This is a genomic window from Antarctobacter sp. (assembly GCF_034670325.1).
GTDB lineage: Bacteria > Pseudomonadota > Alphaproteobacteria > Rhodobacterales > Rhodobacteraceae > Antarctobacter.
This window is the reverse complement of record NZ_JAXMNR010000001.1, coordinates 1-55,898: the sequence shown is the minus strand read 5'-3', so window position 1 is coordinate 55,898 and position 55,898 is coordinate 1. Positions and strand designations below refer to the sequence as shown.

The 55,898-nt window shown below is 64.4% G+C and carries 54 protein-coding genes and 1 tRNA gene (1 of these 55 running past the window's edge); 32 read left to right on the top strand and 23 right to left on the bottom strand.

The genetic code is table 11. The features are described from left to right. From fdhF to VOI21_RS00265, 3 genes are all read left to right on the top strand, one after another. On the top strand, positions 1-1,330 hold the 3' end of the coding sequence (gene fdhF / locus VOI21_RS00275; RefSeq protein ID WP_323766530.1) for a formate dehydrogenase subunit alpha. The gene continues 1,454 nt to the left of window position 1, outside the view; the window shows 1,330 of its 2,784 coding nt (coding positions 1,455-2,784); its start codon lies beyond the left edge, outside the window; its stop codon occupies positions 1,328-1,330. Positions 1,331-1,524: 194 nt separating this feature from the next. Continuing rightward, entirely contained in the window at positions 1,525-2,730 is a 1,206-nt protein-coding gene (locus VOI21_RS00270) for a Zn-dependent hydrolase (RefSeq protein ID WP_416358940.1), read from the top strand. 152 nt (positions 2,731-2,882) lie between these two features. Then, positions 2,883-3,071, top strand: coding sequence for a hypothetical protein (locus VOI21_RS00265; RefSeq protein WP_323766528.1), 189 nt, complete (start codon positions 2,883-2,885; stop codon positions 3,069-3,071). Positions 3,072-3,096: 25 nt separating this feature from the next. Here the strand turns inward: VOI21_RS00265 and VOI21_RS00260 are convergent, their stop codons facing one another. Together VOI21_RS00260 and VOI21_RS00255 are read right to left on the bottom strand one after the other, a co-directional pair. Then, positions 3,097-3,798 carry a response regulator transcription factor gene (locus VOI21_RS00260; protein WP_323766526.1) on the bottom strand — a complete coding sequence of 234 codons (702 nt, stop codon included), beginning with the start codon at positions 3,796-3,798 and terminating at the stop codon, positions 3,097-3,099. 9 nt (positions 3,799-3,807) lie between these two features. After that, positions 3,808-5,715, bottom strand: a complete 1,908-nt coding sequence (locus VOI21_RS00255; protein WP_323766524.1) for a PAS-domain containing protein — start codon at positions 5,713-5,715, stop codon at positions 3,808-3,810. 255 nt (positions 5,716-5,970) lie between these two features. Here VOI21_RS00255 and VOI21_RS00250 point away from each other — a divergent pair, with 255 nt between their 5' ends. The 10 genes from VOI21_RS00250 to VOI21_RS00205 all read left to right on the top strand — a co-directional run bounded on the left by VOI21_RS00250 (position 5,971) and on the right by VOI21_RS00205 (position 14,959). Then, a complete protein-coding gene (locus VOI21_RS00250) occupies positions 5,971-7,935 on the top strand; it encodes an AMP-binding protein (protein ID WP_323768378.1) in 1,965 nt (654 codons plus the stop codon). Beyond that, a complete protein-coding gene (locus VOI21_RS00245) occupies positions 7,932-8,540 on the top strand; it encodes a hypothetical protein (protein WP_323766522.1) in 609 nt (202 codons plus the stop codon). Before VOI21_RS00250 ends, VOI21_RS00245 begins: the two co-directional genes overlap by 4 nt. A gap of 8 nt (positions 8,541-8,548) precedes the next feature. Next, entirely contained in the window at positions 8,549-9,361 is an 813-nt protein-coding gene (locus VOI21_RS00240) for an ABC transporter ATP-binding protein (RefSeq protein ID WP_323766520.1), read from the top strand. Between the two features lie 87 nt (positions 9,362-9,448). Continuing rightward, positions 9,449-10,408, top strand: a complete 960-nt coding sequence (locus VOI21_RS00235) for a branched-chain amino acid ABC transporter permease (protein ID WP_323766518.1) — start codon at positions 9,449-9,451, stop codon at positions 10,406-10,408. A gap of 94 nt (positions 10,409-10,502) precedes the next feature. After that, on the top strand, positions 10,503-10,751 hold the full coding sequence (locus tag VOI21_RS00230) for a hypothetical protein (RefSeq protein WP_323766516.1): 249 nt from the start codon (positions 10,503-10,505) through the stop codon (positions 10,749-10,751). Position 10,752: 1 nt separating this feature from the next. Further along, positions 10,753-11,019 (top strand): hypothetical protein, encoded by a 267-nt coding sequence (locus VOI21_RS00225; protein WP_323766513.1) that lies wholly within the window; start codon positions 10,753-10,755, stop codon positions 11,017-11,019. 106 nt (positions 11,020-11,125) lie between these two features. Continuing rightward, positions 11,126-12,202 carry a branched-chain amino acid ABC transporter permease gene (locus tag VOI21_RS00220; RefSeq protein ID WP_323766511.1) on the top strand — a complete coding sequence of 359 codons (1,077 nt, stop codon included), beginning with the start codon at positions 11,126-11,128 and terminating at the stop codon, positions 12,200-12,202. Between the two features lie 67 nt (positions 12,203-12,269). Further along, positions 12,270-13,562, top strand: coding sequence for an ABC transporter substrate-binding protein (locus VOI21_RS00215; protein WP_323766509.1), 1,293 nt, complete (start codon positions 12,270-12,272; stop codon positions 13,560-13,562). 109 nt (positions 13,563-13,671) lie between these two features. Continuing rightward, on the top strand, positions 13,672-14,496 hold the full coding sequence (locus VOI21_RS00210) for an ABC transporter ATP-binding protein (protein ID WP_323766507.1): 825 nt from the start codon (positions 13,672-13,674) through the stop codon (positions 14,494-14,496). Positions 14,497-14,572: 76 nt separating this feature from the next. Beyond that, positions 14,573-14,959 (top strand): cupin domain-containing protein, encoded by a 387-nt coding sequence (locus VOI21_RS00205; protein ID WP_323766505.1) that lies wholly within the window; start codon positions 14,573-14,575, stop codon positions 14,957-14,959. A gap of 60 nt (positions 14,960-15,019) precedes the next feature. Here VOI21_RS00205 and VOI21_RS00200 read toward each other — a convergent pair whose 3' ends face one another. Next, complete coding sequence (locus VOI21_RS00200; protein WP_323766503.1) at positions 15,020-15,880, bottom strand: hypothetical protein; 861 nt, start codon at positions 15,878-15,880, stop codon at positions 15,020-15,022. Positions 15,881-16,053: 173 nt separating this feature from the next. Between VOI21_RS00200 and VOI21_RS00195 the strand changes: the two genes are divergently transcribed. The 4 genes from VOI21_RS00195 (at position 16,054) to VOI21_RS00180 (ending at position 21,587) form a co-directional block, all read left to right on the top strand. Continuing rightward, positions 16,054-17,226, top strand: a complete 1,173-nt coding sequence (locus tag VOI21_RS00195) for a phenylacetate--CoA ligase family protein (RefSeq protein WP_323766501.1) — start codon at positions 16,054-16,056, stop codon at positions 17,224-17,226. A gap of 159 nt (positions 17,227-17,385) precedes the next feature. Continuing rightward, positions 17,386-19,068, top strand: coding sequence for a peptidoglycan-binding protein (locus VOI21_RS00190; RefSeq protein ID WP_323766499.1), 1,683 nt, complete (start codon positions 17,386-17,388; stop codon positions 19,066-19,068). A 313-nt stretch (positions 19,069-19,381) separates the two neighbouring features. Beyond that, positions 19,382-21,163 carry a CHASE domain-containing protein gene (locus VOI21_RS00185; protein ID WP_323766497.1) on the top strand — a complete coding sequence of 594 codons (1,782 nt, stop codon included), beginning with the start codon at positions 19,382-19,384 and terminating at the stop codon, positions 21,161-21,163. Between the two features lies 1 nt (position 21,164). Continuing rightward, the gene (locus VOI21_RS00180; RefSeq protein ID WP_323766495.1) at positions 21,165-21,587 is read left to right on the top strand and encodes a response regulator; all 423 of its coding nucleotides are present in this window, start codon (positions 21,165-21,167) and stop codon (positions 21,585-21,587) included. 339 nt (positions 21,588-21,926) lie between these two features. Here the strand turns inward: VOI21_RS00180 and ykgO are convergent, their stop codons facing one another. Continuing rightward, positions 21,927-22,052 (bottom strand): type B 50S ribosomal protein L36, encoded by a 126-nt coding sequence (gene ykgO / locus VOI21_RS00175; protein ID WP_007792261.1) that lies wholly within the window; start codon positions 22,050-22,052, stop codon positions 21,927-21,929. A 99-nt stretch (positions 22,053-22,151) separates the two neighbouring features. Continuing rightward, positions 22,152-22,226 (bottom strand) — tRNA-Val (locus tag VOI21_RS00170). A gap of 147 nt (positions 22,227-22,373) precedes the next feature. On the opposite strand from VOI21_RS00170, the gene VOI21_RS00165 reads away from it, so the two are divergent. Further along, on the top strand, positions 22,374-23,237 hold the full coding sequence (locus VOI21_RS00165; protein ID WP_323766485.1) for an N-formylglutamate amidohydrolase: 864 nt from the start codon (positions 22,374-22,376) through the stop codon (positions 23,235-23,237). A gap of 89 nt (positions 23,238-23,326) precedes the next feature. Here the strand turns inward: VOI21_RS00165 and lpxK are convergent, their stop codons facing one another. The 5 genes from lpxK to VOI21_RS00140 form a co-directional block, all read right to left on the bottom strand. After that, positions 23,327-24,328, bottom strand: a complete 1,002-nt coding sequence (gene lpxK / locus VOI21_RS00160; protein WP_323766483.1) for a tetraacyldisaccharide 4'-kinase — start codon at positions 24,326-24,328, stop codon at positions 23,327-23,329. Then, positions 24,328-25,533, bottom strand: a complete 1,206-nt coding sequence (locus VOI21_RS00155; protein ID WP_323766482.1) for a 3-deoxy-D-manno-octulosonic acid transferase — start codon at positions 25,531-25,533, stop codon at positions 24,328-24,330. Before VOI21_RS00155 ends, lpxK begins: the two co-directional genes overlap by 1 nt. 4 nt (positions 25,534-25,537) lie before the next feature. Then, complete coding sequence (locus VOI21_RS00150) at positions 25,538-25,777, bottom strand: DUF4170 domain-containing protein (RefSeq protein WP_089278402.1); 240 nt, start codon at positions 25,775-25,777, stop codon at positions 25,538-25,540. Between the two features lie 176 nt (positions 25,778-25,953). Further along, the gene (locus VOI21_RS00145) at positions 25,954-26,727 is read right to left on the bottom strand and encodes a 3'(2'),5'-bisphosphate nucleotidase CysQ (protein WP_323766478.1); all 774 of its coding nucleotides are present in this window, start codon (positions 26,725-26,727) and stop codon (positions 25,954-25,956) included. Then, a complete protein-coding gene (locus VOI21_RS00140; RefSeq protein WP_323766476.1) occupies positions 26,714-28,057 on the bottom strand; it encodes a TldD/PmbA family protein in 1,344 nt (447 codons plus the stop codon). The genes VOI21_RS00145 and VOI21_RS00140 overlap by 14 nt, the downstream gene beginning before the upstream one ends. Positions 28,058-28,185: 128 nt before the next feature. Here VOI21_RS00140 and VOI21_RS00135 point away from each other — a divergent pair, with 128 nt between their 5' ends. Beyond that, a complete protein-coding gene (locus tag VOI21_RS00135) occupies positions 28,186-28,650 on the top strand; it encodes a hypothetical protein (protein WP_323766474.1) in 465 nt (154 codons plus the stop codon). 13 nt (positions 28,651-28,663) lie between these two features. Here the strand turns inward: VOI21_RS00135 and VOI21_RS00130 are convergent, their stop codons facing one another. Continuing rightward, positions 28,664-29,413, bottom strand: coding sequence for a phosphodiester glycosidase family protein (locus tag VOI21_RS00130; RefSeq protein WP_323766472.1), 750 nt, complete (start codon positions 29,411-29,413; stop codon positions 28,664-28,666). Positions 29,414-29,421: 8 nt separating this feature from the next. After that, entirely contained in the window at positions 29,422-29,817 is a 396-nt protein-coding gene (gene rbfA / locus VOI21_RS00125) for a 30S ribosome-binding factor RbfA (RefSeq protein WP_323766470.1), read from the bottom strand. A gap of 111 nt (positions 29,818-29,928) precedes the next feature. Between rbfA and dapB the strand changes: the two genes are divergently transcribed. Beyond that, a complete protein-coding gene (dapB, locus tag VOI21_RS00120; protein ID WP_323766469.1) occupies positions 29,929-30,738 on the top strand; it encodes a 4-hydroxy-tetrahydrodipicolinate reductase in 810 nt (269 codons plus the stop codon). A 308-nt stretch (positions 30,739-31,046) separates the two neighbouring features. On the opposite strand, the gene VOI21_RS00115 is transcribed toward dapB, so the two are convergent. Beyond that, on the bottom strand, positions 31,047-31,241 hold the full coding sequence (locus VOI21_RS00115) for a DUF1674 domain-containing protein (protein WP_323766468.1): 195 nt from the start codon (positions 31,239-31,241) through the stop codon (positions 31,047-31,049). A gap of 81 nt (positions 31,242-31,322) precedes the next feature. Between VOI21_RS00115 and VOI21_RS00110 the strand changes: the two genes are divergently transcribed. The 7 genes from VOI21_RS00110 to VOI21_RS00080 all read left to right on the top strand — a co-directional run bounded on the left by VOI21_RS00110 (position 31,323) and on the right by VOI21_RS00080 (position 39,997). After that, on the top strand, positions 31,323-32,570 hold the full coding sequence (locus VOI21_RS00110; protein WP_323766467.1) for an RsmB/NOP family class I SAM-dependent RNA methyltransferase: 1,248 nt from the start codon (positions 31,323-31,325) through the stop codon (positions 32,568-32,570). 91 nt (positions 32,571-32,661) lie between these two features. Continuing rightward, complete coding sequence (locus VOI21_RS00105) at positions 32,662-34,410, top strand: heparinase II/III family protein (RefSeq protein ID WP_323766466.1); 1,749 nt, start codon at positions 32,662-32,664, stop codon at positions 34,408-34,410. Between the two features lie 42 nt (positions 34,411-34,452). Next, a complete protein-coding gene (purH, locus tag VOI21_RS00100) occupies positions 34,453-36,042 on the top strand; it encodes a bifunctional phosphoribosylaminoimidazolecarboxamide formyltransferase/IMP cyclohydrolase (protein ID WP_323766464.1) in 1,590 nt (529 codons plus the stop codon). Positions 36,043-36,169: 127 nt separating this feature from the next. Next, positions 36,170-36,640 (top strand): signal peptidase II, encoded by a 471-nt coding sequence (gene lspA, locus VOI21_RS00095; RefSeq protein WP_323768376.1) that lies wholly within the window; start codon positions 36,170-36,172, stop codon positions 36,638-36,640. Positions 36,641-36,691: 51 nt separating this feature from the next. Further along, on the top strand, positions 36,692-37,213 hold the full coding sequence (locus VOI21_RS00090; RefSeq protein WP_323766462.1) for a DUF3035 domain-containing protein: 522 nt from the start codon (positions 36,692-36,694) through the stop codon (positions 37,211-37,213). A gap of 103 nt (positions 37,214-37,316) precedes the next feature. Further along, positions 37,317-38,681 (top strand): pitrilysin family protein, encoded by a 1,365-nt coding sequence (locus VOI21_RS00085; protein ID WP_323766460.1) that lies wholly within the window; start codon positions 37,317-37,319, stop codon positions 38,679-38,681. Then, entirely contained in the window at positions 38,678-39,997 is a 1,320-nt protein-coding gene (locus VOI21_RS00080; protein WP_323766458.1) for a pitrilysin family protein, read from the top strand. The genes VOI21_RS00085 and VOI21_RS00080 overlap by 4 nt, the downstream gene beginning before the upstream one ends. Positions 39,998-40,092: 95 nt before the next feature. On the opposite strand, the gene dapA is transcribed toward VOI21_RS00080, so the two are convergent. Beyond that, on the bottom strand, positions 40,093-40,968 hold the full coding sequence (gene dapA, locus VOI21_RS00075; RefSeq protein ID WP_323766456.1) for a 4-hydroxy-tetrahydrodipicolinate synthase: 876 nt from the start codon (positions 40,966-40,968) through the stop codon (positions 40,093-40,095). 146 nt (positions 40,969-41,114) lie between these two features. On the opposite strand from dapA, the gene VOI21_RS00070 reads away from it, so the two are divergent. After that, positions 41,115-43,067, top strand: a complete 1,953-nt coding sequence (locus VOI21_RS00070; protein WP_323766455.1) for a lytic transglycosylase domain-containing protein — start codon at positions 41,115-41,117, stop codon at positions 43,065-43,067. 9 nt (positions 43,068-43,076) lie between these two features. Here the strand turns inward: VOI21_RS00070 and VOI21_RS00065 are convergent, their stop codons facing one another. Together VOI21_RS00065 and mnmD are read right to left on the bottom strand one after the other, a co-directional pair. Next, positions 43,077-43,946: a DMT family transporter gene (locus VOI21_RS00065; RefSeq protein ID WP_323766453.1), complete on the bottom strand. Its 870-nt coding sequence runs from the start codon at positions 43,944-43,946 to the stop codon at positions 43,077-43,079. 58 nt (positions 43,947-44,004) lie between these two features. Beyond that, positions 44,005-44,679, bottom strand: a complete 675-nt coding sequence (gene mnmD / locus VOI21_RS00060; protein ID WP_323766451.1) for a tRNA (5-methylaminomethyl-2-thiouridine)(34)-methyltransferase MnmD — start codon at positions 44,677-44,679, stop codon at positions 44,005-44,007. Positions 44,680-44,728: 49 nt separating this feature from the next. Here mnmD and VOI21_RS00055 point away from each other — a divergent pair, with 49 nt between their 5' ends. Next, entirely contained in the window at positions 44,729-45,763 is a 1,035-nt protein-coding gene (locus VOI21_RS00055; RefSeq protein WP_323766449.1) for an NAD(P)/FAD-dependent oxidoreductase, read from the top strand. A 7-nt stretch (positions 45,764-45,770) separates the two neighbouring features. Here the strand turns inward: VOI21_RS00055 and VOI21_RS00050 are convergent, their stop codons facing one another. From VOI21_RS00050 to ubiA, 6 genes are all read right to left on the bottom strand, one after another. Further along, positions 45,771-46,259 (bottom strand): hypothetical protein, encoded by a 489-nt coding sequence (locus VOI21_RS00050; protein ID WP_323766447.1) that lies wholly within the window; start codon positions 46,257-46,259, stop codon positions 45,771-45,773. A gap of 78 nt (positions 46,260-46,337) precedes the next feature. Beyond that, positions 46,338-46,781, bottom strand: a complete 444-nt coding sequence (locus tag VOI21_RS00045) for a MaoC family dehydratase (protein ID WP_218450734.1) — start codon at positions 46,779-46,781, stop codon at positions 46,338-46,340. Between the two features lie 104 nt (positions 46,782-46,885). Continuing rightward, positions 46,886-47,758, bottom strand: coding sequence for a TIGR01459 family HAD-type hydrolase (locus VOI21_RS00040; protein WP_323766445.1), 873 nt, complete (start codon positions 47,756-47,758; stop codon positions 46,886-46,888). Between the two features lie 68 nt (positions 47,759-47,826). Then, positions 47,827-48,153, bottom strand: a complete 327-nt coding sequence (locus VOI21_RS00035) for a hypothetical protein (RefSeq protein ID WP_323766443.1) — start codon at positions 48,151-48,153, stop codon at positions 47,827-47,829. Further along, a complete protein-coding gene (locus tag VOI21_RS00030) occupies positions 48,146-50,068 on the bottom strand; it encodes an OmpA family protein (protein WP_323766441.1) in 1,923 nt (640 codons plus the stop codon). The genes VOI21_RS00035 and VOI21_RS00030 overlap by 8 nt, the downstream gene beginning before the upstream one ends. A gap of 60 nt (positions 50,069-50,128) precedes the next feature. Continuing rightward, positions 50,129-51,094 carry a 4-hydroxybenzoate octaprenyltransferase gene (gene ubiA / locus VOI21_RS00025; protein ID WP_323766439.1) on the bottom strand — a complete coding sequence of 322 codons (966 nt, stop codon included), beginning with the start codon at positions 51,092-51,094 and terminating at the stop codon, positions 50,129-50,131. Positions 51,095-51,105: 11 nt separating this feature from the next. On the opposite strand from ubiA, the gene VOI21_RS00020 reads away from it, so the two are divergent. The 3 genes from VOI21_RS00020 (at position 51,106) to VOI21_RS00010 (ending at position 53,787) form a co-directional block, all read left to right on the top strand. Beyond that, on the top strand, positions 51,106-51,834 hold the full coding sequence (locus tag VOI21_RS00020) for a 16S rRNA (uracil(1498)-N(3))-methyltransferase (protein ID WP_323766436.1): 729 nt from the start codon (positions 51,106-51,108) through the stop codon (positions 51,832-51,834). Continuing rightward, positions 51,831-52,355, top strand: coding sequence for a hypothetical protein (locus VOI21_RS00015; RefSeq protein WP_323766434.1), 525 nt, complete (start codon positions 51,831-51,833; stop codon positions 52,353-52,355). Before VOI21_RS00020 ends, VOI21_RS00015 begins: the two co-directional genes overlap by 4 nt. A 61-nt stretch (positions 52,356-52,416) precedes the next feature. Further along, positions 52,417-53,787 (top strand): glutamate--cysteine ligase, encoded by a 1,371-nt coding sequence (locus VOI21_RS00010; protein WP_323766432.1) that lies wholly within the window; start codon positions 52,417-52,419, stop codon positions 53,785-53,787. Between the two features lie 139 nt (positions 53,788-53,926). Here the strand turns inward: VOI21_RS00010 and VOI21_RS00005 are convergent, their stop codons facing one another. Further along, positions 53,927-55,504, bottom strand: coding sequence for a gamma-glutamyltransferase family protein (locus VOI21_RS00005; RefSeq protein ID WP_323766430.1), 1,578 nt, complete (start codon positions 55,502-55,504; stop codon positions 53,927-53,929). Positions 55,505-55,898 lie beyond the last annotated feature (394 nt).

Genomic DNA, 55,898 nt, shown 5'->3' with positions numbered 1-55,898 from the left:
CTTCTTCGAGTTCCGCGATCATATCCGCGCCTTTACGCCCGAACGCATGTCCGAACTCTGCGGGATTGATGCCGAGACGATCAAGACCGTCGCGCGAAAGTATGCCAGCGCGCAGCGGGCGATGATCTTCTGGGGCATGGGGATCAGTCAGCACATTCACGGCACCGACAACTCGCGCTGTCTGATTTCGCTGGCGTTGTTGTGTGGACAAGTGGGGCGGTCGGGCACCGGCCTGCACCCGCTGCGCGGACAGAACAACGTGCAGGGCGCGTCGGACGCGGGCCTGATCCCGCAGGTGATGCCCGACTATCAGTCCGTGACGGACGTCGAGGTCCGTGAGTTGTTCAAGCACATCTGGCGCGGCACCGAGATTCAGGCCGCCCCCGGTTTGACCGTGGTCGAGATCATGGACCGCGTTTATCGCGGTGAGATCAAGGGGATGTACGTGCTGGGGGAGAACCCGGCGATGAGCGATCCGGATGTGGAACATGCCCGCAAGGCGCTGGCCAAGCTGGATCATCTGGTGGTGCAGGACATCTTTTTGACCGAGACGGCGAACTATGCCGACGTGATCCTGCCCGCCTCGGCGCTGCCGGAAAAGACCGGGACGGTGACCAATACCAACCGTCAGGTGCAGATGGCGCGCAAGGCGGTGACCCCCCCCGGCGAGGCGCGGGAGGACTGGCAGATCACCGTCGATCTGGCGCGGCGCATCGGGTTGGACTGGGACTATGACGACCCGCGTGAAGTCTTTGACGAGATGAAGATGTCGATGCGCAGTCTGCACCACATCACCTGGAAACGGCTGGAGACGGAATCCGCCGTCACCTATCCCTGCACGGGGCCGAACGATCCGGGGCAGGCAGTGGTGTTTGGCGATGGCTTTCCCCGTCGTGCGGGGCGGGCCAAGTTCACACCCGCACGGGTGACGCCGCCGGCGGAAATGCCGGACGACAGTTTCCCGATGATCCTGACCACGGGACGGCAGTTGGAACACTGGCACACCGGGTCGATGACACGGCGCGCAACGGTGCTGGACGCGATGGAGCCGGAGGCAAACTGTTCGCTGCATCCGTCGACCCTGCGCAAGCTGGGGGTGGAGCCGGGCGGCCATGTGCGGTTGACCACGCGGCGCGGCACGGTCGAGGTGATGGCGCGGGCGGACCGGGCGGTGGCCCCGGACATGGTGTTCCTGCCCTTCGCCTATGTCGAGGCGGCGGCCAATATCCTGACCAACCCGGCGCTGGACCCTTTCGGCAAGATCCCCGAGTTCAAGTATTCGGCGGTGCGGGTCGAAAAGGCCGGTGGCGCCCCGGTCGCGGCGGAGTGATCCAAAGGGGCGCGCCCAAGGGCGCGCTCTGTTTGTCTCGGCTGTGGCCTGCGGCCTTTGCCTCGGGCCGGGTGCGGCGGCTGTTGTGCCCGGGTCCGGGCTGTTGGCTTGAAGTTTCGGGCCGGGATTGTGAGTATTGTCACCAAGAAGAAGCTGCGGGTCTGTGCCTGCGGCGGTGTCTGTAGGAGGCTCGCATGTCTATTCCCGTTGATCCGGATCGTTTTCTGCAAGACTTGCACGATCTGCGTGGCTTTGGCGCGTCGGGGGTGGGCAAGGGTGTTGTGCGCCCGGCCTATTCGGAGGCGGACATTGCGGCGCGGGACTGGTTGGCGGGGCGGATGGCGGCCGCCGGTTTGTCGGTGCAGGTCGATCCGATGGGGTCGGTGTTCGGGCTGTGCGAGGGGCCGTCTCTGCTGTTGGGGTCGCATTCTGACAGCCAGCCCGAGGGCGGCTGGCTGGACGGGGCTCTGGGTGTGATCGCAGCGTTGGAGGTGGCGCGGGCGGCGCGCGAGGCGGGTAGCCCGCCGGTATCCTGCGTGTCGTTTCAGGATGAAGAGGGCCGGTTTGGCGTGACCACGGGCAGTGCGGCGTGGTCTGGGGCATTGGCGCGCGACAAGCTGGACGGTTTGGTCGACCCGCAGGGGGTGACGCTGCCGCAAGCGCGGGCGGCGATGGGTGATCGGCTGGGCGACTGGGTCGACCCGGCGCGGTTCACCGGGTTTCTGGAGATGCATATCGAGCAGGGGCCGGTGATGGACACCTCGGGAGAGGCCGTTGGCGTGGTCGAGGCCATTGTCGGGATCCGTGACATGGTTGTCACCTTCGAGGGCCAGCAGAACCATGCGGGCACCACGCCGATGGCACTGCGCAAGGATGCGTTTCAGGCCTTGTCCGCGTTTAATGCGCTGTTGAATGACCGGCTGCAAAATGTCGTGACCCCTGCGACGGTCTGGACGATCGGCCATGTCACCCTGCACCCGAACGCGCATTCCATTGTGCCGGGCAAGGTGAAGTTTTCGATGCAGTGGCGGGACGGGGATGTGGCGCGGCTGGATCGGATGGAAGAGGTCATTCGCGAGACCGCGCAAGAGGTGGCCGCCGCGCGCGGACTGGAGGTCAGTTCCGGGCCGATGCTGGGGATTGCGCCGGTGGCGATGGATGCGGGGTTCCGCGCGGCCTTGGCGGAGGCGGCAGAGGCGGAGGTGCCGGGGCGTTGGCGGGTCATGCCCTCGGGCGCGTTGCACGATGCGTCGAACATGGCGCGGATGATGCCTGCCGCGATGCTGTTTGTGCCGTCCATTGGCGGGATCAGCCATGATTTCGCGGAGGATACGAATGAGGCGGATCTGGTGACCGGGCTGAAGGTGCTGGCCGGAGCGGTGGCACGGATTGTGGGGTGAGCGGTGGCACGGATTGTGGGGTGAGCGGCGGCACGGATTGTGGGGTGAGCGGTGGCGCGGATCGCAGGGCGCGCGGTGCCTGTGAGGTGGTGAATTCCACCGTTCCCTCCATGCCGGGGCTGGGTTAGGCTGACCCGGAGGGAGGCACAGCTATGGACCCGATATCACTTGTTTTCTATGCCGCCGTTTGCGGGCTCTTGGGTCTGGCCGGTCCCAGTCTGGGGGCCGCCCCGATCCGGTTGGGGATTGGCGCGGTTGTCGGTGTGGTGGCGGTTTCGGTGCTGCCCTTTGTGCATCAGATCCTGGGTGTTTCTGCCGATTACAGCTTTGCCGGACCCTAGCGGGATCGGTTGACAGCCATCCGGCTCACCCCCAGTTGACATCGCCCAGAAAGATATACCCGGCCCCGTAGATCGTCTTGATCAGGCGCGGGTTCTTGGGGTCTTCGCGCAGTTTGGTGCGCAGGCGCGAGATGCGCACATCCATCGCCCTGTCAAAGCTTTCCCCGGCGGCCCCACCAAGGCTTTCCTGCATGTGGGTGCGGCTGATCAGGCGTTTGGGGCTTTCCAGAAACAGCCGCAGCACTTCGCCTTCGGCATGGCTGAAGGCGGTCTCTGCCCCGGTATCATCCTCCAGCATGTAGCGGTCGAAATGCGCGGTCCAGCCGTTGAAACGCGCGGTGTCCGACGATGTGGCGGCGCGGGCGCGGCCGCGCAGGCGGGCACGGATGCGGGCGACGACCTCTGCCGGATCGAAGGGTTTGATGATATAGTCATCGGCCCCCAGTTCCAGCCCGGTCACGCGGTCCTGCACCTGCGCGCGGCCCGAGATGATGATGACCGTCGCCCCCTGTTCCAGCGCCAGACGGTGGACCAGCGTCAACCCGTCGCGGTCCGGCAGCCCCAGATCCACAAGGCAGACATCGGGCGTGGCGCGGCGCAGCGCGGCCTCGAACTCTGTCGCGCGGCCAAAGGACAGGGTGCGGAACCCGGCCTCTGCCAAAGCCTCTGCCAGCATCTCGCGGATGGCGGGTTCGTCGTCGAGGATGGTGACAAGGGGGCTGGTCATGGGATGGGGTTAGCCGAATTGCGCGGTCGCCGGAAGGGCTGGTTGCCCAAGGAAGGTGGCGAGGTCTGCGGCGGTGAAGGGTTTGGGCAGGACCGGGCCGCGATGGCAGGCCTGCACATGCAGCGGGTGATCGGCGTGCAGCGAGGTCATGAAGCGGATCGGCAGATGCGGCAGGCGGTCGGCGAGGGCCAGACCGGGTGTATCGCCCTCCAGCGAGATGTCGCTGAGGATCAGGGCAATGTCAGGCAACCCGTCGGCAAGGACGCAGGCCTCATCGACCGAGACGGCCTCGACCACGGAAAAGCCGGTGGCGGTCAGCATTTCGCGGATGGTTTCGCGCAGGTCGGCGCTGTCTTCGACCAGCAGGACAAGGCCGGTATCAGGCAGGGGCGCAGGGGCCGCGCGCCGCAGCGGCAGGCGCAGTGAGACACGCGCACCGGTGGGGCCATTGGCAAGGCGCATGGTGCCGCCGGCCAGCTTTGTCATGTCGTAGACCATGGCAAGGCCAAGGCCCGATCCCTCGCCGCCCTTGGTGGTGAAAAACGGCTCTGCCCCGTGTTCCAGCGCGGCGTCGGAAAAGCCCGGACCGCTGTCCTCGACGGAGATGTCCAGCCATGTGTCCAGCACCTCGGCGGTGTTGATGCGGATGGCGCCCGAGGTGCCGCAGGCGTCGCGGGCGTTCAGGATCAGGTTCAGCAGCGCGTCTTGCAACAGCCCGGCGTCGGCCATGACGGGGCCTTGGGTGGCGTCGTCGATGGTGATGGTGATGCCACCCGGCAGCGAGGGCGTGGCGAGGGTGCACAATTCGTCAAGGAAGGCGGGCAGGGACAGTGGCGCGGGCCGCCAGCCGCGCGCACTGGTCATGTTGGCGATTCGGTCGAGCAGCCGCCCGCCACGCTGCGCCGCCGAGAGAGTGGCCGAAATCAGCGGCTCAACCTCGGGGCCAAGGCTCATCCGGTGCAGTTTCGACTGCATGCCAAGGATGATGGTCAGGAGGTTGGAAAAGTCATGCGCAAGGCCCGAGGTCAGCTGGGCGGCAATTTCGCGGCGGCGGGTCTGTTGCAGCGCGGCGCGGGCCTGCGTTTCCTGTGTGACGTCCTGCGTCATGATGTAGACACCCGGTTCCAGCGGGTCGGGGGTAAAGACGCTGCGGATCCGGCGCGAGGACATCTCGTCGGTGAATTCAAAGGCCGACTGGCGTCCGTCGCGGGCGGCCTGAAGATGCGGGCGCACGCTGGCAAAGGCCTGCGGGCCCAGCGCGTCGGCAATGTGTCGGCCAAGGATCGTCGAGGGGCGACCTGGCATCACATCGCTCAACCGGTTGTTGGAGAAGGTATAGCGCCCCTCGGCGTCGACGCGGGCGATATGGGCGGGCATCATTTCGGTGGTGGTGCGGGTGCGGGCCTCTGCCTCGGCCAGCACGCGGCGGGCCTCTTCCAGCGCCTTGTTGGCGGCGGCGAGGCGGCGGTTGGTGCGGGCCAGTTCCTCGGAGCGTTTCAGCACCTCTTCGCTCAGCAATTCCGAGCGGGTGCGCAAAAGCTGTTCCTGCGTCTTGGTTTCGGTGATGTCGGTATAGACCGTGACCCAGCCGCCTTGCGGCAGCGGCGCGCCCTCGACGCTGATCATGCGGCCATTGGCGCGGGGGCGTTCCATATAATGCGGTTCGAACGCGCGGGCGATCTCGACCCGGGTGCGGACAAACGCCTCCAGATCCCCGACGGGGCCGTATTCACCGCGCTCCGCAAGGTGGCGGATGGTGTCCTCGAAACTGGCACCGGGGGTGGTGAGTCGGTCCGGAAGGTCGAACATCTCGGCAAACGGCGCGTTGCAGACGGCAAGGCGCAGGTCGCTGTCATAAATGGTCAGGCCCTGACCGATCAGGTTCAGCCCGGCCTGAATGAGGGCGTTCGGTGTCATGGGATCTCCTCTGTCGGGCAATCTAGCGGAGGTTGCGGGGCCGGGGAAAGGGGGGCGGACCACGGGGCGGGCGGCACAGACATTTTGCATCTGTTACAATTCGTAAGGATTCGGAAAACCTCAGGAAAAAGTTGACCGCGAGGCTGAGCCTTGCCCAAATGGGGGTCAGAATCGCGGCGAACAGCGGTCGGCCCGGACGTGACGGGCACAAGGGATGTCGGGGGACCGGCATGGGGAGGAAAAGACTTGGCACATATGGCTGAGGGCGTAGAGGGTCTACGCTCTGTTCCGGCACTGTTGCATCGCAATGCCACCCAGTTCGGCGCGGCACCCGCGTACCGTGAAAAGGAATACGGGATCTGGCAAAGCTGGAGCTGGGCAGAGACCGAAAAGGAAATCGAGGCGCTGGCGCTGGGTCTTTTGAACCTTGGCGTGAACGAAGGCGATTTCATCGCCGTCATCGGGCGCAACCGTCCCACGCTGTATTGGTCGATGGTCGCCGCGCAATGCGTGGGCGCGATCCCGGTGCCGCTGTATCAGGACGCTGTCGCCGAAGAGATGGAATACGTGCTGGACCATTGCGGCGCGCGCTTTGCCATCGTTGCGGATCAGGAACAGGCCGACAAGGTGATCGAGGTGCAGAACGATCTGCACCAGTTCGAGCATCTGATCTATGTCGATCCGCGCGGGCTGCGAAAGTATGACCACGGCCACATGCACCAGTTCAGCCATGTGCAGGAACAGGGGCGCGCCGCCTACGACGAGTTCATCCCAGAGCTGACTCGTCGGCGTGACAGTCTGGGGTACGACGATACCTGTGTGATGCTGTATACCAGCGGCACCACCGGCAAACCCAAGGGCGTGGTGCTGTCGAACCGCAATATCATCGAAACCGCCAAGAATACGTCCGACTTCGATCATCTGCGCGAAGACGACGAGATTCTGGCCTATTTGCCAATGGCATGGGTCGGTGACTTCATTTTCTCGATCGGTCAGGCCTATTGGACCGGGTTTTGTGTGAACTGCCCGGAATCGGCCGAGACGATGATGACCGACCTGCGGGAAATCGCGCCGAGCTATTATTTCGCGCCACCACGGGTGTTTGAGACGCAGCTGACCAGTATCACGATCCGAATGGAAGACGCGGGGAAGCTGAAGCAGAAGATCTTCCACTACTTCATGGATCATGCGCGCGACGTGGGGCCCAAAATCCTTGACGGGGAAAGCGTTGGTCTGGTCGACCGGATCAAATACAGGCTTGGCGAATTCATGGTCTATGGCCCGCTCAAAAATGCGCTTGGGTTCTCCAAGGTGCGGGTGGGCTATACCGCGGGCGAAGCGATCGGGCCGGAAATCTTCGATTTCTACCGCTCGCTGGGGATCAACCTGAAGCAGCTTTATGGTCAGACCGAGGCCAGCGTGTTCATCACACAGCAGCCCGACGGGCAGGTGCGCTCGGATACCGTTGGTGTCCCGTCCCCGGGGGTTGAAATCAAGATCGCCGAGAATGGCGAGGTCTTCTACCGCTCACCCGGAACCTTTGTGGAGTATTACAAGAACGCGGAAAGCACGGCGGACACCAAGGACTCTGAAGGCTGGGTTGCAACGGGGGACGCGGGCTTTTTCGAAGAAGGCACCGGCCATCTGCGGATCATCGACCGGGCCAAGGACGTTGGGCAGATGGCAAACGGGGCGCTGTTTGCGCCGAAATACGTCGAGAACAAGCTGAAGTTCTATCCCAACATCCTTGAGGCCGTGGTTTTTGGCGCGGGGCGCGACCGCTGCACCGCCTTTATCAACATCGACCTGACGGCGGTGGGCAACTGGGCGGAACGCAACAACATCGCCTACGCCAGCTATCAGGAACTGGCACAGCATCCGCGCGTGCTGGAGATGGTGCAGTCCCATGTGGAAGAGGTGAACGCCAGTGTTGCGCAGGACGACATGCTGTCGGGCTGTCAGGTGCACAGGTTCCTGATCCTGCACAAGGAACTGGACGCCGACGATGGCGAGATGACGCGCACCCGCAAGGTACGCCGCAAGATCATCGGCGAGAAATTCGCCGACCTTGTGGGCGCTTTGTACGACGGGTCGGACGAGATCTATACCGAGACCGAAGTGACCTACGAGGATGGCCGCAAGGGCAAGATCAAGGCGACGCTGCAAATCCGAGACGCCAAGGTGGTGCCGGTTGCGCCCGCAAAGGTGGCGGCGGAATGAGGGTCGGACGCTCCCGCGCCTGCGGCGCGTATCGCCCCGCCCACCATCCCTTGGGCGTTGCGCTGATGACAGGCGCTGGCCTGATGTCCACCGGAGCTGCCGCCATGGCGGATGAGGCGGCGGACGCGCGGGCGGCCGAGCAGTGGTTTCGCGCGGCGACCAACGTCTGTTTGAACAGCATGGAGCGGGGAGAGACGGTTCAGGACGTCCTGCCGGGGTACCGCGTGGTCAAGGCTGACGGGGCACTGGTGGCCACGCTGCCCGGTTCCTCCGTGGGGTTTTATGTCCTGCATCGTGGCGACATGCACGAGGCCGCGGATGAGGCCGGGCGATACAGGATGTATTGCAATGTGCACAGCATGGACCGGCCGCTGGGTGAGATGGACTACGTTCTGGAGCACTGGGCCGAAGGGGCCGTTGCCTCGGGGCGATATGCGGCGACCGAAACGGATAAGGATGCCTTTGCGCTGATCTCGACGTTCAAGACCGCGCGGGGGTGCCGGCTTGCGGTGACCTACGGCGTGGACGGGGACGCGGGAGAGACCGCCTTCACGGTCACGGAAGTGGCCGGGGACGGGTGCGGACGCGCGGCGATCAATTGGTAGGGACGGGCATGAAAGACACCGAAGGATACGTCACCGCGGACGGACGCCAGATTGGCGGCGTGCTGATGGAGATGAAGAATATTACCCTTAAATTCGGGGGGGTTACGGCGATTTCGGACATCTCTTTTGATGTGCGTGAGGGGGAAATCAGGGCGATCATCGGGCCGAATGGCGCCGGCAAGTCGTCGATGCTGAATATCATCTCGGGGTTCTATACACCGACCATCGGCGAGGTTTGGTACAAGGGGTCCAAGCGGCCTCCGATGAAGCCCTATGAGGTGGCGCGGATGGGCGTGGCGCGGACATTCCAGAACATTGCCTTGTTCGAGGGGATGACGGTGCTGGACAACGTCATGACGGGCCGCCTGACGCATATGAACGCCTCTATCCCGGCGCAGGCTTTGTGGTGGGGCAAGGCGCGCAACGAAGAGATGGAGAACCGTGAGATTGTCGAGAAAGTCATTGATTTTCTTGAGATTCAGGCAATCCGCAAGACCCCCGTCGGGCGCTTGCCCTACGGGTTGAAAAAGCGGGTGGAACTGGCGCGGGCCTTGGCGGCGGAGCCGTCGATCCTGCTGCTGGATGAACCGATGGCGGGCATGAACGTCGAGGAAAAAGAGGACATGAGCCGCTTTATCCTAGACGTGAATGACGAGTTTGGCACCACGATCTGCCTGATCGAACACGACATGGGGGTGGTCATGGACCTGTCCGACCGGGTGGTGGTGATGGATTACGGCAAAAAGATCGGCGACGGCACACCCGAAGAGGTGCGCGGAAATCAGGACGTGATCGACGCCTATCTGGGGGTGCCGCACTGATGGAAAATAACGATGCACAATCCATGCACACGGCATGCACAACCGATGCGCACCTTGTGTGCGGCATGAACTGAGGGGCAGCGACCAATGGATCTACTGAACCAAATCTTTATCGCGCCGTTTGTGGACATGGTCGCCGCGCCGGATTTCCTGTTGCAGGTGCTCTGGGAGGGGCTGGTGTCGGGCGTGCTGTATGCGCTGATCGCGCTGGGCTTTGTGCTGATCTATCGCTCCAGCCGCATCTTCAACTTTGCGCAGGGCATCATGGTGGTGTTTGCCGCGCTGACGCTGGTGGGGCTGCATTCCTTCGGTATCCCGGCGTGGATTTCGGTGGCTCTGACGCTGGGAGTGATGTTTGTACTGGCGGTCAGCATCGAGAGGATCGTGCTGCGTCCGCTGGTGGGGCAGCCGGATATCATCCTGTTCATGGCCACCATCGGCATCACGCTGTTCCTGATCGGTCTGGGTGAGATCATCTTTGGCGGTGAGAACAAGCAGATGATTTCCGCCGAACTGGGCATTCCGACCGGCGACACGGTGCTGGAGCCTTGGGGCGGGCTGCTGATCCTGCAACATCTCGACATGACGGTGGTTGCGGTTGCGGTGGTGTTGGTCGGCGCGCTGCTGGCGTTCCTGAACTACACGCAGATGGGCCGCGCGATCCGCGCGCTGGGCGACGACCACCAGGCGGCGCTGTCGGTGGGCATCAGCTTGCAGACGATCTGGGTGCTAGTCTGGTTCATCGCGGGCATCATCGCGCTGGTTACGGGCATCGCATGGGGCGCGCGGGCGGGGGTCAGCTTTGCCCTTGAGGTGATCGCCTACAAGGCGCTGCCGGTGCTGATGCTGGGCGGGCTGGAAAGCATCACGGGGGCGATCATCGGCGGGCTGATGATCGGCATTCTGGAAAAGCTGTTCGAGATCTATTGGGGCCAGCCGATCCTTGGCGGCAATACCGAGACATGGTTTGCCTTTGTGCTGGCGCTGATCGTGCTGCTGTTCCGTCCGCAGGGTCTGTTCGGGGAACGTATCATCGAAAGGGTGTAGGGCGGCGCGGGGCGCGCCGCCACACCAGACAGCGGCGGGGGGAACCCCGCCCTACGACAGCCCAGACCGGCTGTGTCACGAGGAACGAAACGAGATGTCGAAACTGATTGCCATTCTGAACGTCGTCGCATGGTCCGGCTTTTGGGCCTTTGGGTATCTGGCGCTGACCGCCAACCCCGATGCAGAGGGCCGTATGATCATCGCACTGCTGCTGGCGGCGGCGGGTGGGGCGCTGGGCATGTGGGCGTATTTCTGGCTGGTGCGGCATTCCGAAAAGACCGGATATGCCAAGCCGACAAAGAGCCGCCCACGGTTTGAGACCGACGACGGACTGGAGACCTGAGATGGTCAGATCACGTGGAAATGACTCGTCTTCGCGGCGGGCGGAACGCAGCGACGACGAAGTTGCCGATCTGGCGCGCGGGGCCAACGGGCTGGGAGAGCCTGCCGACCCGCAAGAGATCGCGCAGGGGCTGTTGAAGGCGCAGATGGAGGCGATGAACACGATGATGAGCGCCTCTGTCGACATGACGGCGGCCACTCTGAAGGCGATGACCCAGATGTGGGGCATGGGCGCGGCAAAGCGGCCCGATGAGGACGAGGACCGCTGAGGCGGCACTGGTGAATTCCTGACCCTGAGGACCGATCCGGCCCCCAAGGACAGAGCGCAGAAAAGAGCCGCGCGCCTAACGCGGTTGATGGAAAAGGGAGGAGCGGATGCTTTATCGCACCGCAGGACAGTACAAAACGAGTTACCAGGCCGACCAGGCGTTGTTCCCGGTCCGGCAGGATGCCGTGCTGCTGGGGATCATCCTGCTGTTCGTCTGGGTGATCTTTCCGCTGACGGCGAGCGAGTTCACCTTTCAGACGCTGCTGATCCCGATCCTGATCTATTCGCTGGCGGCCTTGGGCCTGAACATCCTGACGGGCTATGCCGGGCAGTTGTCGCTGGGCACGGCGGCGTTCATGGGGGTCGGGGCCTATGCCTGTTACAAGCTGATCACCATCATGCCGTGGATGAACCCGATTGTGGCGATCCTGCTGTCGGGCTTTTTCAGCGCCGGTGTGGGTGTGATGTTCGGCATCCCGTCGCTTCGGATCAAGGGGTTCTATCTGGCGATTGCGACGCTGGCGGCGCAGTTCTTTCTGGTCTGGCTGTTTGAGAAATGGGCCTGGCTGTACAACTACAACGCCTCGGGCGCGATTCAGGTGCCGAACCTGGATATCTTTGGCCTCTATGTCTCTGGCCCGCAGGCGGATTCGATTGTGCAGTATTACGTGGTGCTGTTCATCGTCTGCCTGCTGACATGGCTGTGCATCAACCTGACGCGCGGCACGCTGGGCCGCACGTGGAAGGCGACGCGCGACATGGACATCGCGGCGGAATTGATCGGCATCAACCTGATGCGGTCCAAGCTGACCGCCTTTGCGATCTCATCGTATGTGGTGGGCGTGGCTGGTGCGCTGTTTGTGTTCATGTGGCGCGGCGCGGCGGAACCGAACCTCTTTGACATTCCGCTGTCGTTCCGCATCCTGTTCATCGCGATCATCGGCGGGTTGGGGTCGATCATGGGCAACTATCTGGGCGCGATCCTGATCGTCGGTCTGCCGGTGGTGCTGAACCTGCTGCCCGAGACGCTGGGCATTCCGATTTCATCCTCGATGGTGGAACATCTGAACATCATGATCGTCGGCTCTTTGATCGTGTTTTTCCTGATCGTCGAGCCGCACGGGCTGGCGCAACTGTGGCGTCTGCTGCGTGAGAAACTGATCCTCTGGCCGTTCCCCTACTGAGGGGAGAGGCCCAACAACAAAAGACCAAGATTGACAGTGACATGAGAGATTCCAAGGGAGGAAAGACATGAAACATTTCACCAAGCTGGCCTTTGCCGGTGTTCTGGCGGCGCTGACCGCCGGTGCGGCGCAGGCGCAGGAACTGTATACCCCGAACCTTGCCTATCGGACCGGACCGTTTGCCGCGACCGGCATTCCGCTGATGAACGGTCAGGCCGACTATATGGCGATGCTGAACGCCCGTGACGGCGGAATCGGCGGCATCATGATCAACGCCGAGGAGTGCGAGACCGGCTATTCCACCGAAAAGGGCGTGGAATGTTATGAAAAGACCAAGGGCAAGGCGATCGTGACGCAGCCGTGGTCGACCGGCATCACCTTGCAGGTGCTGCCCAAGACCAACGTCGACATGATCCCGATCCTTGCGCCGGGCTATGGCTTTAGCCCGATGATGGACGGCAAGACCTTTCAGTGGTCCTACAACGCCCCGGCGGGCTACTGGGACGCGGCGGACATGATCATCCAGTATCTGGAAGGCATGGGATCGCTGGACGGCAAGACCATCGCGTTTCTGCACCTCGATCACCCCTACGGCAAAGAGCCGCTGCCGGTTCTCGAGGCGCTGGCCGCCGAAAAGGGCTTTGAGCTGAACCCGATCCCGGTCGGCCTGAAGGAAATGCAGAACCAGTCGGCGCAGTGGTTGCAGATCCGCCGGATGCGTCCCGACTATGTCGTGATGTGGGGCTGGGGCGCGATGAACGCCGGGGCCATCACCGAAGCCGTCAAGACCAAGTTCCCGATGGAAAACATGCTGGGTGTCTGGTGGTCAGGCCATGACGCGGACCTGGCCATCGTCGGCGAGGCCGGCAAAGGCTACAAGTCGATCAGCTGGTCCTTCCCGAACATGGACGCGCCGGTCATGAAGGACATCCAGTCGATGGTGATCGACGCGGGTCTGTCCAAGACCGATGAGACCGAGATGAAAGGCGTGTTCTATTCGCGCGGCATCGTCATCTCGGCCATCCTTGCCGAAGGCATCCGCGTGGCGCAGGCACAGTACGGCACCGCCGAGATCAATGCCGAGCAACTGCGCTGGGGTCTGGAGAACATCAACATGACCGAAGCCCGGATCGACGAACTGGGCCTGACCGGCATGGTGCCGCCCTTTGCGACTTCGTGCTCCAATCACACCGGCCATTCCGGTGGCTGGATGCTGGAGTGGGACGGCGAAAAATTCGTCAAGGTCAGCGATCTCCTGACGGCGAATGTCGCCAACTACACCGCGCTGGCGCAGCAGAACGCCAAGGACTACGCCGACGCCAATGCGCCTTGGCCGGTGAATGACACCTGCGAGAACTGATCGGAAAAACTCCCCGGCGGCGCGGACCGCTGCCGGGGGGCCAATTGCGTAATTTCACCAAGAAAAGCTGCTGGGGCCGCGATACGCCCCGAGGTGTGAGGAAAAGTCGATGCTGGATGCGGCGCGAACGGATGAGACGCTCCTTGAGGTCAATAACGTCGAGGTGATCTACAACCACGTCATCCTTGTGCTGAAAGGCGTGAGCCTGACCGTCAAAAAGGGCGGGATCACCGCCTTGTTGGGCGGCAACGGCGCAGGCAAGACCACGACGCTGAAGGCGATTTCCAACCTGCTGCACTCTGAGCGCGGCGAGGTCACCAAAGGGTCGATCGTCTACAAGGGCGAGGCGGTGCAGGATCTGGAGCCCGCGGCGCTGGTCAAGCGCGGCGTCATTCAGGTAATGGAAGGCCGCCATTGTTTCGAACACCTGACCGTCGAGGAAAACCTGCTGACCGGCGCCTATACGCGCAAGGACGGCAAGGCGGCGGTCGAGGCGGACCTTGAGATGGTCTACAATTACTTTCCCCGGCTGAAGGAACGGCGCAAGTCGCAGGCGGGCTATACCTCGGGCGGGGAACAGCAGATGACGGCGATTGGCCGCGCACTGATGAGCCGCCCCGAAACCGTGCTGCTGGATGAGCCGTCAATGGGGCTGGCGCCGCAGTTGGTCGAACAGATCTTTGAGATCGTGAAGTCGGTGAACGAAAACGAAGGCGTTTCGTTCCTGTTGGCAGAGCAGAACACCAACGTCGCGCTGCGTTATGCGCACAGCGGCTATATCCTTGAAAACGGTCGCGTTGTGATGGAGGGGCCTGCCGCCGAGTTGCGCGAGAACCCGGACGTCAAGGAATTTTACCTCGGCATGTCCGACGAAGGGCGCAAAAGCTTTCGCGATGTGCGCTCTTATCGCCGCCGCAAGCGGTGGCTGGCCTGACCCCGCCCCTGTTCGCAAGGACCGCTGTCCGAGAGGCCCCCTAGTCGAGAGGCCCCTAATCGAGAGGAATGACGTGATGATCCGTTTTGCCCTTGTCGCCTGTCTGGCCGCTCTGGCCGCCGCACCAGCGCTGGCCAGCGATCTGGTCCTGCGCGATGTGTTGCAGGAACAGCCGCTGTCCGACGTCCCCGACATGAAGGTGGTGATTGCGCGCGTGACGGTGAAACCGGGGGGCGCGGTTTCTGATCATATGCATCCGGGCGATGAACATGCGGTGGTGTTGCAGGGCGGGACCGTTCTGCTGACCGACGGGCAGGAAGCAGAGTATGCCGAAGGCGACGTCTTATTCTTTTCAGCCGGTGAGATGCACGGCGGGTTGCGCAATATCGGCGGCAGCGAAATCGTTTTGCTGACCACCCATGTGGTCAACACGCTGGAACCCTTCCGCTGGCCTGCGGAGTGACGGCATGCCAGATGTGCAAGCGGATCAGGTCAAACGTGCGGACTCAGCGGCGGTCTGCGGTCAGCCTGCCGAGGCGCTGACCGCGCCGATGGCCGTGGCCGGGTAGCCATGTTCCATCCGCATCTCTTCGATCCGCGCCAGTGCTTCGGCCCGCGTGTTCCGAATGTTGGGACGAAAATCCTGACTTTCGGCGCGCAGACGGATGTCGGCCTCTGTTTCCGAGCCGGGCGCAAAGCGCACGGAGCCAAGGGAATGCGCAATGTTCAGGGTCTTGCCCCGGTGCGCGTATTGCACCCAGGCGGCGGGCAGGATCTGCGTGCCTTCGTAGTTGATCAGAAAGAACCATTTGTCATAGCCAGAGGCGGCGATGCGGGCCTCTATATGGTCGTAGAAATCGTTCACATCGCGCGAGTGGTGAAAGGTGAACCACGAAAAATCCGCCTCCATGATGCGGCTGTCCTCGTCAAAGGAGATGCGGTGAAAGAAATCCGTTTCGACGTAGTTCGGGTCATGCTGGACGCGGGGGCCCCGCCGACGCGAGGGCATCTGGCCGATCCGCACCAGCGCGTCGGCGCGACTGGTCAGCAGGTTGGGATCAAACGCCTCCGTGCGGGCGGCGCGTTCGATCTGGGCGGCGGTCTCGGGCGAGGCGTCGTAGCGGACCGTTCCCATGGAATGTGCAAGGTTCAGTGCGCGGCCCCGGCGGGCGTAGGCCACCCATGCGCTGCTGTCGATCCGGGTGCCATTGAGGTTGATAAGGAAGAACCAAAGCTCTTCGCCTGTTGCGGCGATGCGGCCCTCAATCCGGTCGTAGACCCGGTTGACGGTCTCCGAGCTATCGAAGGTGAAATCGGAGAAATCCACCTCCATCACCTGCCGGTCTTGGTCAAACTGAATGCGGTCGTCAAATTCACGGGCCATCGCCGGGCCTCCTCTGCCGTCGATTTTCGTAACTCTACCGGGCGTTGCGGCGGCGCACCTTGTTTCAGATCAAAGCTCCTGAGGTTGCGGACACCGCGGGCAGGGGCGCGACACATGCACAGGCCGGGACCGGCAGCCGGTCCGGTCCTGACGCAATTGCGAAGGAGAGCTTGATGAGCACCTATTTCGACGCGCTGGAAACACGCAGCCGGGACGCGCGCGAGGCGGCACAGCTGGAGGCGGTGAACACGCAACTGGCCAAATACGGAATCGACCGGCTGGAAACGCTGGCTGGTCTGGCGGGGCTGCCGGTGCTGCGCAAATCGGATCTGGTGGCGATGCAGGCGGCGCAGCCGCCGTTTGGCGGGCTGCCGGTGTCGAACATCGCGCATGTGTTCCAAAGCCCGGGACCGATCTATGAACCCGGCGGCATCAGCCATGACTGGTGGCGCATGGGACGTTTTCTGAACGCGGCCGGGATTGGGCCGGGGGACATTGTGCAGAACTGTTTCGGCTATCACCTGACCCCGGCGGGCATGATCTTTGAATCCGGCGCGCGGGCGGTGGGGGCGATGGTGCTGCCCGCTGGAACCGGCCAAACCGAATTGCAGGCGCGGGCAGCGATGGACGTGGGGGCGACGGCCTATGCCGGAACGCCGGACTACCTCAAGCTGATCCTTGAGAAGGCGGATGCGATGGGTCTGTCGTTAAAGATCACTCGCGCTGCGGTCGGCGGCGGCGCGCTGTTTCCGTCGTTGCGGCAGTACTATGTGGATCGCGGCATCCAGTGCCTGCAATGTTACGCCACCGCGGATCTGGGCAACGTCGCCTATGAGAGCCCGGCCATGGAGGGCATGATCCTTGATGAGCATGTCATCGTCGAGATTGTCACCCCGGGCACCGGCGACCCGGTGGCTGAGGGCGAGGTTGGGGAGATCGTGGTGACCTCGCTCAACCCCGATTACCCGCTGATCCGTTTTGCCACCGGCGATCTGAGTGCCGTGTTGCCGGGGGAAAGCCCCTGCGGCCGCACCAATACGCGCATCAAGGGCTGGATGGGCCGCGCCGACCAAACGACCAAGATCAAGGGCATGTTCGTGCGCCCCGAACAGGTCGCCCAACTGGTCGCGAAACACGATGAGATCGCGCGCGCCCGTGTCGTGGCCACCCGCGAGGGCGAAATGGACATGATGACGGTGCGAATCGAGACCGAAGCAGGCGATCCTGCGGCCTTTGAGGGCAGCGTGGCCGAGGTGTTGAAGCTGAAAGGCAAGGTCGAGTTGGTGCCGCCGGGCGCGCTGCCGCGCGACGGTTTGGTGATCGAGGACCAGCGCAGCTACGACTGACCCCGCGCAAGCCTTGTCCAACCGGCAGGAAATCGCGCGCGTCGGGGCCGGTAGGCGGTGATTGGGCGAAACCCCGCCATTTTCCCCCCGCTGGCCGCTTGCCCTGTCGGGGCGTCCCGGTAGGCTTTGTTTCGGAGCAGACGACGGGGAGGAAAGCTCATGCGGTTTCTGGCAGTGGCCTTGGCGGGCGCGGTACTGGGCGCGACAAGCGCGCTGGCAAACGGCGATGCGCTGGTGATCGGCAACAGCCGGTACACCGCCGTGCAAACGCTGTTCGGCGCGCAGCGGGTCGCACAGGCGGCCAGCGCGCTGAACGCCAAGGGATTCGACGTCACGCTGGTGCAGGACGCGGACGCGGCGGACATGCGCCGGGCCTTTGGCGAGTTCGCCGAATTGCTGGACGACGATGGCGGCCCGGTGGTGATCCTGCTGACGGGGGCTTTTGTGCATAGCGCCGGTGGCAGCTATCTCTTGCCGGTGACCGGAAATGGCCGGATCGACGAGGCCGATGTGCTGATGCAGGGCTTTCCGCTGGATGCGGCGCTGGCGGTCCTGTCGGCCCATCAGGGGCGGGCATTCCTTGTTCTGGGTGAGACCGGCGAGGATCCGGACCTGAGCCTGTATCTGAGCGCCGGACTGGGGGCGTTGGACATTCCGCATGGGGTGACGGTGATCCGGGGGCCCGCTGTGGACGTGGCGCGCTATGCGGCGCGGGACATGGCCCGGACGGGGCGTTTCGTGCGGCGGGCCGCCATCGAATATGAACTGCAAATAGAGGGGTACGCGCCGCAAGGTCAGGTAATCGTGCGGGCGGGGGATGTGACGCCGCCGCGCGGTGCCATCGACCCGCCGCTGCCTGACCCCTTTGCCAACCGGGCGGCTGACGATGTCGCGTGGCGTCTGGCGCAAGAGGCCGATTCGGCAGAAGGCTACCAGACCTACCTCGACGGCTTTCCAGGCGGGGTGCATGTGAACGCGGCGCGTCAACGGCTGTCGGCGCTGAACGCCGAACCGTTTTACCGCGAGCGCCGCGCCGAAGAGGATCTGGAACTTGACCGCAACGACCGCAGGGCGATTCAGCGCGCGCTGACCATTCTGGGCCATGACACGCGCGGCATCGACGGTGTGTTCGGCGACGGCACGCGGGGTGCGATCCGGCGCTGGCAGCAAGAGGTGGGGCTGAGGGTCAGCAGCTATCTTGACCGTGATCAGATCGCCCGGTTGCAAACGCAGGCCACGCGCCGCGCCGCCGAACTGGAGGAAGAGGAAAAGCGCCAGCAGGCCGAAAGGGCGCGTCAGGAGCGTGTCTTCTGGCGGCGCGTCGAGGACCGGGGCGAAGAGGCGGGCTTTCGCGAGTATCTGCAGAAATACCCCGAAGGACGCTTTGCAGATGAGGCCCGCGCGGTTCTGAAATCGATCGACAAGCAACGCGCGGAACAGGCAGCGGGCCAAGACCGGCGCGACTGGACCAAAGCCACGCAGGCCAATTCTGTCGCGGCCTACAACACCTATCTGCGTGACTGGCCCAACGGCGCTTTCCGCGAAGAGGCCAAACTGCGGATATCGCAGTTGCAACTGGATGCGGACAGGGTGCGCAATTCGATTCAGGCCAGCCGTGAGGAAAAGGCAATGAACCTGAACTTCGTGGCGCGCCAACTGGCTGAACGGCGGCTGGAACAACTGGGCATGAAGCCGGGCAAGGTCGACGGTAAATTCGATGAAAACACCCGCGCGGCACTGCGCCGTTTTCAGGATGCGCGCGGGTTGCGGGTGTCGGGCTATCTGGACGAGCAAACCATGGTGCGGCTGCTCGCCGGCGGTATCATCGGCATAGATCGCTAACGTCGTGGCCCCGGGGCGGCATGTGCCGCCCCGAACACCCGCCAATGTGCGCAGGGGGGATGCTGACCGTTGCTGCGGACGGCAACGGCGGGTCTTTTCGCGGTACGTGCGCCACTGAATGGCTCAAACCGCCCTGTTCAAGGCTTGGGTGGATTTTCCATCAGGCATTTTCCGCGAATAATTGATAATTTCCGACAGATTTTCTTTCAAGATTTGGGCACGTCTCGGTGCTCTGCTTCACCCGGTATTAAGGTGCATCTAAGAAAATTAATGCACCGAGTCCCCGGGGTAGTTGCGCGGTGAAGGAGTGTTCGTGGATAAGTCTTTGGAAAAGCGCAGTGGCGGAATTTCCGCGCTTCATATCGTTATTGTCGCCTTGTCGCTTGCAATGACGGTTGGCGCTTGGCTCTATTCAAAGCATCAGGTGGATACGCAAGTTAAAGAGCATTTTGAGGCGGCCAAGGACCGCGCCATCGGTTTGATCGTGGATCGCATGTCTAGATATGAAGACGCTCTGCAATCCGGTGTCGCCCTTGTCGATGCCAGCAATGGTAGGACGTCGCACACCGAATGGCGAAATTTCGCGAATTCTCTGAAAATCGAAGATAAATATCCGGGCGTAAACGGCATTGGCGTCATCTACTATGTCGATCGGACGGATCTGTCACAGTTCCAGTCAGCCAGAGCGGCCGAGGGGCGCGAGTTCTCGATCTTTCCGGAACATGTGCAGGAATTCTTGCTGCCAATCACCTACATCGAACCCGAAGACATCAACGCCGCGGCAATTGGCCTTGATGTTGCGCATGAGACGAACCGCAGAACTGGCCTGTTGGCCAGCCGTGACAAAGGCATGGCGCAGATCACAGGACCAATCGTTTTGGTGCAGGACAGCGGCAATACACCCGGCTTCCTGTTTTTCACGCCCTTCTACGAAGGTGGGACTCCGGCCACTGTCAAAGAGCGGCAGGAACGCTTTATCGGCGTGGTCTATGCGCCCTTTGTCGTCAAGAAACTGGTCGAAGGATTGCTTTCAAAGGATCTCCGCGAGGTGCGGTTCAGCATTCGTGACGGCGCAGAGACGATCTACGATGAACACAGTTCGGATGACCCGCTCAATGATGACAATCCGATGTTTCAGGAAACCGTTGATCTTGAAATGTATGGGCGGACATGGTCCGTCGATATCCGCACGAACAAGGCTTTCCGCCTCCAGAACGGGTCCGGTCAGCCGACGCTGATCCTACTGGGCGGCTTGATCATCGAGATTTTGGTGATTTCGATGCTGGCATTGCTGGCGCGTTCCAACCGGCAGGCGCACGCTTATGCCCACCAGCTGACCAATGAATTGCGCGCCAAGACCGAACACCTTGAACACGCAAACGGTGAGATCGAACAGTTCGTCTACATTGCGTCCCACGATTTGAAGACACCGGTACGTGGGATCGGATTTCTTGCGGATGTGATCGAAGAGGATATCGAAGAGATCATTGGCCCGCTGGAAAAGCACACCGAGATCAAGATGCACTTCAACATGATTCGGGATCGGGTCAACAGAATGAACGACCTCACAAAAGGCATCATGGAATATTCGCGCATCGGAAACTATGGCACAGAGGTAGAGCCCAGCGTTCCGGTCAGAAAGATAGTCGAAGATTGTGTTGCGGATTTTGAAGTCGATCCCGTCCAAATCCGCCTGACATCCGTGGTCGACGTCATTGATTGCGACAGTCAGAACTTTCGCCGCGTGCTGGAGAACCTGATTGGAAACGCCTTCAAGTACCACCCGAATCCCCGGGCGGCGCTCATCGATCTGAATGTCGAAGACTTGGGGGACCGGATCAAAGTGTCCGTCAAGGACGATGGCAAGGGTATCGCACCAGAGTTTCACGACAGAATTTTCGGGGTGTTTCAGACCCTTCGCAAAAAGGATGAGCCGGAAAGCACGGGCATTGGCCTGGCGATTGTCAAAAAGGCCGTGCTGCGCCACGGATTCGATATTTCGGTGTCGTCGTCCGAAGGCGAAGGAGCAGAGTTCACGTTCTATTGGCCGAAGCGACGTGAAGACAAAAGCTTGGAACTTGGGAGGGTTGCATAACATGTCCCGTCAGATGAATATCCTGCTTGTGGAGGACAATTCACTTGATGCCATGATGGTCCAGCGCGCTTTGGCCAAAATTGCGTCGAACGCTGTCACTACACGCGCCGAAGACGGTGTCGAAGCGCTGGAAATTATCAATTCCGGCGAACTGTCCGGCCCGTTTTTTGTGCTTCTCGATATCAATATGCCCCGGATGAACGGGCACGAATTTCTGAAAGAGTTCCGTACCACGAGCGCTGCGTCAGATAGCGTCGTCTTTATGTTCACAACCTCCGACAGCCCCCAGGATATCGCGAAAGCCTATCGTCAACGGGCAAATGGCTACATTGTAAAGCCGCATAACAGGGAGGACATGAAGAAGAAGATGTCCACCCTTCAGGGGTTCTGGACCATTTGTGAGCCGCCTGTGCCGCCTGTCTGAGCAACAGGCCAGCCGCGCTTTCAGCGGGGGCTTTGCATTCGCCTCGGGGGCGTCATGTGTCCCGGTGAGGCTCGTGTTGATGTGATGCCCCATGCAGCCCGTGACCGTAGTGCATAGTGGGTGGCCCGGCCCACCCGTGGCCAACGCAAACCGGGGATAATCGTCAGCCCGAAATGCGACCGGACATCACGGCGCGACAACCCGAACCCTCAACACGACCCGACACTGCTGAATCACAATGCACGCTGTCGCGGGGTTTGAGAGGCGGCCAAAGAAAAACCCCCGCGGGCATGGCCCGTGGGGGTTTCTTCGTGTCGATCTGAGGCGTGATGCCGGGGCTTAGCCCTGACGTGCCTTGAATCTCCGCTGTGTCTTGTTGATCACATAGACACGGCCCTTACGGCGCACAACGCGGCAGTCGCGGTGGCGCTTCTTGAGCGAGCGGAGCGAATTGGCGACCTTCATGGGTCTTCTCCTATCGTCGCGGCGCGCGAGCGCCTTTGGTTGCGGCCAATACCCAATTCTCCGTGAGGCAAGCCCCCCGGAGAGCGGGTTATGAATTCATGGTGGGCGATACTGGGATCGAACCAGTGACCCCTTCGATGTCAACGAAGTGCTCTACCGCTGAGCTAATCACCCATATGTCCGTGCACACCCTCTTTGGCCTCTGGCGAAGCCGCAGGTGGTGCGCGCCGGTGGAGGGTCTATAAATGCCTTCTCCGCGGGGATCAAGGGCTTTTGGAGGGCGCAGAAATCGGTCTATCTTGACCCCCAAGAGGAGCGCGGATGCCAGAGACATCGTACCACCTTCATATGCCTGAAACGCAGACATCCTGCGTGGTTTTCGCGTCTCCGCATTCCGGTTGCGATTACCCGCAAAGCTTTCTGCAGACCACGATTCTGGACGCGCACAGCATCCGAAGCTCTGAAGATGCCTATGTCGACCGGCTTTTTGACTGTGCGCCGCAGTTTGGGGCGGTTTTTCTGCGCGCCGGGGCGCCACGGGCCTATATCGACCTGAATCGCGCGGCCGAGGAACTGGACCCCGCCCTGATCGAAGGGATGCGCCGCGCCGGACACAATCCGCGGGTTGCCAGCGGTCTGGGCGTGGTGCCGCGCGTGGTGGCCGGTGGCCGGGCGATTTATCGCGGCAAGCTGACGCGGATGGAGGCAGAGCGCCGAATCGCGCGAATCTGGACGCCGTATCATGACCAGCTTCGGACATTGCTGGCCAATGCCCGGGACCGGTTTGGCGAGGCGATTCTGGTCGACTGTCATTCGATGCCGCATGAGGCGCTGGACGGGGCTGTGCGCCACGGCGGCAAACGGCCCGAAGTGGTGATCGGTGACCGGTTCGGCGCGTCGGCCCGGTCGGAGATTGTCGAGCGGGTCGAGGCGGCGTTTGCCGGGGCCGGGTTTGTGGTGGCCCGCAATGCGCCGTTCGCAGGGGCCTTTACAACCCAGCATTACGGACGCCCTTCGCGGGGGCAACACGCGGTGCAGGTGGAAATCGACCGCGCGCTGTATATGGACGAGGCGACGATCACTCCCAATGCGCGGTTCGAAGAGGTCCGCTCGGCTTTGCGCGGGGTTGTGGCCGAACTGGCCGATCTGGGGGATCGGCAGCCGCAACAACTGGCGGCGGAATAGGCGGCCCCTGCGCGCTCTGCACGACGCGGCCCCACCCACCCACCCGCGCGCGTCGTCCAGAGCGCGCAGGGGCCGGTGCCCGGGCGGGGTTATCTGTCGGGCGTCAGCAGCCGGTTCAGCGCGGCCTCCAACGGTGCAGGGGTGTCGATCTCCAGCCGCACCGGCAGGGTCAGTACCTCTCGGCGCATCTCGGGCGGCAGGCGGACCGCGTCTTTTTCCGTCGTCACAAGCTGTGCACCCAAAAGTTGCGCCTCGCGCATGAGGCGCGTGACCAGCGCGGGTGTGAAGGGCTGGTGATCCTCCAGCGCCTCGGCCCGGCGGATATCGGCGCCCAGCCCGCGCAGGGTGGCAAAGAACTTCTCGGGGTGGCCAATGCCCGCAAAGGCCAGCGCGGGCAGGCTGTCCCAGTCCATGCCGGTCTTCAACGGGGCAAGGTGCCCGGTCAGATGTGGCAGCGTGATATCTGCGGCCCAGTCTTGGGCGAAACGATCCTGCGCGGCGCGTGGCCCGATAGAAAGCAGCAGATCGCCCCGCGCCAGCCCGGTGCCAAGCGGTTCGCGCAGCGGCCCTGCAGGCAGGCAGCGTCCGTTGCCGAACCCGGCAACGGCATCGACGCAGATCAGGGTCAGATCCTTGGCCACGTCGGGGTTCTGGTGCCCGTCGTCGAGCACGATCACCTCTGCGCCCGCTGCCTCGGCGGCTTGCGCGCCCGCCGCGCGGTCCTTGGCGACCCAGACCGGACAGAATGCGGCAAGCAGCAGCGGTTCGTCCCCGGTGTCGTGTGCCAGATGTGTGCGTGGGTTAACTTGTATCGGACCGTCGAGCTGTCCGCCGTAGCCGCGCGACACCACATGCGGTGACAGCCCGCGCGCAAGCAGCCTCTGGACCAGCGCGATCACCGTCGGCGTCTTGCCGGTGCCGCCCGCGTTGACATTGCCGACGCAGATCACCGGCACGCCGCAGCGCACGCGGGGCGGGCGGGCGACCCGGCGGGCGGTGGCGCGGGCCGTCAGCGCGCCCAGCGGGGCCAGCAGGCGCGCCTGCCAAGCGGGGGCCTGCGGCGGAGTTTGCCAAAATCGGGGTGGGCGCATCAGGCAAGGCCCCTGTCGTCCAGCACGTCGCAGACCTCGGCCAGCACGCGGTCGACAAGTTGCGCACTTGATGAGATCACGTCCCAGCCTGCGTGCGCCATGGTGGCCGCCTGATCGGGCGCAATGAGGTGTGAGACGGCAGTACCCAGTGAATCGGCGTCTCGCACGATCCGCGCGGCCCCGGCGCTGACGAGACGGGAATAGGCGCTGAGATGCGCCCCCACGTTGGGGCCGTACAGGATGGCGGCGCCAAGGGCAGCGGCCTCGAACGGGTCTTCGCCGCCGCTACCGGTCACCAGCGATCCGCCCAGAAATGCCAGCGGCGCAAGCCGGTACCACAGGCCCAGTTCGTCGGGTCCGCCAGCCAGCAGAACCTGCGTGTTCTCATCCGGCATGTCGCCGGTTTCCCAGTCGCAGACGCGCATTTGTTCACTGCGCAGGATGCGGGCGATCCCTTTGGCGGCCTCGGCGTCGGCGGGCGACAGGATCAGCAGCATCCGGTGGGCAAGGCGGCTGGCCTGACGATGCGCATACAGGATGTCGCTGGCCTCTTCGGCGCGCAGCCGCGCGGCCAGCCAGATCGGACGTCCCGCCACCAGCGCGGCGATTTCCTCATGCAGTCCGTCGGGGCAATCCAGCGGGGCCTCGGTGTCTAGAAAGGGGGTCGCGTCATGAACGCGCTCGCCTTCGATGCCCAGCCTGCGGATGCGGCGGCTGGCGGCCGCGCCGTTGGTGTAGAGACTGTCAAACAGCGCCAACGTCGCGGCCGAGGGGTCAGGCAGCCAGCGCGGCGCCTCGGCCGGGAAAGGGGCGTCTTGCAGGTCGAGTGCGATCATATGGCTCCCGGCGTCCGACAGGGCGGCCAGCAATCCGGGGCGCAGCGACTGCCCGGCCCAGAGCGCCACGTCCGGGCACAACCGTCGGATGCTGCGCAGATCGTCCCCCGAAAGATCGCGCGGCAGCGGCGTTGTCGTGATGCCCGGTCGATCCGGCACCCGCCCGCTGAGCCAGACAGAGACCTCGGGGCGCTGGGAGACCAGCCGCGTGGCAAGACTGGCAAGCGCGCGGCCCCGCTCCGGGTCTTCGGCAAAGCCCCAGACCAAGGGGCCGGTGGGGCGGTCCGGCCATTCCGGGGGCGCGCCCGGTGTGGAGGCGCTGCGCGCATAGGCCAGATAGGCCGAAAGGCTCAGCGCGCGGCGCACCATGGGATCAGCCCAGTTCCTCTGTCGACGACGCCTCTTCGCCCTCTTGGCGCAGGCGGTGCAGGTGGGCGATGAAATAGCGCATGTGGGCATTGTCGACGGTGCGCTGCGCCTCTGCCTTCCACGCGTTGTAGGCCTCTTGGTAGTTCGGGAAGATGCCGACGACGTGCAGGTCATTCACGTCCTTGAAGACGGTTTTCGTCGGGTCAACGAGTTCACCGCCGAAGACGAGGTGCAGGCGTTGCATGGGCTGTGATCCTTGTGGTTATGGCATTGCGCGCGAGCCTAGCGAACGCGGGCGGGGGGTCAAGGCGGGGCCGGTTGTGGGTGTCTGACGGGGAGGGGGCGCTGCCCCCGCCGCCCATTCGGGCGGCCCCCCGGGATATTTCTGGACAGAAGAAACATGGGGCGGAGCGGCACGCCTCAGGTCAGCCGCTTCAGCAGCGCGCCGTGCAGGTCCGGGTTGGCGGCGACCAGCCCGTCGGCCTGCGGTTGGGCGGCGTTGAACCGCAGCGGCGCGCCGCGCCGGTCGGTGATCCGTGCGCCAGCCTCGGACAGGATCAGCGCGCCTGCGGCGATGTCCCATTCCCATGTCGGGCGAAAGGTGAACATGGCGTCATACCGTCCCTCGGCCACAAGGCTCTGGCGATAGGCCAGCGAGGGCCGGTGGCTGCGGCGCATCTCGGGCAATCCACCGGGCCACCACTCGGGTTTGAGGCTGGCGCGTGTTGCCAGCACCTGAGCCTCATTCGGGGCGCTGATTGCGCTGGTGGTGATGGGTGTATCGTTCAGGCGTGCGCCGTTGCCAAGGCTCGCGGTATAGAGCTTGTCCATCATCGGCAGGTAGACAACGGCGGCGGTGGTCCGGCCATCCTCGACCACGGCCAAGGCGTGCGCCCATGTCTTTTCGCCCGCGATGAAGGACCGCGTGCCGTCGATCGGGTCGATGATAAAAACCCGTTTGGCGGCCAGCCGCGCGGTGTCATCCGGGGTTTCCTCGCTCAACCAGCCATAATGGGGCCGCGCGTCGCGCAGCATCTGCGCCAGCCGCGTGTTCACCGCCAGGTCGGCCTTGGTCACGGGGCTGTCGTCGGCGGCCTTGAACTGCACGTCGAGTGGCCCGCCGACAAAGCCGCGCGCAATCTCGCCCGCCTGCCGGGCCGCGTCGATCAGAAGGGCAAGGTCATTCGCCGGCAAGGGTCAGTCCTTCGACAAGCAGCGACGGCACCACCCGGCTGAGCCAGGGGCGCGCATCGTTGGCGGGGATCAGGCTGCGCAGCATCTGGCGGAGGTTGCCTGCGATGGTGACGCCCGACACCGGGTAGACCGCTTCGCCATTCTCGATCCAGAACCCGGCGGCCCCGCGTGAATAGTCGCCGGTGTTGGGGTTGATCGTGGCACCGATCATCGAGGTCACCAGCAGGCCGGTGCCCATCTGGCGCATCAGGTCCTCACGGCTCTGGTCGCCTTGCGTCAGTTCCAGATTCCACGCCGAAGGAGAGACAGAGGCCATGCCGCGCGCGGCATTACCGGTGCTTTGCATCCCCAGCTTGCGGGCGTTGGCAAGGTCCAGCGTCCAACCGGTCAGCACGCCCTCGTCGATCATGGCGCGACGGCGTGTCGGCAGACCTTCGGCGTCGAACAGGCGCGAACCGCTGACGCGGGGGCGGTGCGGGTCCTCGATCAGGCTGAGAGCTTCGGGCAGGACCTGCTCTCCCATCGCGTCGCGCAGCCATGACTGGCCACGCGCCACCTGCGCGCCATTGGCGGCGGCGACAAGATGGCCGATCAGCGAGGATGAGATACGTTCGTCGAACAGGACCGGGTAGGCGCCGGTCTTGGGTTTGCGCGGGTTGAGGCGTTCCAGCGCCCGGGCGGCAGCGGTCTCACCGATGTCTTCGGCGCTGCGCAGGTCGGACTGGTAGACGCGGCTGTCGCCATCGTAATCGCGCTCCATCCCAAGGCCCTCGCCGGCGATGGCGACGCAGAACAGACTGCGCGAGGTGCGGGCATAACTGCCGGCAAAGCCGTTGGTCGCGGCTAGGGCGATGCGCTGCGACGAGTACTGGGCTGCGGCGGAATCGATGCGGGTGATGCCGTCCTGCGCCAGCGCGCTGGCCTCGGCCCGGCGCGCATCCTCTTCGAGTTCGGCCGGGGCCGGTTCAGCAGATGCATCAAACAGGTCCAGTCGCGCGGCGTCGCGATCCGTGGCCAGTTGCTCGGCCTCGGCGAGGCCGATGTAGGGGTCTTCGGGCGCTTCGCGCGCCATGGCGACCGCGCGGGTCGCCATTTCGGCCATCGCCGCGGGGCGGACGTCGGATCCGGAAATGCTGGCGCTGCGCTGACCCAGAAAGACCCGCAGGCCAAGGTCGCGGGATTCTGAGCGTTCGGCCTGTTCCAGCGTGCCGCCGCGCACGTCGATCGACTGGGCTGTCGCCTCGACCGCCAAGGCATCCGCCGCGTCGGCCCCGGCCTTGCGGGCGGCGTCAAGCAGGGCGGCGGCGAGCTCTTGGGGCGTATCGGTCATGGGGGCCTCTGGTGTGTTCCGTTTCGCACGGAGGTAAGCCTGTCGGGCCGCAGAGGCAAGGCTGTGGGCAGTCGACCTCTGTCTGGCCAAGGGGTATGCTTGCCAAATTCAAATATCAGGGGAAAGCCATGTTCGATGTGAAGGCGATCTGCGACGGCCGCATTACATTGGCCTGCGTGAGCAATCCCTTTTCCATGGTAGAAGCGTCTGCAGCGCTGGACCGGATAAGGTCGGGAGAGATCGCAGGCGCCGACATGGCCTCGCCCGTGCTGGTGGATGTCCGCACGGTGCGTTTGGCGCAGCTTCCGACCGCAGAGTTTGTCACCTACTTTCGTCGACGGGCGCGCGGCGGAATCGCCCGGACCGGCAATCTCATGGTCTGCCTGTGTGATGACAGCGGCAGCTTCGGGATGCTGAGGATGTTCGGCATCATGGCCGATCTGGAGGGCGTGCGACCGGAAGACAATTACTTTGTCACTGAAAACCTCGAAGAAGCGGCGCTCTGGCTGACGCAGCGGGCGGGGTTCGATGACGCTGTCCGCGCCGATGTCATTGCTGAAACAGAGGCGATCCGGTCCAGTCTGCCCGCATAGGGGGCCTGACCGATTATTGCGCAGGCGTCGTAACCGCCACGATTGGTCCCATGCGACGGCCCAGATCGGCGCGGCCCACCTGCGGCGCGTAGAGTCGTGAGATATTGCCGTCCAGAAACAAAGCGTTGGGCAGCTTGAGCGCGTCGCGGAAGAGGCGGGCGAATTCGTGGAAGGTGACGGTGTTTTGCGAGATCGCAAAAAAGGCCCGGCGCCCGTCCGCCGATGTGCCGACGCCGTTGCGGATATACCGCGACGTGCTGTCGGGCAAAAAGCGCGGGTGCAAAGCTCCGTCGATCACCAACATCGGTCCCGACTGGGTGGCATAGCGGCATTTGGGGCGACGGTTCAGGAAATCGCGAGTCTCGATCACCCGGGCCCAGTCTTTGCCGATGCAGAAGATGCCGTTCGGCAGCAGGCCGAAGTTGCCCGGCCCGGGAGAGGAGATCACGCGCATTTCTTCGCGGCCCTCCTCAAGATAGTGGCCCACCGGCGAGCGATCCTCGTGGTACATGCCCGCGTTCATGGCAAACACGAGGCTCTGCCCTTCTTGGGCGAGTTCCGACTCCAGAACGCTGAAATGGCCGTAAGGGGTGCCATCGGCGTCCGAGCGGAACAGCCGCAGGTCCTCTTTGGCGGCGTCCACCTCGCAGACGACATAGCGGTTGCCGTCATGTTCGATCGGCCCACAGCTGACCGCACCGGCCTGCGGCGCGCTGGCCAGCGCGGCGATCATCAAGGCAAGGCTTGGAAGGAGATGGCGCATGGACACGGTCAGCTGTCGATATCGCGTTTGACGGCTTCGTCGCCCAGCAGGCGGCGGGTTTCGTCGAGCCGGTCAAAGGTGTCATCCAGCCGAAAGCGCAGCTCGGGCGAGTATTTCAGCGTCATGTTGCGGGTGACCGCGCGGCGCAACTCGCCCTTGTTGCGGTCCAGCAGGTCGAACATGTCGTCCTGATTTTCGCCGCCCAGCGGCACCACAAAGGCGGTCGCCACCTTGAGGTCGGGCGACACCCGCACCTCTCCGACCGTGATCGAGAGCCGGTTGAGGTCCGGATCGTGTATTTCACCGCGCTGCAGCACCTCGGAGAGGGAGCGGCGGATCAGCTCTGCCACCCGAAGCTGGCGTTGGCTGGGCCCGGAGGCGTCTTGGAATCTGTTGCGTGCCATGACCCAGACTTAAGCCCGCCATCGCGGTTTGCCAAGCAGTCCGCAGGGGGCGTGCATTCGGCGGCGCGGGAGGCTAACAGGGGCACAACGATCGCGGCAAGGAGCGGGACGATGGAGGATTACGGTGTTGTGGTGACCGGCGTGTCGGGCCGGATGGGTCAGATGCTGGCGCGGCAGGTGGTTGCGCATGAGCGGCTGCACCTCTGCGGTGCGCTGGAACGGGCAGGCCACCCGTGGATCGGGCAGGATCTTGGCCTTGCCATGGGCGGTGCAGCGCTGGGCGTGATGGTGTCCGACGACCCGCTGGAGGCGTTTGCCCGCGCCCATGCGGTGATCGACTTTACCGTGCCCGCCGCGACCGTGGGGTTTGCCGAACTGGCGGCACAGGCGCGGCTGGTGCATGTCATCGGCACCACGGGGCTGAGCGAAGGGGATCTGGCAAAGATCGCTCTGGCGGCGCGGCACGCGGTGGTTGTCCGTGCGGGCAACATGAGCCTCGGCGTGAATCTGCTGACGACGGTCACGCGACAGGTGGCGGCGGCGCTGGATTCGGATTGGGACATCGAAATTGTGGAGGCGCATCACAACCAGAAGGTTGACGCGCCCTCTGGCACCGCCCTGATGCTGGGCGAGGCCGCCGCCGAAGGGCGGGGCGTCGCACTGGCGGACGTGTCGGACCGGGGCCGCGACGGGATCACCGGGGCGCGCACGCGCGGCGACATCGGGTTCCACGCGATCCGGGGCGGGGACATCGTCGGCGAACATGAGGTGATCTTTGCCGCTGCCGGGGAACGGATCGTGCTCAAGCACATCGCCAGCGACCGGACCTTGTTTGCACGGGGCGCGCTGAAGGCGGTCCTTTGGGGGCAGGGCAAGGGGCCGGGCGAATACGATATGCTGGACGTGCTGGGGCTGAAGTAACGCGCCCCCGCGCTCCGGACAAAGCTTGCCCCACCCACCCACCCGCGCGCTTTGCCCGGAGCGCGGGTGCGCGTGGTGTGGGTATGATGTGGGGGGCGCTTCTGACTCACCAAGGCAAAAGCCCCGGAGTCGCCATCGCTTGATTTGCGCCTGACAGCGGACGTCGCACGCTGCAAGCAAAATGGCCGTCTCCCCGAAGGCGGGGCCCCTCGGCAATTTGGCTTGCAGCGCGCGACGCCCGCCGTCTTTTTCGGCGCAAGCGATGGCGGCTCCGAGGCAAATGCCCAGACGGCGGAGGGCGCGCGGGTTCAGAAATCGATGGCGAGGCCCTTTTTCTCCCAGTCGCCATAGCGCACCGGTTCCGGCCCGTCGCGTCCGCCCAGTTCCCGGGGCAGAGCGTTTGCCTCGGTCTCTGCCTTGGCGCGGCGTTCCGCAGCCTCGGCCAAGGCGCGTTGCGCGGCGGGGGGCAGATCAGTGTGGTCTGGGCGATCCGTCTTGGACATGGGCTTTCCTCGTCTTGTGCCTCCTGATATACGCCCGCCGGTCCGTGGGGCAACCCCGCCCCGCCTCACCGGAGAGTCCCCATGCCCGCATCGCCCAGCCCGGCCCGACTGGCCGCCGTCGACCTGCTGGATCAGGTTGTGGAACAGGGCCGCCCCCTGAGCGAGACCGACCGGCTGGACAAACTGGCCCCGGCGGATCGGGCGGCGGCGCAACGCCTTGCCGCCGACACCCTGCGCGGGTTGGAACGGGCGGACCGGTTATTGAAGCCGCATCTGCGCAAACGCCCGACGCCGCGTGTCATGAACATCTTGCGGCTGGGCACGGTCGAGCTGTGTATGGGCGGCGCGGCGCATGGCGTGGTCAGCGATTGCGTCGATATTGCCGCTGCGGGCAAACACACGCAGGGCGCGCGCGGTTTGGTGAACGCGGTCTTGCGCAAGATCGCGGGTGAGGGTGTCGCGGCCTGGGGCAAGTTGCGGGTGCCGCGTCTGCCGAAATGGCTGCGCGAGCCGCTGTTGGCCGCTTGGGGGCCGCAAACCGTCGCCGCGATGGAGCGTGCGCATTTCGACGGCGCGCCGCTGGACCTCACGCCGAAACCCGGCGCGGATCTGCTGGCGCTGGACGGCGAGGCCCTGCCCACCGGGTCCGTCAGGTTGCGGCAGGCGGGGCAGGTGAGCGCGCTGCCCGGTTTCGCGGAGGGCGACTGGTGGGTGCAGGATGCCGCCGCCGCCTTGCCCGCGCGTCTTTTGGGTAATGTGACGGGGCAAAGCGTGCTGGATATGTGTGCGGCTCCGGGCGGCAAGACGCTGCAACTGGCCGCCGCCGGGGCGCATGTGACCGCGCTGGACCTGTCGGAGGCGCGGCTCGCGCGGGTGCAGGAAAACCTTGATCGGACCGGGCTGAAGGCGACGCTTGTGGCGGGGGATGCGCTGACTCATCAGGGCCAGTATGACGCTATCCTGCTGGACGTACCCTGTTCGGCCACCGGCACCATTCGCCGCCACCCTGACCTGCCCTTTGCCCACGAGGGCGAGCGGATCGCCGATCTGATCGGCTTGCAATCCGCCATGCTGGACCACGCGCTGACCCTGCTCAAACCCGGCGGGCGGCTGGTCTTTGCCACCTGCTCGTTGATCCCGGATGAGGGCGAGTGCCAGATCGACGAGGCGCTTGCGCGCCATCCCGACCTCAAAGTTTTGCGCCCCGAGGCCCCGTGGATCGAGGATAGCTGGCGTTCTGACGAAGGCGGTTTGCGCCTGAGGCCCGATTTCTGGGCGGCGCGTGGCGGAATGGACGGCTTCTACATGGCGCTTTTGCAGCGCGGGTAACTCTTTGGTGACTTCGCCCTGTGGGCGGGTTATCCTGAACCCAACAAGCCCGGAACGGGCGACCTTGAGGCAAATCGCAGAGCACCGGCACATGTCCACGGCGCGAAACTGGCGGACCACGCATGCGCGTTTGATGAACCGTATGCAGGCACGGATGGCAGCCCATGCGCGGCCAGCCGAGGGATTCGTGTCGCAACCCGAACCGCGCACCGTCGGGTTTTTCGCCCGTGGCCGTCAGATGCTGGCCGGGAACCTGATGTTCGCCGGTCATCTGGTGCAGGCCGAGGGCCGGTCCCTGTGGGCGATCGAGGCCCCGGATGCGGCCTTTCAGGAGGAAATACAGGGGTTTGCCTGGCTGGACGATCTGGCCGCCGTGGGCGACACCAAGGCGCGGGCGCTGGCGCAGGAGTGGCTGTGGGAGTGGATTCGCCGCTATGGCAAGGGCAAGGGGCCGGGATGGTCGCCGGAACTGACCGGGCGTCGGGTGATCCGCTGGATTCACCATGCGCTGTTCCTGCTGCGGGGCCGCAAGGCGGACGACAGTGAGGCGTTTTATACCGCCCTTGCCGCGCAGACCCGCTTTCTGGCCAAGCGCGCCCATGTGGCCGCCCCCGGCCTGCCGCGCTTTGAGGCGATGACCGGGCTGCTGTATGCGGGCCTCTCCCTGCAAGGGATGGAGGCGCACGTGGCCCCCGCGCGCGAGGCGCTGGGCAGCGATTGCGCGCGGCAGGTGGATGCGCAGGGCGGTATTCCCACCCGCAACCCCGAGGAATTGCTAGAGGTCTTTACCCTGCTGACGTGGGCGCAACAGGCTCTGCACGAGGCCGATCTTGACGCTGATCCACGCCATCTGGAGGCCATTCGCCGCATCGCGCCGACGCTGCGCACCCTGCGCCACGCGGACGGCGGGCTGGCGCGGTTCCATGGTGGCGGTCGGGGCCTTGAGGGGCGGCTGGACCGCGCGCTGGCCGCGTCGGGCAATCGGCAGCGGCAGGCGGACGGGCTGGCCATGGGCTTTGCCCGTTTGTCGGCGCTGCGCACCTCGATCATTGTCGATGCGGCACCACCGCCCGGCGGGGCGGCCTCGGCCCATGCCCATGCCTCGACCCTAGCGTTTGAACTGACCTCTGGCCGCCGCCCGCTGATCGTCAACTGCGGCTCTGGCGGGGGCTTTGGTGAGGATTGGCGCCGCGCGGGCCGGGCCACGCCCTCGCATTCCACGCTCTGCCTGCAGGGCTATTCCTCGGCCCGCTTGGGCGCGCCGCGCTGGCTGGGCGAAACCCGGCGCGAATTGCTGGAGGATGCGCCGCGCCATGTGCCTGTGCAAATGAGCCACCTGCCCGAAACCCTGCGGTTCGAGGGTGGGCATGACGGCTATGTCACCGTTCAGGGGCTGACCCACGCGCGCAGTCTGGAACTCTCGCTGGACGGGCGCGAACTGAAGGGCGAGGATTACCTTGTCGCACTGGATGCCCCGTCGAAAAAGCGGTTCGACCGGGCGATGGATTCGATGAAACTGGCGGGCCTGCCCTTTGAGGTCCGTTTTCATCTGCATCCGGAGGTCGATGTGGCGCTGGATATGGGCGGCACCGCCGTGTCGATGGCGCTGCGCTCTGGCGAAATCTGGGTGTTCCGCTTTGACGGGGCGGTGGATCTCTCGCTGGAACCGTCGGTTTATCTGGAAAAAGGCCGGTTGCAGCCACGTGCGACGAAGCAGGTCGTTTTATCCGGCCGCGCGATGCAGTATGCGACCCGCGTCCGCTGGTCACTCGCCAAGGCGCAAGAGACGGCTTTTGCCGTTCGCGACCTTGTCCGCGACGAGGTGGATGTGACCGCGTAAGCGGTCTCTGGCCCGAGACAACTGAGACCCGAAGGAACATCCATGTCCGACCTGCAACCCGTGCGCCGCGCGCTGCTTTCCGTATCCGACAAGACCGGCCTGATTGAGCTGGGGCAGGCGCTGGCCGCGCGGGGGATAGAGCTGCTGTCGACCGGCGGATCGGCCAAGACGCTGCGCGACGCGGGGCTGGAGGTGCGCGATGTGGCCGACCTGACCGGTTTTCCGGAAATGATGGATGGCCGGGTCAAGACGCTGCATCCCAAGGTCCACGGCGGTCTGCTGGCGCTGCGCGACAACGGTATGCACGTCGCCTCGATGGCCGAGCACGGCATCGTGCCGATCGACCTGCTTGTGGTGAACCTCTACCCGTTTGAGGCGGCGCTGGCGCGCGGTGCCGACTACGATGAGATGATCGAGAACATCGACATCGGCGGCCCGGCGATGATCCGCGCCGCGGCCAAGAACCACGCCTTTGTCACCACCATCGTCGACGTGCAGGACTATGACGCCCTGCTGGCGGAACTGGACGCCAACGACGGCTTGACCAGCATTGAATTCCGCAAGCGGCAGGCGCAGATCGCCTATGCCCGCACCGGGGCCTATGACGCCGCCGTCAGCACGTGGATGGCCGCCGCCATCGGTGAGACAACCCCGCGCCGCCGGGTCTTTGCCGGGACTCTGGCGCAGCCCCTGCGCTACGGTGAGAACCCGCACCAGAACGCCGCCTTCTACACCGATGGGTCAGAGCGCCCCGGCGTGGCGACAGCGGAGCAGCTTCAGGGCAAGGAACTGAGCTACAACAACATCAACGATACCGATGCCGCCTATGAACTGGTGTCGGAATTTTTGCCCGCCGATGGCCCTGCCTGCGCGATCATCAAACACGCCAACCCCTGCGGCGTGGCCAAAGGCGCGACCATAAAGGACGCCTATCAAAAGGCCTTCAACTGTGACCGCACCTCGGCCTTTGGTGGCATCGTAGCGCTGAACGGCGCGCTGGACGGCGAAACCGCAGAGGCCATCGCCGAGATCTTTACCGAGGTGGTGATTGCCCCCGCGATCCATCAGGACGCGCGCGACATTTTTGCCAAGAAAAAGAACCTGCGCCTGATCCTTGCCCCCGGTCTTGCCAACCCGGCACAGGCGGGCGTGGCTTGGAAACAGGTGTCGGGCGGGCTCTTGGTGCAGGACCGTGACAATGGCGCACGGTCGCTGGACGACCTGAAGGTGGTGACGAAAATCGCCCCGACAGAGGCACAGATGTTGGACCTGCTGTTTGCATGGAAGGTCGCCAAACACGTCAAATCCAACGCCATCGTCTATGTGCGTGACGGCGCGACCGTTGGCGTCGGCGCGGGCCAGATGAGCCGCGTTGATTCGGCCATGATCGCCGCCAAAAAAGCAGAGCGCATGGCAGAGGCGCTGGGCCTCTCCGAACCGCTGACCAAAGGCTCTGCCGTGGCATCGGACGCGTTTTTCCCTTTCCCCGACGGGCTGATGGAGGCCGCCGCCGCAGGGGCGACCTGCGTGATCCAGCCGGGCGGGTCGATGCGCGATGATGAGGTGATTGCCGCCGCCGACGAGGCCGGGCTGGCGATGGTCTTTACCGGGATGCGCCACTTCCGCCACTGAAGGCGGGCTTTCACGGCGCGGGCAAAGCCGCTTGCGCCGCGTGCGGCGGGCCACTAGGTCTGCCGCGTCGAAAACGGGCAGCGCAGGAGAGACGGCTCTGGCACAGGCAACGGCAAAATCGGGCGGCTTGCGGCTGGTGTTCTGGGTAACGCTGGCCATCTTTGTGCTGGACCAGTTGACCAAGTATCTGGTTGTGCATGGCATGGGGCTGGGCAACCGGCTGTCGATCGAGGTGCTGCCGCCCTATCTCAACTTTCGCATGGCGTGGAACTATGGCGTCAACTTTGGCCTCTTTGCCGGGGACGCCGCCGCAACGCGCTGGATTCTGATTTCTGTCGCGCTGGGCATCGTGTTGTTTGTGCTTGTCTGGATGCGCCGCGATCCGCCGGGGCGGATGGGGCTGATTGCAGCGGGCTTTCTGATCGGCGGTGCGTTGGGCAATGTCATCGACCGGCTGATCTATGGCGCGGTGGCGGATTTTCTCAACATGTCCTGCTGCGGCATCGACAACCCCTATGCCTTCAACGTGGCGGACATTGCGATCTTTGTCGGCGCATTCGGGCTGATCCTGTTTCCGTCTCGCAAAAAGGCCCCGTGACGCGGGTTGCGAGATGGTTTAAGTCTGGCGAAACTCAAGTGGAGGACTGCGATGCGGCGGGCGCATCTTGTTGCAATCATTGGCATGGGGGTTCTCGCCTCCTGCGCAGTCGTGGATCGCGACAAACCCTTGCGGGACTTCCGTTCGAACAACGGTGAGCCCGAAGAGTTTGCCATCGTCCCGAACAAGCCTTTGGTGCAACCGCAAAGCTATTCCGATCTGCCGCCGCCCACGCCGGGTGCCAGCAACCGGACCGACCAGACGCCCAAGGCCGACGCTGTCGCTGCTTTGGGGGGCATTCCCGCGCGCCTTGCCGTGCGGGCAGAGGGCGTGCCAGCGGGGGACACCGCGTTGATCCAGCGCGCCAGCCGGTTTGGTCGTGACCCTAACGTACGTCAGGACTTGGCCCAGACGGATGCCAAGTTCCGCCGCTCGAAATCGATCTTCAATTGGTCGATTGTGCCGCAGGACGACTATTACAAGGCCTATCGGCGTGAGACGCTGGATGCCTACCGCTGGCTCAATATCTATCGCCGCGCCGGCGCAAAGACGCCGACTCCGCCGCCGCAATAACACGCGCAGGCCCGTCGGCTCGGTCACGACCGCGTCACAGCGGCTTGAAGTCGGCGGCCCGTCGCGTACTTAATGCAGCATCCGAACAACATGAGGATGCTGCATGCGCCCCCTGACCCTGTTATTCGCACTCGCCCTGACGTGTACGTCGAGTATCATCGCCTCCGCGCAGGAGGCGGGCAAGGTGACCACCTTCGGCCTCGAAAACGGCATGGACGTGGTGGTGATCGAAGATCACCGCGCCCCGGTCGTCACCCATATGGTGTGGTATCGCGCCGGATCGGCGGACGAGGAACCCGGCGTGTCCGGCGTGGCGCATTTTCTCGAACACCTGCTGTTCAAGGGCACCGACACGCTGAAACCCGGCGAATTCAGCGCCACGGTGGCGGCCAATGGCGGCTCTGACAACGCGTTCACCAGCTACGACACCACCGCCTATCACCAGCGCATCGCCGCCGACCGGCTGGGCCTGATGATGAAGATGGAGGCAGACCGCATGGTCAACCTCCGCCTGTCCGAGGCCGATATCCTGACCGAGCGCGAGGTGATCATCGAGGAACGCAACCAGCGGGTCGAAAACAGCCCCGGCGCGCTGTTCCGCGAACAAAAGGACGCGGCGCTGTATCTGAATCACCCCTACGGCACCCCGATCATCGGCTGGCGGCATGAGATGGAGCAGTTGGATCTGGACGATGCGCTGGCTTACTACCGCCAGTATTACGCGCCCAACAACGCCATCCTGATCGTCGCCGGGGACGTGACCCCGGAAGAGGTGCGCACGCTGGCGGAACAGTATTACGCCCCTCTGCCGCCCAACCCGGATCTGGAACCGCGCGCCCGCCCGACAGAGCCGCGCCACCTGTCCGAACGCCGGATGACCTTTCGTGACCCGCGCGTCTCGCAGCCCTATCTGACCCGCAGCTATCTGGCCCCCGCCCGCACCAGCGGCGCGCAGCAAGAGGCCGCCGCCCTGTCTATGCTGGCGCAGGTTCTGGCGGGCGGACAGACCTCTGTCCTGACCCAAAAGCTGCAATTCGACAGCCGCAAAGCGGTCTACACCGACGCCTATTACGACGACACCAGCATGGACGTGTCGAATTTCACCCTCGTCATGGTGCCGACCCCGGGCGTCACCCTTGAAGAAGGAGAGGCCGCGCTGGACGCGGTGCTGGCAGAGCTGATCGAAACCGGCGTCGACCCCGATCAACTGGAGCGAATCAAGTTCCAGATCAAAGCCTCGCATATCTACGCGCTCGACAATCCGGGCAGCGTTGCGCGCCGCTATGGCAACGCGCTGACCACCGGTCTGACCGTTGACGATGTGCAGGACTGGCCCGAGGTGCTGCAAGCGGTGACAGGGGATGACATCATCGCCGCCGCCAAGCAGGTCTTTGACCGTCGCAAATCGGTGACCGGCTACCTGATGGGCCCCGAGGCACAGACCCCCCAGCAGGAGGTGACCCAATGATCCGCCGTTTTGTCCTGGCCTTTGGCCTGATCTGTGGCGGTTTCGCCGCCCATGCCGAAATCGACATTCAACAGGTCACCAGCCCCGGCGGCTTCAAGGCGTGGCTGGTCGAGGAACCCTCGATCCCCTTTGTGGCGCTGGAAATCCGCTTTCTGGGCGGGGCCTCGCTGGACGAACCGGGCAAGCGCGGGGCAACCAACCTGATGGTTGGCCTGCTTGAGGAAGGTGCCGAAGGCATGGACGCCCGCGCATTTGCCGAGGCCCGCGACGGCATCGCCGCGCGGTTCAGCTATGACGCGGGTGATGACACGGTGCGCGTGTCGGCCAAGTTCCTGACCGAAACGCAGGATGAGGCGGTCGACCTGCTGCGCGCCTCGCTGGTGGCACCCAGCTTTGATGAGGTCGCCATCGAACGCGTGCGCGAACAGGTGCTGTCCGGTCTGCGCTCGGATGAGACAGACCCGGATGAGATCGTGGGCAAGGCGTTCTACAGCGCCATCTTTGGCGACCACCCCTATGGCACCACGGAAAACGGCACCATCGATAGCGTCACCGCGCTGACCCGCGATGACCTGATCACCGCCCACCGCAATGCCCTTGCGCAGGACCGCATCTATGTCGGCGCGGCGGGCGACATCAGCGCCGAAGACCTTGGCGCGCTTTTGGACAAACTGTTCGCCGATCTGCCTGAAACCGGCGCGCCGCAGCCTGCGGATGTGGACGTCCAGACCACTGCGGGCGTGACCGTGGTGCCTTTTGACACGCCGCAATCGGTTGCCATGTTCGGCCACAAGGGCATGAAACGCGATGACCCGGACTTTTTCGCCGCCTACGTGATGAACACGATCTTTGGCGGCGGTGGGTTTGAGGCGCGGCTGATGCATGAGGTGCGCGAAAAGCGCGGCCTGACCTATGGCATCTATTCCTACCTCGCGCCACGCGAACATGCGGAACTGTTCCTTGGCCGTGTCGCATCGGCCAATGACCGCATCGGTGAGGCGGTCGAGGTGATCCGCAATGAGTGGTCCAAGATGGCCTCGGACGGCGTCACGCCAGAGGAACTGGACCGCGCCAAGACCTATCTGACCGGGGCCTATCCGCTGCGATTCGACGGCAACGCGCCGATTGCGCAGATCCTTGTGGGGATGCAGATGGACGATCTGACACCCGACTACATCACCACCCGCAACGCCAAGATCGAGGCGGTCACGCTGGAGGATGTGGAACGGGTGGCCCGCGAGTTGCTGAAACCCGAGGAACTGCTGTTTGTCGTCGTCGGTCAGCCAGAGGGGCTGGAAGCGACGGTGGGCCAGTAGGTAGGCCCGCCCGACAGCGCCGTGAAACGAAAACGGGCCGGAACCCTCAGCGGTTTCCGGCCCGAAATATGTCCAAAAGCCTGCGCAGGCCTATGTCAGCTGATCAGACCCGCATGCACAAGCGCCACGTCCATCTTGGTCTTGGTCGCATCGGTCAGCGGCAACAGCGGCAGGCGCACCTCTTCGGAACACAGACCCAGCCGTGCCATGCCGTATTTCGCGCCCACCAGACCCGGCTCGGTAAAGATGGCCTGATGCAGCGGCATCAGCTTGTCCTGAATTTCCAGCGCCTTGGCATAATCCCCGGCAAGGCAGGCCTCTTGCAGTTGCGAACACAGCTTGGGCGCGACGTTTGCGGTGACGGAAATGCAGCCGATGCCGCCCTGCGCATTGAACCCGTGCGCGGTGGCGTCCTCACCGGACACCTGGATAAAGTCCGTACCGCAGGTGATCCGCTGATAGCAGACCCGCGCCAGATCGCCGGTGGCGTCCTTGACGCCCACGATGCGCGGCAGCTTGGCCAACTCGCCCATGGTGGCGGGCAGCATGTCCACCACTGACCGGCCGGGGATGTTGTAGATGATGATCGGAATATCGGCGCAGTCGTGGACTGCGGTGAAATGCGCGATCAGACCGGCCTGAGTCGGCTTGTTGTAATAGGGGGTGACGACCAGCGCGCCATCGGCGCCCACGCGCGCGGCGTATTCGGTGAACCGGATCGCCTCTGCGGTGTTGTTGGACCCGGCCCCGGCGATGACCGGAATGCGGCCTGCCACGGCTTCGACCACGCAGGCGATGACCGCCTCATGTTCGGTGTGGGTCAGGGTGGGGCTTTCGCCCGTTGTCCCCACCGGCACCAGCCCGTGAGAGCCCTCGGCGATGTGCCACTCGACCAGCTTTTTGAGCGTGTCGAAATCCACGGCGCCGTCCTTGAACGGCGTGACCAGGGCAGGCATTGAACCTTTAAACATGACACGCTCCTTTCGTTTTTCGTTGCCCGGCGCGCGTTACGGTGGAAACCCGCCGACCCCGCAACTATGTGAGTTGCATGGCCCCGCACCGGACGTATCCTCTGCAAGAAGCGTCTATTCCTTTTCATCACGGAAAAAGCAAGTCGATGTCACGTCTCCTTGCCCTGTTGTTGCTGCTTGTCACCGCCCTGCCGTCGTTTGCGCAGGAGCGTGGCGCTGGCTTGGCCAAAGCCATGCAGTCGATGCGCGAAGGCAACTGGGCCGCGGCCCGAATCGCGGCGCGCGCCGACGGGCAGGCGGCGGTGGACGTGATCCTGTGGCACGCGCTGCGCGCGGGCCGGGGCGACACCCGCGAAGTGCAGGACTTTCTGGCCCGCCACCCGGACTGGCCGGGGATGGACTACCTGCGCGAAAAATCCGAACCCACCATGTCAGAGGCCCCGGTCGAGGCGATCCGCGCCTTTTTCGACGGTGATCTGCCGCAGACCGGCAGCGGCGCGCTGGCGATGGCGCGGGCGCATATGGCCGCCGGGGATGAGGGCGCGGCACAGGCGGACATCGTGTTGGCATGGCGCACCCTGTCGATGACCTCGGACGAACGGCGCGCGTTCCTTGAAAACTGGGGCGACATCCTGCGCGACCACCACACCGCGCGGCTGGACATGGCGCTCTGGCAGGGGTGGAGCAGCAACGCAGGCCAGATGATGGGCCTTGTGGATGAGGGCTGGCAGGCGCTGGCGCAGGCGCGCATCGCGCTGCGCACCTCCGCCCCCGGCGTCGATACGCTGATTGCCAAGGTGCCGACCGAACTGGCCGACCATCCCGGCCTCGCCTATGAACGCTTCCTCTGGCGCGTGCGCAAACGGCGCACGGCGGATGCCATCGAACTGCTGCGCCAGCAATCCACCAGCCGCGCGACATTGGGCGAACCCTGGGCCTGGGCGCCCGAACGGGTCGATCTGGCGCGCGAACGGATGCGCGACGGTGCCTATGCCGAAGCCTATGAGATCGCCGCCCACCACTGGCTTGTCGAGGGATCGGAGTTCGCCGAACTGGAATGGATCGCCGGTTTCCTCGCGCTGCGCTACCTCGACCGCACCGATCTGGCCATCGCCCACTTTGAGAATTTCCGCGACGGCGTCTGGACGCCGATCTCCGTCGGGCGCGCGGGCTATTGGCTGGGCCGCGCCTATGAGACGGCCGGACAGGCCGACAAGGCGAAAGAGGCCTATACCCACGGCGCACAGTTCCAGACCTCGTTCTACGGGTTGCTGGCCGCCGAACGCGCCGGCCTGCCGCCCAGCCCGACCCTGTCCGGGGTGGAACCCTTTGGCGACTGGCGCACCGCCGATTTCGCCAAATCCAGCGTGTTCGAGGCCGGTATCCTGCTGCTCGCCGCCGGTGAGATCAGCCTTGGGGAACGCTTTCTCACCCATCTGGCCGAATCTCTGGACCGCACCGGCATGGGCCAGATGGGCACCATGCTGATGGAAATGGGCCGCCCCCATATTCAGGTCATGCTGGGCAAACGCGCGGCGCAATTCGGCATCGAACTGCCGGGGCCGTATTACGCGCTCGATTCGCAGGTGACAGAGGCCGAATACCCGGTGCCCAAGGAACTGGTGCTGGCCATCGCGCGGCGCGAGTCGGAGTTTGACCCCGGCGTGATCTCCGGCGCGGGCGCGCGCGGCTACATGCAACTCATGCCCGGCACGGCCAAGCTGGTCTCGGACCAGTTGGGCATCGAATACGACCTTGACCGCCTGCTCAGCGATCCGGCTTACAACGCGCGGCTGGGTTCAAACTATCTGGCCGGGCTGGCCGACCGTTTCGATGGCAACGCAGTGATGATGTCGGCAGGCTACAACGCCGGGCCGGGGCGCCCTGTGGGCTGGATGGAACGCTTTGGCGATCCGCGCAAGGGCGACATCGACATCATCGACTGGATCGAGATGATCCCCTTTGACGAGACCCGCAATTACGTCATGCGCGTCACCGAAAGCCTGCCGGTCTACCGCGCCCGACTGGGCAAGCCACCGCATCCGGTGCCGTTCAGCAAGGAACTGGTGGGCAATACGCTGCAATCGGCGACACGGTAGCAGGCGCGTTCAGCCGCGCGTCTGCCGTTCCCGCCACAGGGTAAACAGCCCCGCCGCCACGATCAGCCCCGCGCCCAGACCCACGTTCCAGCGGATGCTTTCCCCAAAGACCGTGATGCCCAACGAGCTGGCAAAGACCAGTTGCAGATAGGCAAAGGGCTGCACCGCGCTGGCCTCTGCCACCTCAAAGCAGCGGATCATCAGGTAATGCCCGCTGGCCCCGGTGATGCACAGCAGCCCCATCCACAGCCAGTCCGGGCCTGTCATCGGCACCCAGAACCCGACCCCGATGGCCGTTGCCACCACAACCCCGACAACGCCGGTATAGAAAAAAGAGGTCGTCGCGCTGTCGGCCCGCGCCACATAGCGCGTCAACAGCGCGTAAAGCGCAAACATGGTGGCCGCCAACAACGGGATCGCGGCATAGGGCGAAAACACCCCGCCCGAGGGTTGCAGGATGATGATCACCCCGACAAAGCCGATGCCGATGGCCACCCAGCGCCGCCAGCCCACATGCTCGCCCAGCACCGGCCCTGACAGCGCCGCCACCAGCAGCGGATAGACTGCAAAGACCGCATGGCTCTCGACCAGCCCGAGAAACACAAAGGCCAGCACCATCACGTTGATTTCCACCACCAGCAACGCGCCGCGAAACACCTGCAACCACGGGAACGCGCTGTGCGCCGCCGCCCGCAACCCGCCTGACTTGCGCGCCGCCACCGCCAGCACAAAGGCCGCAAAGAACCAATAGCGCACCATGACCACCATCATCGTGTTGTATTCCGCCGCCAGATGGCGCGAGATTCCGTCCTGCAAGGCAAAGACAAAGGTGGTGGCGACCATCAGCCAGATGCCAAGACGGGTGTTCTGCTCTGCCATGAGGCGCGCTTTCTGTTGGATGGGCCGCGCCCGACGGCCAAACGCGCGCGTCAGCGGGTCAGGCGGCGGGCATCGGATGTGTGGCAAGTGTCATGTGACGCTTTCGGCCATAGCCCGGCACGCGCGTGACCTCAAGCCCTGCGGCGGCCAAGGCGCGGCGCACGTGGCCCGCTGCCGTGTAGGTCGCCGCCGTGGCCCCGGGGGTCATGTGGCGGGCAACCTGCGCCATCAATTCGGCGTTCCACAGTTCCGGATTCTTTGCAGGCGAAAACCCGTCAAGGAACCACGCATCCACCGTGCCGGTCCACTGCGGCAGGGTCTCGCGCGCGTCCCCCTCGATCATTTCGAACGACAGGTCGGGCAGGGCAAACCTGCGCTGCCCCCAATGCGGGGCCAATTCCTGCGCCAAAGGGCCAAGGTCGGGAAAGGCCGCCTGCGCGCGGATCATCTGTTCGGGCGTCAGCGGATAGGCCTCAAACGTGGTGAAATGCAGCCTGCCGGTCTGGCCGCTCTGCCGCCACAGATCCAGCGCCGCCAGCAGGTTCAGCCCGGTGCCGAACCCCAGTTCGGCAATCCGGAACCCGTCGTAAAACCGCTCTGGCAACCCGTTGCCGGTCAGAAAAACATGGCGCGTTTCGGCCAGCCCGTTCTCCAATGAGAAATACGGGTCATCGAACCGGGTCGAGACCGGCGTTCCGTCCCGCCAGTCCAGCTCTGCGCTCTGGTCGGCCATCGCATTGTTCCTTATCAACGGCCCCGAGTTCTGGCGAGGAGTGGCGGCAATGGCAAGCGTGGACGTGACAGTGCGCGGGGCAGGGATCTTTGGCCTGTCGGTGGCTTGGGCCTGCCAGCGGCGCGGCGCGCGGGTCCGCGTGGTCGACCCAAACGGTCCGGGGGCGGGATCGTCCGGCGGGATTGTCGGCGCGCTGGCCCCGCATGTGCCGGAAAACTGGAATGAGAAAAAGGCGTTCCAACTGGACAGCCTGCTGATGGCAGGGCCCTTTTGGGCAGAGGTTCACGACACCGGCGGCGTCAGCGCCGGATACGCCCGCACCGGACGGTTGCAGCCGGTTGCCGATGAGCACGCGCTGAGGCTGGCACGGGACCGCGCCACCGGGGCGGCGACGCTCTGGCAGGGTAGGGCGGTGTGGGAGGTGATCGCGCAAGAGACGGCAGGCGGTTTCGCACCGTCCTCGCCGACCGGCAAACTCATCCACGACACCCTGACCGCCCGCATGTGCCCCCGCCGCGCCTGCGATGCGCTGGTCGCCGCGCTGGAGGTGTCCGGCGCGGAGATCGTGACAGAGGCCCCGGATGCCGGGGCCGTGGTCTGGGCGACTGGCTGGCAGGGGTTGCTGGACCTGTCAGAGGACTTGGGGCGCAAGATCGGTGATGGCGTCAAAGGGCAGGCGGCGCTGTTGCGCTTTGCCGCCCCGGACGCGCCGCAGCTCTTCGTGGACGGCTTGCACATCATCCCCCATGCGGACGGCACAGTGGCCATCGGCTCCACCTCCGAGCGGGAGTTTGACGCCCCCGACACCACCGACGCGCAATGCGACGCACTGATTGAGCGGGCCTATGCTGCCGTTCCCGCGCTGCACGGCGCTGCGGTGCTGGAACACTGGGCCGGGGTGCGCCCGCGCGCCCGGACCCGCGCGCCGCTACTGGGCGCATGGCCGGGGCGCGACGGGCATTACGTCATCAATGGTGGCTTCAAGATCGGCTTTGGCATGGCGCCTAAACTGGCCGAGGTCATGGCCGATCTGCTGCTGGACGGGCGCGACGCCATCCCCGAGGGGTTCCGGCTGACCGCCTGAGCGGCGTTTAGTACACCCAGCCAACCCCCGGCTCCCACCGCAGCCCGGCGCGGGCCTTGCCGTCGGACAATCCGTTGGAGTAGGGGAAATCGACGGCAGGCCGGTTGCAGGTCAAAGAGGCAATCTCACGCCCGCCCTTGGACACCGTCACCCCGCCATACATCGCGTTCGCAAGGTTGTTGCCCTGATACTGCCGGTCGACGCCGCCGTGCACCAGATAGGTATAGCCGCCGTTGTAAAACGCGACCTCTTCCCAGATGTCGCGCCCGACACCGGGCCACGGGCGGTAATCCAGCGTGTCGTAGCGCTCGACCAGTTCGAGTTCCGGCCGCCCTTGCGGACCAAAGCGGTACACCGCGCCGTAAGGTTCGGCGCAGACCTCCAGCTGTTTGGAGCTTCCCTCCACACGGCACCACAAAAAGGTGGCGTCGGGAGACGAACAGGCGGCGGCAGCGGGACCGGCGGCCAAAAGGATCAGGGGCAATAGGCGCAGCATGGGACCTCGGCGGGAAAGGGTTTCCCCCCAAGGCTACCCCAAACTGCGCCCCGCGCGATAGAGAAGGTTTTCCCGACCTCAGTCGAACTTGCGCGACGGGGCCAACACCTTGGCCTCACCGATCAGGACCTTCTTGCCGTCCACCGCGCAATGGGTTTCCAGCGTCACGCGGCGCTTGGCATGGTCGATATCGACCACCTTGACCTCGGCATAGACCACGTCGCCGGGGCGCACCGGGCCAAGAAACTTCAGCGTCTGGCCCATGTAGACCGTGCCATGCCCCGGAAGCTGTTCGCCAATCACCGCAGAGATCAGACCGGCCGTCAGCATCCCGTGGGCAATCCGCCCCTCAAAGATGGTGTCCTGCGCATAGTCATCGTCCAGATGCACCGGGTTCCGGTCGGTCGATACTTCGGCGAACATCTCGATGTCCTGATCCGTCACCTGTTTGCGCAGGTAGCGGGTCATCCCCATTTCGATGTCTTCGATGCAGATCGTGCCGCGAGGCATATTGTCCAACATCCGGCCCTCCATATGCAAACCGCCAGGTAATAAACGCGCGCCGTGATGGCGCTTTCGGTAATTTTATTACTTTGCGACTGCAGCAAAGGCAAGCAAAATGTGCTCTACCTCAACATGCCGATAGAGTAGCTGGGGTTGATCATTTCCGTTTCCACATAGGCGTTTAGCGCCTCTGGATCGGGTTGCTGCGACGTTTTGGTCTCTGCCCGCGCCAATCCGCCGGTGATGAACAGGGAATCGATGTCCTCTCCCATGGCGCCGTCGATATCGGTATGCGGACCGTCGCCGATGGCCAGAATACCGGCGTCCTGCACCCCCTTGCGATGCTCTGACAGGCGGCGGCGGGCAAGGTCATAGATCGGCGGATGCGGCTTGCCGAAATACAGGCTCTCGCCGCCCATTTCGGTGTACAGCTTCGCCAAGGCCCCGGCGCACCATTCGCGCCGCTCGCCCCGGTCGACCACGATATCGGGGTTGGCGCAAAGCAGCTTCAGCCCCTTTTGCTTGGCAAACAGGAACTCGGGCCGGTTCACCGCCGGATCGGCGTGCGGATCAAAGGGGCCGCAACAGATGATGCCCTCGGCCTCGTCCAGCGGGACCTGCTCGATCTGAACCGGGTTCTCGATGATGTTGAGCGGCTCGAAAAAGCTGTGATCAAAAGTCTGTCCCATGAACCACACCTTTGATCCGACCGCGCCGCGAAACATCGCCGCCCGCCCGCTGTCGCCAGAGGTGGCAATATCGTCCCACGCGTCCTGCGGCACGCCAAAGCGGTCCAACTGCTTGGCGACCTCGTGGCGCGCGCGCGGCGCATTGGTCACCAACACCACACAGCCGCCGCGCGCGCGGTACGCCTGCAACGCCTCGACCGCAGAGGGGATCGCGCGGATGCCGTCGTGAACGCAGCCCCACAGGTCGACGAACAGCGCCTCGTAGCGGTCGGAAATCTCGGAAAGGGATTGGATGATCTGGGTCATGGCGGCGGGTCCTCGTCACACGTCTGGTGACCCGCTCATCCCACATACCGCCGCTGCTGGAAAGCGGTTCAGCCCTGATTCATACGCTCGACGTAGACGCGCATTTCCTCGGCGTCGGACCGCGCCTCACGCAAGCCGTCCATCGCCGCCCCCAGTTCGGCCTCGGCCTGGGCAAGCTGGTTTGTCAGCTCCGCCTCGCGCTGCTGCAGATAGGTGATCGCCTGATCGCGGGTCTCTTCGGCCTCGTGCAGTTCCTGGCTCATCTTTTCAAGTTGATCCATGTCGGCCTGACTGACGCGCTTGAATCGGTGCAGCAGCCAATGCGCGAACCACCCCAGCAGGAAAGCGACGAACAGGATGATCGCGGTCGTCACGATGAATTCGGTTCTATTCATCTACTGTCCCTTCGCCCGCCGGGGGTTTGGCCGCATCCGGATCGGCCGCATCTGCCGCCACCGGATCCGAGTCGCCCGGATCTTTGCCCTCTTCACCTTCTTCTGCGACGGGTTTCAAGAGCTTGAATTCGATCCGACGATTTGCCTCGCGGCCTTCCTCGGTGTCATTGTCCGCGATGGGCAGCGCCTCGCCATAGCCTTTGACAGAATAGGACCGCACCGGCACCCGCCGCGAACGCAGCGCATCCAGCACCGCCTGCGCGCGGTCGCGGCTCAGTTCCTCGTTCATGATCTCGCGGCCCTGACTGTCGGTATGGCCGCCGATCTCCAATGGAATGTCGCCGCATTGCTTCAGCATGTCGGCCAGTTCATCCATCAGCCCCTTGGCAGAGGCGTCCAGCTTTGCAGACCCCGGTTCAAAGGTGATCTTGCGGTTGCCGATGATCTGGACGATTTTCGCCTCGCACTCTTCGGGTGTCGGCAGGGCGGCAATCGGGTCCAGCGCCTCGATGTATTCAACGTCGATGTCAAAGGCGGTGGTTTCGCCCAGCTTGGACACCAGCAGGTCAGCGATCATCGTGCTGGCGTCGGCGTTGCCGGTCTTGCCAGAGATGGTCAGCATGTCCGGGGTCACGGTGACAGAGCCATGCGCCAGCAGCGCCAGCGCCTCCATCCCGGCCAGCGTGCGCACCGACCAATCGCTGGGCATACCTTCGGTGACGCGTGCGGCCGTATAGACCGCGCCAGAGCTGAACAGCGCGCGGGCATAGCTGTCCGCCGTGGACCGCGCCTGTTCCGACCCCAGCCGCCCGCGCAGTTGCACGCCGCCTTCGGGGTTCAGGATGGCGACAAATTCCGGGGTGCCTTCGGGAGCCTCTTTTGGGGCTTTGGGCAGCACGGCGTTCAGGGCAAACAGATCGGGCAGGGCGGCGTCCAGTTCTCCGACGATGCGGTCGAACCGGGCCTGATTTGTGCCCTCGGGGGCCACCAGTGATATATCGGCGTTGGAAAAGGTCAGCGTGCCGCCACCTAGTTCGGCCAGCTTGGCGATCGAGATTTCGGCAGCATCGGCCCAGCGGCGTGACGGCACGCCCAGCCCCAGACGGCAGGTGGATTTGCCTTCCAGCCCGGCATTGCCAGCCGCGCGCAGGATACGGTCGCGCGCCTCTTCGGTGTCGGCGGAACAGGCATCGAACCGCGCGCCGCCATCGTCGATGGAAAAGCGCAGCGTAAACGGAGAGATCACCGGGCGCGGCGCGGTCAGGTCCAGCGCAAGGCGCATATCCTCGGGTTTGCGGCGGGTCAGCGCGGTTTCCAGACGGCTGCGCGCCTCCGGGCTCTCGGTCATTGCCTTGATCGACACGCGGCCCGGCTCGACCGACACTTTGGACCGGGGCAGGTCGCGCAGGGCGGTTGCCGCATAGTCCAGCGCCTCTGTCCAGCCATCAGGGGCCGGAAAGTCGGCGGTTTCCAGCAGGTCAGACACCTCGACCCCGTCGGCCAGTTTGGCGAACCGCTCTATCAGCGCGGCGCGATCCGTCTCCACAGGCACAAGGCCAATCACCGAGACACCCGCGTCGTTGCGCAGGATTTCCACTGAAAAGCTGGGCGGCGCATGGTCTTCGGGCTCCACGACCAGCATCTGGTCGATCACCCGGCTGGCATCCACCACCCGGCCCGCCGCGCTCAGCGCCTGAAAGCGGGTCGCCTCGTCCGGGGCGGTCCCGAACAGAAAGACCTGCAACCCGTTGGTATCGACCTCCGCCCATGTCAGACCGTCGGTATCAAGTTCCGAAAGCACGCCACTCAGCGAGGCGCGTTCAACGGCGCGTGCGGCAAAGTTGGCGGTCACAAGGCTCAATCCGCCCGCAGCGAGAAAGATACCACCCGTGATAAACAGCGAGGAGAGGCGCATGGGCGCTGTGTTTTCCTTGTTATTTCAATTCCTGATACGCAAGCGCGGGGACCTCTGCAATCAGACGATCAGGGCTATGGCGAAAAACAGCACAGGCAACAGCCCGGCGTCCCGGTTCGACCTGAAAAGACTGAGCAACCGGTCGTTGTCGTCCAGCTTGACCCGGCCCAACTGCCAGACCATGTGCCAGCCCATCGCCCAGGGCCCCGCGATCATCAGGATCAGCGCCAGCGGGTTGCCGTCCGGCGCGGCGGCAACCACCGCCAAGCCCATCAGCGCGACCGAGGTCACAAGGAATCGCTTGAGCCATTTCGGGGTCTCATCCCCAAACAGCCGCGCGGTGGATTTCACCCCGATCAGCGCGTCGTCCTCGGTGTCCTGATGGGCATAGATCGTGTCATAGAACAGCGTCCACGCCATGCCCGACAGGTACAACAGCACCGCAGGCCACTCCAGCCGCCCGCTATGTGCCGTCCACGCCAGCAGCGCGCCCCAGTTGAAGGCGATGCCCAGAAACACCTGCGGCCACCATGTGAACCGCTTGGCAAAGGGATAGACCGCCACCGGCAGCAGGCTCAGCACCCCCAGCGCGATGGCGGCGGGCGGAAAGCTGATCAGGATGCCGAAAGAGAGCACTGCCTGCACCACCGCCCAAGCCAGCGCCTGTTTGACCGTCACCTGACCCGACGGGATCGGCCGCGAGGCCGTCCGCGCCACCGATCCGTCGATCCCCCGGTCGGTGATGTCGTTCCACGTACAGCCCGCGCCGCGCATCAGCACCGCGCCAATCCCGCACCCGGCAAAGATCCACAGATCGAACCACCGCGCCTGCCCGTCGTTGACCATCGACAGCAGCAACCCCCACCAGCACGGCAGCAACAGCAGCCATGTGCCGATCGGCCGGTCCGCCCGGCTCAGCCGCAGATAGGGCCGTGTCCATGCGGGGGCATATAAATCGACCCAGTTGCCGCGCACGGCATCGGCAACCTGACCCTCGGCCTCTGGTCTCTCTTGCGTGCCGGACATATGTTCCCCCAATGACAGTGCAGACGCCAAAAATCCGCCTCTATGTAGAGCACCCCTTGGGGCAGGAACAACCGCTCAGCCTGTCGCGGGAGCAGGCGCATTACCTCTTCGGCGTAATGCGGCTGACCACCGGCGCGCAGGTGGCGCTGTTCAACGGCACTGACGGCGAATGGCGGGCCGAGGTGACGGAGGCCGGAAAACGCGGTGGCACGCTGGAATGCCGCGCGCAAACCGCGCCGCAATCCTTGCCACCTGACCTTTGGTTGCTGTTCGCCCCGATCAAAAAGGCGCGCACCGATTTCATCGTCGAAAAATCGGTCGAGATGGGCGCGCGCCGCATCCTGCCGGTCCAGACCGCCTTTACCAACTCTGAGCGCATTCGGCAGGACCGCCTTCAGGCCCACGCCACAGAGGCGGCAGAGCAATGCGGCGCCACCTTTGTCCCAGACGTCACCGACCTGACCCGCCTCGACCGCCTGCTGGCCGACTGGCCCGAGGATCGCCAATTGATGTTCTGTGACGAAGCCCGCGCAGGCCAGCCCGCGACCCTGCCAAATACCCCCGGCCCTTGGGCCATCCTGATCGGGCCAGAGGGCGGATTTTCCGAGGCAGAGCGCACCAAACTGCACGGGCTGCCCTTTGCCCACCCGGTCGCGCTTGGCCCGCGCATCCTGCGCGCCGACACCGCCGCCGTCGCCGCGCTGACGATCTGGCAAACCACGCTTGGAGACTGGCAATGATCCGCCCCGCTGCCGCCGCCGTGCTCAAGCATTGGCAAGAGGCGCTGATTGGCCTCGCCGTGATCGTTCTGGGCCTCTACTGGGCCTTCTTCACCGGTGGCGGCCTGCTGCACTGGATCGGTTACCTTGTGGTTGCGATTGGCGTGGCTCTTACCGTCACCGGCATCCAGCGCGGGCGCTTTCGCACCGGCGATGGCGGGCCGGGGGTTGTGCAGATCGTCGAACGCAGGATCAGCTATTTCGGCCCACTTTCCGGCGGCATCGTCGATCTGGACGCGCTCGAGGCGCTCAGCCTCGATCCCACCTCCAAACCGCCGGTCTGGCTGCTGATGGCACCGGGCCAGCCGCGCCTTGAAATCCCGCTGACCGCCAAAGGCGCGGACCAGCTTTTCGATGCCTTCGCCACCCTGCCGGGCATCCGCACCGAACACATGCTGCGCCAGATGCAAGAGCGTGCAGCACACACCGTTGTCATCTGGCGCGCGGCCTCTGTGCGCGACGCGGCGCGTCGCCTGCATTGACACTCTGGCCGAATGGCGACAACAGATTAGGCCACAAAGGCGACCAGACCCGGAGAACGACATGTCCATCCCTCAATCCGGCGGCGGGCCGATCACCTCTCAGAACCAACTGGCCGAATATCTGGCCGAGGGCTGCAAGCCCAAGGAAGATTGGCGTATCGGCACCGAGCATGAGAAATTCGGCTACTGCAAGGACACGCTAAAGCCGCTGCCCTATGACGGTGAGCGGTCGATCCGCGCGGTTCTTGAGGGGCTGCGCGACCGCCACGACTGGGAGCCGGTCTCCGAAGGCGGCCATATCATCGGCCTGACCAAGGACGGCGCAAACGTGTCGCTGGAACCGGGCGGCGCGCTGGAACTGTCCGGCGCCCCCTTGGAAACCATCCACCAGACCTGCGATGAGGTGAATGAACACCTCCTGCAAGTCAAAGATATCGCTGACGAAATCGGCGTCGGCTTTATCGGGCTGGGGGCCGCGCCGATCTGGACCCATGACCAGATGCCGCTGATGCCCAAGGGCCGGTACAAGCTGATGGATGCCTACATGGACAAGGTGGGCACCACGGGTAAGGAAATGATGCGCCGCACCTGCACCGTGCAGGTGAACCTCGATTTCTCGTCAGAGGCGGACATGGTGCAAAAGATGCGCGTGGCGCTGGCCCTGTCGCCTGTCGCCACCGCGCTCTTTGCCAATTCACCGTTCTTTGAGGGCAAGCCCGTCGGCGTGAAATCCAAGCGCATGCAGATCTGGGAGACGCTGGATGCCTCGCGCACCGGGATGCTGCCCTTTGTGTTTGAGGACGGTTTCGGTTTTGAACGCTGGGTCGATTACGCGCTCGATGTGCCGATGTATTTTGTCTATCGCGACGGGGTTTATGTCGACGCGCTGGGCATGTCCTTCCGTGATTTCATGGAGGGCAAATTGCCCGCGCTGCCCGGCGAAACGCCCACGCTATCGGACTGGGCCGATCACCTGACCACCGCTTTCCCCGATGCGCGGATGAAGAAATACATCGAAATGCGCGGGGCCGATGGCGGCCCGTGGCGGCGTCTTTGTGCGCTGCCCGCCTTCTGGGTCGGGCTGATGTACGACCAGAGCGCGCTGGACGCGGTCTGGGATCTGGCCAAGGGCTGGGACGCGGACACCCGCGAGGCGCTGCGCCTTGCCGCCACCCGCGACGGTCTTCAGGCGCAGGTGGGCAAGATCAACATGCACGACCTCGCCCGCGAAGTGCTGGACATCTGCGAGGCGGGCCTCGTCGCCCGCGCCCGTCCGGGGGCAGGCGGCCTTGTCCCCAACGAAACGCACTTCCTGAACGCCCTCAAGGAAAGCGTCGAGAGCGGCAAGGTGCCCTCCGATGAGTTGCTGGAGCATTACAACGGCGACTGGAACGGCGACCTCAGCAAGATCTACGCGCAGTATTCCTACTAATCGCGCGGGGGGGGCAGGGGCACGCCCCCGCCCCGGACCTGATCCGGACTCCCCGCCAGAATCCTAACGCTTTGTAAAAACGCCCCTGTAACCCATTGATTCTACACGGGCCGCAGGCTGTCCACGCGTGGACAGCCCCTCAATACCCGATCGCACACCCATCCTTGCGCGGGTCCGAGGCCCCCTCAAGAACGCCATTCTCATGGATCAAAATCGCCTGCGCGCCGCCAATCGGCGCGCTTGGCACCTCGATGTCATGCCCCCTCTCGGCCAGCTCGGCAAAGACCGCCTCATCATAGCCCCGCTCCAGCCTCAGCTTGCCTTTCTCGGCAAAACTCCGCGGCGCATCGAGGGCCGCCTGCGGATCCATCCCATAGTCGATCATATTGGTCAGCACCCGCGCGTGCCCATTGGGCTGGTACTGCCCCCCCATGACCCCAAACGGCATGGCCACGCGCCCCTTCTCCATCAGGATCGCAGGGATGATCGTATGCATCGGCCGCTTGCCGCCCGCCATCTCGTTCGGATGCCCCTCTTGCAGGGTAAAGCCCGCGCCTCGGTTCTGAAACAGGATGCCAAACTTGTCCGATGCAATCCCCGAGCCAAAACTGTTGAAGATCGAATAGATCAAAGAGACCGCCATCCGGTCGCGGTCCACGACGGTGATATAGATCGTCTCGCGGTGAACCTCTTCCGCCAGCGCCGCCGGGGCGGCCATCACCCGCTTCGGATCAATCAACGCCGCCAGTTTCGCCGCCGTCTCGGGGCTTTGCAGGTGATCCAGCCGGGTCATGTGATCCGCATCGGCCAGAAACCGATTGCGCGCATCATAGGCCAGCTTGGCCGCCTCCGCCTCGATATGCACCCGGTCCGCGCCGAACGGGGACATTGCCGCCAGATCGAAATGCGAAAGGATGTTCAGCAACAAATGCGCCGTCACACCTTGACCGTTTGGCGGAGTCTCCAGCAACTCGCGCCCCTTGTAGCTGCCAGACAGCGGCGGTGTGATGGTGCAAGCCGTCGCCGCGAAGTCCGCCAGCGTATGCCCGCCGCCTGCCGCGTTCAGGGCCGCGCACATATCCTCGGCCACTTCGCCGGTGTAAAACCCGTCACGCCCCTGCGCCGCGATCCGGCGCAGCACCTCGGCATTGCCCGGCAGGCGAAAGATGTCGCCGACGCGCGGTTCCGTACCGTCGTTCAGGTAATGCCTGCGCGCGGCCCCCTGCAACTGGCCCGAACTTTCCATCCAGTCAAACGCCACGCGCGGGGCGACCGGCACGCCCTCATCCATATAGCGGATGGCGGGCGCGACGCAGTCCTCCAGACCCAGCCGCCCCCATTTTTCGGACATGGTGCAAAAGGCATCGACCGCGCCGGGGATCGTGACCGCAAAGGCGCTGGTGGGCGGAACGGCGGTGTGACCCTCCGCCCGCAGCGCCTCGGCGCTGGCGGCAGCGGGCGCGCGTCCCGACCCGTTTACCGCGATGACCTCGTCGCCGCCTGCGGGCGAGACCAGCGCGAAACAATCGCCGCCCAGCCCGGTCATGGCCGGTTCCGCCTGTCCAAGGATCACCGCCCCGGCCAGCGCCGCATCCATAGCGTTGCCACCGCGTTGCAGGATTTCGACGGCGGCCCGCGCGGCCAGCGGATGAGACGTGGCGCACATCCCGTTCAGCGCCATGACGGCAGATCGGCCAGGTTTGTGAAAATCGCGCATGTGCTGTCAGGCTCCCTCGTTTTACCGAGTGAGCATAGAAGCGCGCTGCGCGAGGTCAATCTGGGGAGGGGAGGTTAAAGTCCTCGACGCCGCGCACTGGGTGGGGGCTGAAAACGCGCGACGCCGAGGGAAGCCATATGCAGCTACTCTTTTGGTATGCGACTCGATCGGGGCGGAAATATGGTGCGCTGCGGGTAATCTCATGGCGGCACAGGGTGACGCTGCTTACGGTCGCATCCGAGTCGGTTTTTGGGGAAAGTAGCCTCGGCGCCGCGCACTGGGTGGGGGCTGAAAACGCGCGGCGCCGAGTGAAGCCATATGCAGCTACAAGACCAAATCTGACGGCAGATGCAGGCGTGAATAAGGCAGGCACAAGGCCATTCGGCGACGTTTG

Coding starts and splice junctions, on each gene's coding strand:
- VOI21_RS00005 (WP_323766430.1), bottom strand. CDS start 55,504: ATGCGCGATTTTCACAAACCTGGCCGATCTGCCGTCATGGCGCTGAAC.
- dapA (WP_323766456.1), bottom strand. CDS start 40,968: ATGTTTAAAGGTTCAATGCCTGCCCTGGTCACGCCGTTCAAGGACGGC.
- VOI21_RS00155 (WP_323766482.1), bottom strand. CDS start 25,533: ATGGTGCGCCGCGCGCTGAGCCTTTCGGCCTATCTGGCCTATGCGCGC.
- VOI21_RS00015 (WP_323766434.1), top strand. CDS start 51,831: ATGATCCGCCCCGCTGCCGCCGCCGTGCTCAAGCATTGGCAAGAGGCG.
- VOI21_RS00130 (WP_323766472.1), bottom strand. CDS start 29,413: ATGCGCCATCTCCTTCCAAGCCTTGCCTTGATGATCGCCGCGCTGGCC.
- VOI21_RS00250 (WP_323768378.1), top strand. CDS start 5,971: ATGGCTGAGGGCGTAGAGGGTCTACGCTCTGTTCCGGCACTGTTGCAT.
- VOI21_RS00010 (WP_323766432.1), top strand. CDS start 52,417: ATGTCCATCCCTCAATCCGGCGGCGGGCCGATCACCTCTCAGAACCAA.
- VOI21_RS00220 (WP_323766511.1), top strand. CDS start 11,126: ATGCTTTATCGCACCGCAGGACAGTACAAAACGAGTTACCAGGCCGAC.
- VOI21_RS00240 (WP_323766520.1), top strand. CDS start 8,549: ATGAAAGACACCGAAGGATACGTCACCGCGGACGGACGCCAGATTGGC.
- VOI21_RS00070 (WP_323766455.1), top strand. CDS start 41,115: ATGTCACGTCTCCTTGCCCTGTTGTTGCTGCTTGTCACCGCCCTGCCG.
- dapB (WP_323766469.1), top strand. CDS start 29,929: ATGGAGGATTACGGTGTTGTGGTGACCGGCGTGTCGGGCCGGATGGGT.
- VOI21_RS00190 (WP_323766499.1), top strand. CDS start 17,386: ATGCGGTTTCTGGCAGTGGCCTTGGCGGGCGCGGTACTGGGCGCGACA.
- VOI21_RS00245 (WP_323766522.1), top strand. CDS start 7,932: ATGAGGGTCGGACGCTCCCGCGCCTGCGGCGCGTATCGCCCCGCCCAC.
- purH (WP_323766464.1), top strand. CDS start 34,453: ATGTCCGACCTGCAACCCGTGCGCCGCGCGCTGCTTTCCGTATCCGAC.
- rbfA (WP_323766470.1), bottom strand. CDS start 29,817: ATGGCACGCAACAGATTCCAAGACGCCTCCGGGCCCAGCCAACGCCAG.
- VOI21_RS00225 (WP_323766513.1), top strand. CDS start 10,753: ATGGTCAGATCACGTGGAAATGACTCGTCTTCGCGGCGGGCGGAACGC.
- VOI21_RS00020 (WP_323766436.1), top strand. CDS start 51,106: ATGACAGTGCAGACGCCAAAAATCCGCCTCTATGTAGAGCACCCCTTG.
- VOI21_RS00165 (WP_323766485.1), top strand. CDS start 22,374: ATGCCAGAGACATCGTACCACCTTCATATGCCTGAAACGCAGACATCC.
- VOI21_RS00205 (WP_323766505.1), top strand. CDS start 14,573: ATGATCCGTTTTGCCCTTGTCGCCTGTCTGGCCGCTCTGGCCGCCGCA.
- VOI21_RS00090 (WP_323766462.1), top strand. CDS start 36,692: ATGCGGCGGGCGCATCTTGTTGCAATCATTGGCATGGGGGTTCTCGCC.
- VOI21_RS00140 (WP_323766476.1), bottom strand. CDS start 28,057: ATGACCGATACGCCCCAAGAGCTCGCCGCCGCCCTGCTTGACGCCGCC.
- VOI21_RS00215 (WP_323766509.1), top strand. CDS start 12,270: ATGAAACATTTCACCAAGCTGGCCTTTGCCGGTGTTCTGGCGGCGCTG.
- VOI21_RS00210 (WP_323766507.1), top strand. CDS start 13,672: ATGCTGGATGCGGCGCGAACGGATGAGACGCTCCTTGAGGTCAATAAC.
- VOI21_RS00260 (WP_323766526.1), bottom strand. CDS start 3,798: ATGACCAGCCCCCTTGTCACCATCCTCGACGACGAACCCGCCATCCGC.
- VOI21_RS00115 (WP_323766468.1), bottom strand. CDS start 31,241: ATGTCCAAGACGGATCGCCCAGACCACACTGATCTGCCCCCCGCCGCG.
- VOI21_RS00110 (WP_323766467.1), top strand. CDS start 31,323: ATGCCCGCATCGCCCAGCCCGGCCCGACTGGCCGCCGTCGACCTGCTG.
- VOI21_RS00200 (WP_323766503.1), bottom strand. CDS start 15,880: ATGGCCCGTGAATTTGACGACCGCATTCAGTTTGACCAAGACCGGCAG.
- VOI21_RS00150 (WP_089278402.1), bottom strand. CDS start 25,777: ATGCAACGCCTGCACCTCGTCTTCGGCGGTGAACTCGTTGACCCGACG.
- VOI21_RS00135 (WP_323766474.1), top strand. CDS start 28,186: ATGTTCGATGTGAAGGCGATCTGCGACGGCCGCATTACATTGGCCTGC.
- VOI21_RS00055 (WP_323766449.1), top strand. CDS start 44,729: ATGGCAAGCGTGGACGTGACAGTGCGCGGGGCAGGGATCTTTGGCCTG.
- VOI21_RS00045 (WP_218450734.1), bottom strand. CDS start 46,781: ATGTTGGACAATATGCCTCGCGGCACGATCTGCATCGAAGACATCGAA.
- VOI21_RS00085 (WP_323766460.1), top strand. CDS start 37,317: ATGCGCCCCCTGACCCTGTTATTCGCACTCGCCCTGACGTGTACGTCG.
- VOI21_RS00265 (WP_323766528.1), top strand. CDS start 2,883: ATGGACCCGATATCACTTGTTTTCTATGCCGCCGTTTGCGGGCTCTTG.
- VOI21_RS00105 (WP_323766466.1), top strand. CDS start 32,662: ATGTCCACGGCGCGAAACTGGCGGACCACGCATGCGCGTTTGATGAAC.
- VOI21_RS00195 (WP_323766501.1), top strand. CDS start 16,054: ATGAGCACCTATTTCGACGCGCTGGAAACACGCAGCCGGGACGCGCGC.
- VOI21_RS00035 (WP_323766443.1), bottom strand. CDS start 48,153: ATGAATAGAACCGAATTCATCGTGACGACCGCGATCATCCTGTTCGTC.
- VOI21_RS00080 (WP_323766458.1), top strand. CDS start 38,678: ATGATCCGCCGTTTTGTCCTGGCCTTTGGCCTGATCTGTGGCGGTTTC.
- lpxK (WP_323766483.1), bottom strand. CDS start 24,328: ATGCGCCCACCCCGATTTTGGCAAACTCCGCCGCAGGCCCCCGCTTGG.
- VOI21_RS00065 (WP_323766453.1), bottom strand. CDS start 43,946: ATGGCAGAGCAGAACACCCGTCTTGGCATCTGGCTGATGGTCGCCACC.
- VOI21_RS00050 (WP_323766447.1), bottom strand. CDS start 46,259: ATGCTGCGCCTATTGCCCCTGATCCTTTTGGCCGCCGGTCCCGCTGCC.
- VOI21_RS00180 (WP_323766495.1), top strand. CDS start 21,165: ATGTCCCGTCAGATGAATATCCTGCTTGTGGAGGACAATTCACTTGAT.
- VOI21_RS00040 (WP_323766445.1), bottom strand. CDS start 47,758: ATGACCCAGATCATCCAATCCCTTTCCGAGATTTCCGACCGCTACGAG.
- mnmD (WP_323766451.1), bottom strand. CDS start 44,679: ATGGCCGACCAGAGCGCAGAGCTGGACTGGCGGGACGGAACGCCGGTC.
- VOI21_RS00230 (WP_323766516.1), top strand. CDS start 10,503: ATGTCGAAACTGATTGCCATTCTGAACGTCGTCGCATGGTCCGGCTTT.
- VOI21_RS00270 (WP_416358940.1), top strand. CDS start 1,525: ATGTCTATTCCCGTTGATCCGGATCGTTTTCTGCAAGACTTGCACGAT.
- VOI21_RS00255 (WP_323766524.1), bottom strand. CDS start 5,715: ATGACACCGAACGCCCTCATTCAGGCCGGGCTGAACCTGATCGGTCAG.
- VOI21_RS00235 (WP_323766518.1), top strand. CDS start 9,449: ATGGATCTACTGAACCAAATCTTTATCGCGCCGTTTGTGGACATGGTC.
- ykgO (WP_007792261.1), bottom strand. CDS start 22,052: ATGAAGGTCGCCAATTCGCTCCGCTCGCTCAAGAAGCGCCACCGCGAC.
- ubiA (WP_323766439.1), bottom strand. CDS start 51,094: ATGTCCGGCACGCAAGAGAGACCAGAGGCCGAGGGTCAGGTTGCCGAT.
- VOI21_RS00030 (WP_323766441.1), bottom strand. CDS start 50,068: ATGCGCCTCTCCTCGCTGTTTATCACGGGTGGTATCTTTCTCGCTGCG.